The sequence below is a fragment of the Pseudomonas sp. NPDC088885 genome, assembly GCF_044750025.1.
Taxonomy (GTDB): Bacteria; Pseudomonadota; Gammaproteobacteria; order Pseudomonadales; family Pseudomonadaceae; genus Aquipseudomonas; species Aquipseudomonas rustica.
The window spans coordinates 1-41,884 of sequence record NZ_JBIVJB010000038.1 but is presented as its reverse complement, the minus strand read 5'-3'; the positions used below and the strand labels follow the sequence as shown (position 1 = coordinate 41,884).

Annotated in this window: 33 protein-coding genes, 1 tRNA gene and 2 pseudogenes; 17 read left to right on the top strand and 19 right to left on the bottom strand. The window is 58.1% G+C overall.

Annotation, left to right across the window (positions count from 1 at the left end):
- The 3 genes and pseudogenes from ACIP1X_RS16590 to ACIP1X_RS16580 form a co-directional block, all read left to right on the top strand.
- Positions 1-97 (top strand): annotated as a pseudogene (locus tag ACIP1X_RS16590) (dipeptide ABC transporter permease DppC); the annotation flags it as partial.
- A 10-nt stretch (positions 98-107) separates the two neighbouring features.
- The gene (locus ACIP1X_RS16585) at positions 108-1,076 is read left to right on the top strand and encodes an ABC transporter ATP-binding protein (protein ID WP_129389065.1); all 969 of its coding nucleotides are present in this window, start codon (positions 108-110) and stop codon (positions 1,074-1,076) included.
- Positions 1,076-2,056 carry a peptide ABC transporter ATP-binding protein gene (locus ACIP1X_RS16580; RefSeq protein WP_053117064.1) on the top strand — a complete coding sequence of 327 codons (981 nt, stop codon included), beginning with the start codon at positions 1,076-1,078 and terminating at the stop codon, positions 2,054-2,056. Before ACIP1X_RS16585 ends, ACIP1X_RS16580 begins: the two co-directional genes overlap by 1 nt.
- Positions 2,057-2,317: 261 nt before the next feature.
- Here ACIP1X_RS16580 and ACIP1X_RS16575 read toward each other — a convergent pair whose 3' ends face one another.
- A complete protein-coding gene (locus tag ACIP1X_RS16575) occupies positions 2,318-2,716 on the bottom strand; it encodes a hypothetical protein (protein WP_400753626.1) in 399 nt (132 codons plus the stop codon).
- Positions 2,717-2,897: 181 nt separating this feature from the next.
- Between ACIP1X_RS16575 and ACIP1X_RS16570 the strand changes: the two are divergent.
- Positions 2,898-2,999, top strand: a pseudogene (locus ACIP1X_RS16570) (dipeptide ABC transporter ATP-binding protein); the annotation flags it as partial.
- A gap of 234 nt (positions 3,000-3,233) precedes the next feature.
- On the opposite strand, the gene ACIP1X_RS16565 reads toward ACIP1X_RS16570, so the two are convergent.
- The 4 genes from ACIP1X_RS16565 to ACIP1X_RS16550 form a co-directional block, all read right to left on the bottom strand.
- Entirely contained in the window at positions 3,234-3,653 is a 420-nt protein-coding gene (locus ACIP1X_RS16565; protein WP_400753623.1) for a hypothetical protein, read from the bottom strand.
- A gap of 424 nt (positions 3,654-4,077) precedes the next feature.
- On the bottom strand, positions 4,078-4,494 hold the full coding sequence (locus ACIP1X_RS16560) for a hypothetical protein (RefSeq protein ID WP_400753620.1): 417 nt from the start codon (positions 4,492-4,494) through the stop codon (positions 4,078-4,080).
- Positions 4,495-4,801: 307 nt separating this feature from the next.
- A complete protein-coding gene (locus ACIP1X_RS16555; protein WP_159815350.1) occupies positions 4,802-5,062 on the bottom strand; it encodes a hypothetical protein in 261 nt (86 codons plus the stop codon).
- Positions 5,063-5,965: 903 nt separating this feature from the next.
- The gene (locus ACIP1X_RS16550; RefSeq protein ID WP_159815349.1) at positions 5,966-7,549 is read right to left on the bottom strand and encodes a peptide chain release factor 3; all 1,584 of its coding nucleotides are present in this window, start codon (positions 7,547-7,549) and stop codon (positions 5,966-5,968) included.
- A 447-nt stretch (positions 7,550-7,996) separates the two neighbouring features.
- On the opposite strand from ACIP1X_RS16550, the gene ACIP1X_RS16545 reads away from it, so the two are divergent.
- The 4 genes from ACIP1X_RS16545 to ACIP1X_RS16530 are packed head-to-tail and all read left to right on the top strand — an operon-like array spanning position 7,997 to position 11,434.
- Complete coding sequence (locus tag ACIP1X_RS16545) at positions 7,997-8,686, top strand: ABC transporter permease (protein WP_400753637.1); 690 nt, start codon at positions 7,997-7,999, stop codon at positions 8,684-8,686.
- A 21-nt stretch (positions 8,687-8,707) separates the two neighbouring features.
- Entirely contained in the window at positions 8,708-9,613 is a 906-nt protein-coding gene (locus ACIP1X_RS16540; protein ID WP_053117059.1) for a glycine betaine ABC transporter substrate-binding protein, read from the top strand.
- 13 nt (positions 9,614-9,626) lie between these two features.
- Positions 9,627-10,280, top strand: a complete 654-nt coding sequence (locus tag ACIP1X_RS16535; RefSeq protein WP_053117058.1) for an ABC transporter permease — start codon at positions 9,627-9,629, stop codon at positions 10,278-10,280.
- Complete coding sequence (locus ACIP1X_RS16530) at positions 10,277-11,434, top strand: betaine/proline/choline family ABC transporter ATP-binding protein (RefSeq protein WP_400753617.1); 1,158 nt, start codon at positions 10,277-10,279, stop codon at positions 11,432-11,434. The genes ACIP1X_RS16535 and ACIP1X_RS16530 overlap by 4 nt, the downstream gene beginning before the upstream one ends.
- 46 nt (positions 11,435-11,480) lie before the next feature.
- Here ACIP1X_RS16530 and ACIP1X_RS16525 read toward each other — a convergent pair whose 3' ends face one another.
- Positions 11,481-12,365: a hypothetical protein gene (locus ACIP1X_RS16525; protein WP_400753616.1), complete on the bottom strand. Its 885-nt coding sequence runs from the start codon at positions 12,363-12,365 to the stop codon at positions 11,481-11,483.
- Positions 12,366-12,629: 264 nt separating this feature from the next.
- On the opposite strand from ACIP1X_RS16525, the gene ACIP1X_RS16520 reads away from it, so the two are divergent.
- The 4 genes from ACIP1X_RS16520 (at position 12,630) to ACIP1X_RS16505 (ending at position 16,574) form a co-directional block, all read left to right on the top strand.
- Positions 12,630-12,881, top strand: coding sequence for a hypothetical protein (locus ACIP1X_RS16520; RefSeq protein WP_400753613.1), 252 nt, complete (start codon positions 12,630-12,632; stop codon positions 12,879-12,881).
- A gap of 274 nt (positions 12,882-13,155) precedes the next feature.
- Positions 13,156-14,319 carry a type III PLP-dependent enzyme gene (locus ACIP1X_RS16515; protein WP_053117055.1) on the top strand — a complete coding sequence of 388 codons (1,164 nt, stop codon included), beginning with the start codon at positions 13,156-13,158 and terminating at the stop codon, positions 14,317-14,319.
- A 168-nt stretch (positions 14,320-14,487) separates the two neighbouring features.
- Complete coding sequence (locus ACIP1X_RS16510; protein WP_400753610.1) at positions 14,488-15,543, top strand: alpha-xenorhabdolysin family binary toxin subunit A; 1,056 nt, start codon at positions 14,488-14,490, stop codon at positions 15,541-15,543.
- A 32-nt stretch (positions 15,544-15,575) separates the two neighbouring features.
- Positions 15,576-16,574, top strand: coding sequence for an alpha-xenorhabdolysin family binary toxin subunit B (locus tag ACIP1X_RS16505; protein WP_400753607.1), 999 nt, complete (start codon positions 15,576-15,578; stop codon positions 16,572-16,574).
- A gap of 9 nt (positions 16,575-16,583) precedes the next feature.
- Here the strand turns inward: ACIP1X_RS16505 and ACIP1X_RS16500 are convergent, their stop codons facing one another.
- Positions 16,584-17,354 carry a tetratricopeptide repeat protein gene (locus ACIP1X_RS16500; RefSeq protein WP_400753604.1) on the bottom strand — a complete coding sequence of 257 codons (771 nt, stop codon included), beginning with the start codon at positions 17,352-17,354 and terminating at the stop codon, positions 16,584-16,586.
- A complete protein-coding gene (locus ACIP1X_RS16495) occupies positions 17,351-18,031 on the bottom strand; it encodes a Fe2+-dependent dioxygenase (RefSeq protein WP_400753602.1) in 681 nt (226 codons plus the stop codon). Before ACIP1X_RS16495 ends, ACIP1X_RS16500 begins: the two co-directional genes overlap by 4 nt.
- Before the next feature lie 207 nt (positions 18,032-18,238).
- On the opposite strand from ACIP1X_RS16495, the gene ACIP1X_RS16490 reads away from it, so the two are divergent.
- Positions 18,239-20,554 carry a TonB-dependent receptor gene (locus tag ACIP1X_RS16490; protein ID WP_400753599.1) on the top strand — a complete coding sequence of 772 codons (2,316 nt, stop codon included), beginning with the start codon at positions 18,239-18,241 and terminating at the stop codon, positions 20,552-20,554.
- A gap of 234 nt (positions 20,555-20,788) precedes the next feature.
- On the top strand, positions 20,789-23,317 hold the full coding sequence (locus ACIP1X_RS16485; protein WP_400753635.1) for a PepSY domain-containing protein: 2,529 nt from the start codon (positions 20,789-20,791) through the stop codon (positions 23,315-23,317).
- A 225-nt stretch (positions 23,318-23,542) separates the two neighbouring features.
- Here the strand turns inward: ACIP1X_RS16485 and ACIP1X_RS16480 are convergent, their stop codons facing one another.
- The 4 genes from ACIP1X_RS16480 to ptsP all read right to left on the bottom strand — a co-directional run bounded on the left by ACIP1X_RS16480 (position 23,543) and on the right by ptsP (position 31,009).
- Positions 23,543-25,084 (bottom strand): alkaline phosphatase D family protein, encoded by a 1,542-nt coding sequence (locus tag ACIP1X_RS16480; RefSeq protein WP_400753598.1) that lies wholly within the window; start codon positions 25,082-25,084, stop codon positions 23,543-23,545.
- A 377-nt stretch (positions 25,085-25,461) separates the two neighbouring features.
- Positions 25,462-27,195, bottom strand: coding sequence for a PTS fructose-like transporter subunit IIB (locus ACIP1X_RS16475; RefSeq protein ID WP_400753596.1), 1,734 nt, complete (start codon positions 27,193-27,195; stop codon positions 25,462-25,464).
- Positions 27,196-27,206: 11 nt separating this feature from the next.
- A complete protein-coding gene (gene pfkB / locus ACIP1X_RS16470) occupies positions 27,207-28,148 on the bottom strand; it encodes a 1-phosphofructokinase (RefSeq protein WP_400753594.1) in 942 nt (313 codons plus the stop codon).
- Positions 28,148-31,009 (bottom strand): phosphoenolpyruvate--protein phosphotransferase, encoded by a 2,862-nt coding sequence (gene ptsP / locus ACIP1X_RS16465; RefSeq protein ID WP_400753592.1) that lies wholly within the window; start codon positions 31,007-31,009, stop codon positions 28,148-28,150. Before ptsP ends, pfkB begins: the two co-directional genes overlap by 1 nt.
- A gap of 305 nt (positions 31,010-31,314) precedes the next feature.
- On the opposite strand from ptsP, the gene cra reads away from it, so the two are divergent.
- Both cra and ACIP1X_RS16455 read left to right on the top strand, forming a co-directional pair.
- Entirely contained in the window at positions 31,315-32,310 is a 996-nt protein-coding gene (cra, locus tag ACIP1X_RS16460; RefSeq protein WP_400753591.1) for a catabolite repressor/activator, read from the top strand.
- Positions 32,311-32,313: 3 nt separating this feature from the next.
- Complete coding sequence (locus tag ACIP1X_RS16455) at positions 32,314-33,090, top strand: TatD family hydrolase (protein WP_400753588.1); 777 nt, start codon at positions 32,314-32,316, stop codon at positions 33,088-33,090.
- A 188-nt stretch (positions 33,091-33,278) separates the two neighbouring features.
- On the opposite strand, the gene ACIP1X_RS16450 is transcribed toward ACIP1X_RS16455, so the two are convergent.
- The 4 genes from ACIP1X_RS16450 to ACIP1X_RS16435 all read right to left on the bottom strand — a co-directional run bounded on the left by ACIP1X_RS16450 (position 33,279) and on the right by ACIP1X_RS16435 (position 39,241).
- A complete protein-coding gene (locus ACIP1X_RS16450; protein WP_400753632.1) occupies positions 33,279-33,983 on the bottom strand; it encodes a methyl-accepting chemotaxis protein in 705 nt (234 codons plus the stop codon).
- Positions 33,984-35,608: 1,625 nt separating this feature from the next.
- Positions 35,609-36,448 carry a regulatory signaling modulator protein AmpE gene (gene ampE / locus ACIP1X_RS16445; RefSeq protein WP_212549741.1) on the bottom strand — a complete coding sequence of 280 codons (840 nt, stop codon included), beginning with the start codon at positions 36,446-36,448 and terminating at the stop codon, positions 35,609-35,611.
- Positions 36,445-37,005, bottom strand: coding sequence for a 1,6-anhydro-N-acetylmuramyl-L-alanine amidase AmpD (gene ampD / locus ACIP1X_RS16440; RefSeq protein WP_053117041.1), 561 nt, complete (start codon positions 37,003-37,005; stop codon positions 36,445-36,447). Before ampD ends, ampE begins: the two co-directional genes overlap by 4 nt.
- Before the next feature lie 64 nt (positions 37,006-37,069).
- Positions 37,070-39,241 carry a DUF1631 domain-containing protein gene (locus ACIP1X_RS16435; protein WP_400753587.1) on the bottom strand — a complete coding sequence of 724 codons (2,172 nt, stop codon included), beginning with the start codon at positions 39,239-39,241 and terminating at the stop codon, positions 37,070-37,072.
- Positions 39,242-39,628: 387 nt separating this feature from the next.
- Between ACIP1X_RS16435 and nadC the strand changes: the two genes are divergently transcribed.
- Positions 39,629-40,477, top strand: coding sequence for a carboxylating nicotinate-nucleotide diphosphorylase (gene nadC, locus ACIP1X_RS16430; protein WP_400753585.1), 849 nt, complete (start codon positions 39,629-39,631; stop codon positions 40,475-40,477).
- Between the two features lie 95 nt (positions 40,478-40,572).
- Here nadC and ACIP1X_RS16425 read toward each other — a convergent pair whose 3' ends face one another.
- The 3 genes from ACIP1X_RS16425 to ACIP1X_RS16415 all read right to left on the bottom strand — a co-directional run.
- Positions 40,573-40,872: a DUF6388 family protein gene (locus ACIP1X_RS16425; protein ID WP_400753629.1), complete on the bottom strand. Its 300-nt coding sequence runs from the start codon at positions 40,870-40,872 to the stop codon at positions 40,573-40,575.
- Between the two features lie 229 nt (positions 40,873-41,101).
- Positions 41,102-41,177: transfer RNA gene (locus tag ACIP1X_RS16420), tRNA-Thr, on the bottom strand.
- 289 nt (positions 41,178-41,466) lie between these two features.
- Positions 41,467-41,884, bottom strand: a 418-nt coding sequence (locus tag ACIP1X_RS16415; RefSeq protein WP_400753582.1) for a S1 RNA-binding domain-containing protein, incomplete at its 5' end; no start/stop codon positions are given.

Below are 41,884 nucleotides of genomic sequence, written 5' to 3'. Positions count from 1 at the left end.
GCCTGGGTTGACCATTGTGCTCAGCGTGCTGGCAATCAACTTGATGGGCGACGGTCTGCGCGATGCGCTCGACCCGAAACTCAAGAACGCCGCCTGAGGAGATTCCCATGTCACTGCTAGAAATCAAGAATCTCAACGTTCGCTTCGGCGACAAGACCGCGACCCCGGTGGTCGACGGCCTCGACCTGAAAGTCGACAAAGGCGAAGTACTGGCCATCGTCGGCGAATCGGGTTCGGGTAAATCCGTGACCATGATGGCGCTGATGGGCCTGATCGAGCATCCCGGCATCGTCACCGCTGACTCGCTCAACTTCGACGGCAAAGACATGCTCAAGCTGAGCAATCGTCAGCGTCGGCAAATCGTCGGCAAAGACCTGTCGATGGTCTTCCAGGATCCGATGACCGCGCTGAACCCGAGCTACACCGTCGGTTTCCAGATCGAAGAAGTGCTGCGTCTGCACCTGAAAATGTCCGGCAAGCAAGCGCGCAAACGTGCGATCGAACTGCTGGAAAAAGTCGAAATCCCGGGCGCCGCCAGCCGTATGGACGCCTACCCGCATCAACTGTCCGGCGGTATGAGCCAGCGCGTCGCGATCGCCATGGCGATTGCCGGCGAGCCGAAACTGCTGATCGCCGACGAACCGACCACTGCGCTGGACGTGACGATTCAGGCACAGATCATGGATCTGCTGCTGGCGTTGCAGAAAGAACAGAACATGGGCTTGGTGCTGATCACCCACGACCTCGCGGTCGTGGCTGAAACCGCCCAGCGCGTCTGCGTGATGTACGCCGGCCAAGCCGTTGAAGTCGGTCAGGTGCCGCAACTGTTCGACATCCCGGCGCACCCGTACAGCGAAGCGCTGCTCAAGGCGATTCCCGAGCACAGCCTCGGCGCCTCACGTCTGTCGACCCTGCCGGGCATCGTCCCGGGCCGTTACGACCGTCCGCAGGGTTGCCTGCTGTCGCCGCGTTGCCCGTACGTGCAGGACAGCTGCCGCGCGCAGCGTCCAGGCCTTGATCCGAAAGCCCACAGCCTCGCCCGCTGCTTCTACCCGCTGAACCAGGAGGTGGCGTAATGGCCGTCGTACTTACCGCCCGCGACCTCACCCGTCACTACGAAGTCTCCCGTGGCCTGTTCAAGGGCCACGCGACCGTGCGCGCCCTCAACGGCGTGTCGTTCGAACTGGAAGCCGGCAAGACCCTCGCTGTTGTAGGCGAGTCGGGTTGCGGCAAATCCACCCTCGCCCGTGCGTTGACGCTGATTGAAGAGCCTTCGTCCGGCTCGTTGAAAATCGCCGGGCAGGAAGTCGCCGGCGCCGACAAGGCTCAGCGCAAGCAACTGCGCAAAGACGTGCAGATGGTGTTCCAGAGCCCGTACGCCTCGTTGAATCCACGGCAGAAAGTCGGTGACCAGCTCGGCGAACCGCTGCTGATCAACACCAACCTCTCCGCCGCTGAACGTCGCGAGAAAGTTCAGGCAATGATGAAGCAGGTCGGCTTGCGTCCTGAGCACTATCAGCGTTATCCGCACATGTTCTCCGGCGGCCAGCGTCAGCGTATCGCCCTGGCGCGCGCGATGATGCTGCAACCGAAAGTGCTGGTGGCGGACGAACCGACTTCGGCACTCGACGTATCGATTCAGGCACAGGTGCTCAACCTGTTCATGGATCTGCAGCAGGAGTTCAACACCGCGTATGTGTTCATCTCGCACAACCTGGCGGTGGTGCAACACGTCGCCGATGACGTGATGGTGATGTACCTCGGCCGCCCGGTGGAAATGGGCCCGAAGAACGACATCTACGAACGCCCGCTGCACCCGTACACCCAGGCGCTGCTGTCGGCGACCCCGACCATTCACCCGGATCCGAACAAGCCGAAAATCAAAATCGTCGGCGAACTGCCTAACCCGCTGAACCCGCCACCGGGCTGCGCTTTCCACAAGCGCTGCCCGTACGCGACCGAGCGTTGCAGCACCGAAGAACCGGCACTGCGTCCGCTGGATAACCGGCAGGTGGCTTGCCACTACGCCGAGCAATTCCTCGACGGCGCGGCGTAAGCAAAACCTGCGAGGAGACACAAAACCTGTAGGAGCTGCGGCACGCTGCGATCCTTTGATCTGGATGTTAAAGATCAAAAGATCGCAGCGTGCCGCAGCTCCTACACGAGTATCGCGAGCTAATATTGATTCTCTTCGACTTCAACGGGGTACAGATCACCCTCATCTGATTCAGCAACAGTGCGAAAGTGATTTTCTACATATCAAAAAAAAAATACGAAGAGGACATCAAGACAACGCTTTCAGTATTTTTACTTTCAATCAACTAAAGCTAAAATCACTTTCGGCTTTGACCGTTTTTTTGCCCTCTGAACCCGCCATCTCCATCATCACAACAATAGTGCCTCGCCGGGAATTTTCATCATACTTAGAAAATACAATTTTTCCTGAAATACCTTTAAGGGTCTCAGTCGGACTTTTATAAACTGCGTAGGCGGAATTCGGGATGCTTGTACTTTCAGTAATAGGGAACTCCGCGCCCTCGCGAATAGCAGAACTTTCCGCTATAACAGTGAATTTCAGAGATTCTGTCGCCTTAAAACCTCCGATCTCGAATTCAAATGTCGATCGAACCACTCGAACATCAGTGGTCGAAAACTCCGAGCCAGAAATACCCACTGCCACCATTTTATTAACACCAAGCTCTGCTTTATCATTCATCATCTGATTCCTTTCGCTATTGAAAAACATTTGGCTTGCAACTGGACTTTTAACCGTCGCGTAACAAGCTGTCTACTGTCATTCCTGACAGGTTTTCATGCCTAATTCGCAGATTCCGACAAACGGTGCATGCTAAAAGATGTAATTTCGTTGCTTTTAGCAAATCCCACTTCCTCCGTAAGCGACCGAGCGTTGCAGCACCGAAGAACCGGCACTGCGTCCGCTGGATAACCGGCAGGTGGGTTGCCACTACGCCGAGCAATTCCTCGACGGCGCTGCGTAAGCACATCTGAAGGATGATGCAAAAACTGTGGGAGTGGGCTTGCTCACGAAAGCGTCGTATCAGTCACTTTATTCGTTGACTGATACGCCGCCTTCGCGAGCAAGCCCGCTCCCACAGGGATTGAATTTCAAACAGAGTTAATTATTGATAAACCCCTTCTGTCTCGACTGTGCAAAAGTCGAGACAGCAGGAGGCTTATTCAGTGATGTTTCAGAGCTGATAATTTAGCCACTGTCAGTTACTGCCCTCAAAACCAGAAAACTCCCCCTTAACCACGATCTCCTTCAGATCGCTATTTACTCTGGCGATCGTTGCTTCAACTTCGATGACCGCTTCTTGGGTCAATTTATCGAACTTTACAAACTTGATGAAGCCGGAAATACCGTCATATTTAACGTCGGCAGAAGCCTGATAATGCGCTGTCGCCGTTCCAGTGGAACCAGACTGCTCAATCCTGTAACTTTCACCGGCTCTGATATCCAGCGTATGTACAAAGAAAATTAGCCACTCGTTTTTGTAATTACGCCCCTCAAAACTAAAACCCTTGTGGGACACATTTTGATATATCAGAACATCCTTGGTCGAGAAACCCTCCTGGGACGTACCCTTAGCCAGTAACTGCCCAGTCGTTTTTTTACTTTCGTCAGCGCTCATCATGCAATTCCTTTTAGTCATTTAGAAAAAAACCCGTTTGCGAATGTATTTGTAATGACTGCATGACAAGCCGTCTACTGTCATATCTGACAGGTGTTTCTACATAATCCTGATAATCTGACAAACGGCTCCATACGAAAAGTCGATCTTGCTCGATCCGGACAACACGTTGTTAAAACTGTAGGAGCTGCGGCACGCTGCGATCTTTAGATCCTGATTGATAAAATCCAGATCAAAAGATCGCAGCGTGCCGCAGCTCCACAGGAGTATCGCGAGGCAGTATTGATCCTCTTCGACTTCAACGGTGTACAGATCACCCTCATCTGATTCAGCAACTGTGCGAAAGTGATTCTCTACCTATCAAAAAAATACGAAGCGGACATCAATACAACGCTTTTCTCGCCAATAATCTCCTCATACCAAACTATAAAAATCCTTTAAAATCAGCTTCAACCAAGACCTCGACTTCCTCCACTTGATCATGACTGTGCTGTAACGCCTTAACTTTGATAACAGCCTTCTGAAGTTCATTATCGAATATTTCAATCTTTACCGTCCCGGAGTCAGCTCTGAATAAAACTCCGTCATCAGTTGAGAAAAACACATTCGCTTTACCCGACATCCCCCCAGCTGTTATTTCATAAGTAGTCCCCGCCACAACATCTTCCGCATCCACGTAAATATTAAGAGTATGAAGAACTCCTGATAAATTTTCAGCCCCAGCGAATCCGGTTATAGAACCACGCTGATATGCTTGAACATTAGTGGTTACAAAGCCTTCAACATTAAGGCCCGACGCTACCATTTGCCCTGTCGTTTGAGTACTCGTACTGTTTATCATAATGAGATTCCTTCCATTGGGGGTTTGATATTTAAACCTTCAAATTACGAATGTATTTGTAATTACCCAATAAAGATTCGTCTACTGTCATATCTGACAGGTATCTCTACATAATCCTGATAATCTGATAAACGGCTCCAAACGATAAGTCGATCTTGCTCGATCCCGGCAACACGTTGTTAAAACTGTAGGAGCTGCGGCACGCTGCGATCTTTAGATACTGATTGATAAAATTCAGATCAAAAGATCGCAGCGTGCCGCAGCTCCTACAGGGATATCGCAACCAGGGGTTTATTTGATCTTAGATCTACGTCTGGCTATCGCCCTCATCTGGATCATCGGTGTCCGGCTCGTCGGTGGTCGAGTCGTCATCGTCGGCGGCACCGCCCTGCCCCTGATCGCCCGGCTCGGATTCGGATTTGGCGAGCATCAAGCCGCTGTGCCCCACCTGCCCGTTGAACGCTTGAGAATCATGATCCTCGCACTCGGCCCAAGCCGTCGCGGTGCCGAGGGACAGCATCACCATCACTTTCAATAGCAATAAAACGCGTAGCAATCTGCTCTTCATAGCCGACTCCATCCTTATCCAGGTGAGACATACGTGCCTGACTGGCGCTGTGTGAAATCTAGTTCCGATCAGCCGTGTTCACCAGATAGGACGCTAAAGGCCGAGTGGAAATGCCCTCGCTGCACAGATTGCTTTTGAATAACACTGATAGCGGAATCACCTAAGTGACGGGTTGTGCGGGGTGGACGAACGAGTGGCTTGGCGGGTCAACGGATTTTAAAACAGCACAAGCACCGTACTGGCCAGCCAAACGTTGTGGCCAAGTACATCGAGAGATTACAAAAAACCGACTTGAGATCAAAAGCCCCTCACCCTAACCCTCTCCCGGAGGGAGAGGGGACTGATCTGAGGTGATTGGGAGAGGTAGGCCGACGTGGGATACCGAGTCGGGCCCAGATTCTGAAAGGCTCACAAATCGGCCCCCTCTTCCTCGGGAGAGGGCTGGGCGGGCGGCGTTCCGATGAGGGGCAAAAACACCACAAATCCAAAGCGAAACCCGTGCTCCTCACCACTCAATAGGCCGAGTGTCAGCTCGCCTGCTCTTGATCTTGATCCACAGGCGACATCGGAAGGCTGAGTGGAGGGATTGATCCGGGCGTGGGAGCGCAGCGACCGTTTGGCGAAGCCAAACACAGCGAGAGGAGGTGCAGCGCAGCAAACCGTAGGCGCTGCGCCCGGATTGATCCCGGAGCGAAGGAACCCCGAGCTCCAGCGAGCGGGCCGTACGTAGGAGCAAGCGTTTTTTTGCTTACTTTTTTTAGGCGTTTGTAAAAAAAGTGAGTCGCCGTAAGGGCGAAACCGTAATCAGAAACTCCCGCAGAAACGGATATACCCCCAAACCCAAGGCAATAAAAAACCCCCAAGGCATACACCTTGGGGGCTTCGGACAAAACAGTTCAGAACTTAGTGATGCTCACGCGTCGCCCGGAATTTCACGTCCGGCCAGCGCTCTTCCATCAACGCCAGGTTAACCCGTGTCGGCGCGAGGTAGGTCAAATGACCGCCTCCATCAACCGCCAGGTTCTCCACAGCCTTGTTGGAAAACTCCTCAAGCTTCTTCTTGTCGCTGCACTCAATCCAGCGCGCGGAATACACAGTGATCGGCTCATACGAGCACTCAACCTTGTATTCCTCTTTCAAACGGCTCGCGACCACGTCGAACTGCAGCACACCGACGGCGCCGAGGATGATGTCGTTGCTGCGCTCCGGGAAGAACACTTGCGTTGCGCCTTCTTCGGCCAGCTGTTGCAGACCCTGACGCAGCTGCTTGGATTTCAGCGGATCGCGCAGACGAACGCGACGGAACAGTTCCGGGGCGAAGTGCGGGATGCCGGTGAAACCGAGGGTTTCGCCTTCGCTGAAGGTGTCGCCGATCTGGATGGTGCCGTGGTTGTGCAGACCAATGATGTCGCCGGCGAACGCTTCTTCCAGCTGCTCACGCTCGGAGGAGAAGAACGTCAGGGCGTCGCCGATGCGCACGTCCTTGCCGGTGCGCACGTGGCGCATCTTCATGCCTTTTTCGTACTTGCCGGAGCAAATGCGCATGAAGGCGATGCGGTCGCGGTGCTTGGGATCCATGTTTGCCTGGATCTTGAAGATGAAGCCCGAGAACTTCTCTTCAACCGGCTCGACGGTACGTTCGTTGGCGACACGGGCTAATGGACGCGGGGCCCAATCGACAACGGCGTCGAGTACGTGGTCAACACCGAAGTTGCCCAAAGCCGTACCGAAGAACACCGGGGTCAGTTGACCGTCGAGGAATTCCTGCTGGTTGAATTCGTGGCAGGCGCCCTGAACCAGCTCCAGTTGATCGATGAAACGGTCGTACTCGTCACCCAGGTGTGCGCGGGCTTCGTCGGAGTCGAGTTTCTCGATGATCTTGGTTTCGGTGCGCTCGTGACCGTGGCCGGCGGTGTAAACAATGATGTAGTCATCGGCCAGGTGGTACACGCCTTTGAAGTCGCGGTAGCAACCGATCGGCCAGGTGATCGGCGCGGCTTTGATCTTCAGAACGGCTTCGATTTCGTCGAGCAGTTCAATCGGGTCGCGGATGTCACGGTCGAGTTTGTTGATGAAGCTGACGATCGGCGTGTCACGCAGACGGCAGACGTCCATCAGCGCGATGGTACGCGGCTCAACACCTTTACCGCCGTCGAGCACCATCAGCGCCGAGTCGACCGCCGTCAGGGTGCGATAAGTATCTTCAGAGAAGTCTTCGTGGCCCGGGGTGTCGAGCAGGTTGATCATGTGTTCGCGATACGGGAACTGCATGACCGACGTGGTAATGGAAATACCCCGCTGCTTTTCCATCTCCATCCAGTCGGATGTCGCATGGCGATCGGATTTACGGGATTTCACCGTACCGGCCACTGCAATCGCCTTGCCCATCAACAGGAGCTTTTCGGTGATCGTGGTTTTACCGGCATCGGGGTGGGAAATAATGGCGAAAGTGCGGCGTTTCGCGACTTCGGCGGCCTGGTTGGTCATGGGAAATCGCCTGGCGGTGATTCAAAAAAGGGCGGCGAGTATAGCTTAAAAAGTAACCGCCGAACCACCGTCCCTCGGGCCCGCAAAACCCTGTAGGAGCTGCCGCAGGCTGCGATCTTTTGCTCTGTTGCCTTGGAACAAAGTCAAAAGATCGCAGCCTTCGGCAGCTCCTACAGGTGGCCAGATGGCATCTTATGTGGGAACCTTTCAGCGCTCGGAGACGTCCATCCCCTGTTACGAATTTTCGTCAGGGGCTGAAAAATCAGCAAGTTAGCCTGACGAGGCTGCGCTCATGGCTCGCTTTCAGACCGCTTTTCCGGTGCTGAAGGAGCTGCTTCTCGCGAACGTTTATTCCCGGCAGCCATGTATGGCATGCCACACGGGAGAGCGTTTGCCGACTACAAAAAAAGGAGTCCGCCTGTGGCTATCCGCTATGGCAAAGGGCTGATGGGAGGTGCGGTGGTGATCGCGCTCCTGGCCCTGCTGGTCCACTGGATCGGCATCAACACGATCGAACACTACCGCGACGATTTGTTGTTTTACCTGCAAGCTCATCTGATTCTCGTCCTCGCTTCAATGCTGGCCGCCCTTGTCGTGGGCATCCCCGCCGGCATCTTCCTCAGTCGCCCGACCATGGTCGGGCGCGCCGAACGCTTCATGCAAATCTTCAATATCGGTAACACCGTGCCTCCGCTGGCCGTGCTCGCGATTGCCTTGGGCGTCCTCGGCATTGGCAGTGGCCCGGCGATCTTCGCTTTATTCCTCGCCTCCTTGTTGCCGATTGTGCGCAACACCTACGAAGGCCTTAAAAACGTTCAGGGATCACTTAAAGAAGCGGCCGTCGGCATCGGCATGACGCCGCGCCAAGTGCTGTGGAAAGTCGAATTGCCCAACGCCGTGCCGATCATTGTCGGCGGTGTGCGTGTGGCCCTGGCGATCAACGTCGGCACCGCGCCGCTGGCATTCCTGATCGGCGCCAACAGCCTCGGCAGTCTGATTTTCCCCGGCATCGCCCTGAACAATCAGCCGCAACTGGTACTCGGCGCTGCGTGCACCGCACTGCTCGCGTTGCTGCTCGATGGCGTCGTCACCCTCGCCAGCCGCCTCTGGCTGGAACGCGGTTTGCGCACGTCTTAAGGCTTTTGCGAAGGAATACCTATGAAACGATTTAGCTTGATTCTAAGCCTGATGCTGAGCAGCGCCCTGCTGTTCGCCGGCATCGCGCAAGCCGCTGACAAACCGGTGATTCGCCTCGGCGCCCGGGTCTTCACCGAGCAGACCCTGCTCGCGGAAATCACCGCGCAATACCTGCGCAGCAAAGGCTACGACGCGCAGATCACTGGCGGTCTGGGCAGCAACCTCGCCCGCAGCGCTCACGAAAGCGGGCAACTGGACTTGCTCTGGGAGTACACCGGCGTGTCGCTGGTGGCTTACAACCATGTCACCGAGAAACTCGACAGCGCTCAGTCCTACGCCCGGGTGAAAGAACTCGACGCCAAAAAAGGCCTGATCTGGCTGACGCCGTCGAAATTCAGCAACACCTACGCCCTCGCGCTGCCGAAAAAAGTCGCTGAGGAATATCCGCAGATCACCAACATCAGCCAGTTGAACGAGGTGCTGCGCGCTGAAGCCAAGACCAATCATCTGGTGGCGCTGGACACCGAGTTTGCCAACCGCTCCGACGGTCTGATCGGCATGGTCGACCTCTACGGCATGAACCTGACCCGCAAGAACATCCGCCAGATGGATGCCGGGCTGGTTTACACGGCGTTGCGCAACGGTCAGGTGTTTGCCGGTCTGGTCTACACCACTGACGGTCGCTTGAGCGCCTTCGGCCTGAAACTGCTGGAAGACGACAAACATTACTTCCCCGACTACACCGCCGCACCGGTAGTGCGTCAGGCAACGCTGGACGCCAACCCGAAACTGGCCGAGCAACTCAAGCCGCTGGCCGAACTGTTCGACGACGAAACCATGCGCCAGCTTAACGCGCGGGTCGATGTCGATCATGAAAGCCCATCGTCCGTTGCCGCCGATTTCCTGCGCCAACATCCGCTGAATTAAAGGAGGAAAAGTCATGGAATTCTTCAACGCCTTTTCCCATCTCGACTGGCAACAGGTGATGCACCTGACCTGGCAGCACATCACCCTGGTCGGCATCGCTGTAACGTTGGCGATTGTCGTCGGCGTGCCGCTGGGCATTTTGATGACGCGCTTCCCGAGCCTCGCCGGCCCGCTACAGGCCAGCGCCACCGTGCTGCTGACCGTGCCGTCGATTGCGCTGTTCGGTTTGCTGCTGCCGTTCTACTCGAAGTTCGGTCAGGGCCTCGGCCCGATGCCGGCGATCACCGCCGTGTTCCTCTATTCACTGCTGCCGATCATGCGCAACACCTACCTCGCCCTCACCGGCGTCGAACCCGGCATTCGTGAAGCCGCACGCGGCATCGGCATGACCTTCGGCCAGCGCCTGCGCATGGTCGAACTGCCAATCGCCGTACCGGTCATCCTCGCCGGCGTGCGCACCGCCGTGGTGATGAACATCGGCGTGATGACCATTGCCGCGACCATCGGCGCCGGCGGCCTCGGTGTGTTGATCCTCGCTTCCATCAGCCGCAGTGACATGTCGATGCTGATCGTCGGCGCGCTGCTGGTCAGTCTTCTGGCCATTTTCGCTGACCTGTTTCTCCAATGGCTGCAACGCTCGTTGACTCCAAAAGGACTCCTCAAATGATCGAACTTCAAAACCTCAGCAAAACTTTCCAAAGCAACGGCAAAGACGTCAAAGCCGTGGATTCGGTGAGCCTGACCGTCAATGAAGGCGAAATCTGTGTGTTCCTCGGGCCATCGGGTTGCGGCAAAAGCACCACGCTGAAAATGATCAACCGCCTGATCAAACCGACCTCGGGCAAGATCCTCATTAATGGTGAAGACACCACCGATCTCGACGAAGTGACCCTGCGTCGCAACATCGGTTACGTGATCCAGCAGATCGGTCTGTTCCCGAACATGACCATCGAAGAGAACATCGTCGTCGTGCCGAAACTGCTCGGCTGGGACAAACAGAAATGCCACGACCGCGCCCGCGAGTTGATGAGCATGATCAAGCTTGAGCCCAAGCAGTATCTGCATCGTTATCCGCGTGAATTGTCCGGTGGTCAGCAACAGCGCATCGGCGTAATCCGTGCACTGGCGGCGGATGCGCCGCTGCTGCTGATGGATGAGCCGTTCGGTGCGGTCGACCCGATCAACCGCGAGATGATCCAGAACGAATTCTTCGAGATGCAGCGCGCGCTGAACAAGACCGTGATCATGGTCAGCCACGACATCGACGAAGCCATCAAACTCGGCGACAAGATCGCGATTTTCCGCGCCGGCAAACTGCTGCAGATCGATCACCCGGACACGCTGCTCGCGCACCCGGCGGACGACTTTGTCAGCAACTTCGTTGGCCAGGACAGCACGCTCAAGCGTCTGCTGTTGGTCAAAGCGGAAGATGCGGCGGACAACGCGCCATCGGTAAGCCCGGAAACGCCCGTGGCCGATGCGCTGGAATTGATGGACGAACATGACCGTCGCTACGTCGTCGTCACTTGTGCCGACAACAAGGCACTGGGCTATGTGCGTCGTCGTGATCTGCACCGTCAGACCGGCACTTGCGCGCAGTTCCTGCGTGAATTCAACGCCACCGCCGCGTACGACGAGCATCTGCGCATTCTGTTGTCGCGCATGTACGAGTTCAACCGTTCGTGGCTGCCGGTGATGGACGCCGAGCGAGTGTTCCTCGGTGAGGTGACGCAGGAGTCGATTGCGGCTTACTTGAGTTCCGGTCGCTCGCGCGGGATGAGGACCAGTATCGTCTCGCCGGCTGAGGCAGTGGTCGCCTGATGGAAATGCGCGGGCAGCTCTTCAGCTGTCCGCGCATCGGTTGCCACTACGACGGGTCGAGGGGAATCGCCTGGTCTTCGGCAATGAATCGAAACGTTGCTGGCTCCTGCGGCGTCGGCGATAACCGAATGAAAATAATCGGCAGCGATATACCCGTTTGAGTCAAAAAGTTTTTTTGATCATATTGCGCGGCAGCCTTGCCTCTATCAACCAGATAAAAGAACGCCTGGATCGGCAGGACGTGACCAATGTCCTGTTCCCACTTCGCCATTCTGAGTTCGTTGTAGTTATCAAGTGCAGCATCGAACACAAGCCGCTGAGCTTTCAGGCCCTCATTGAAAGCAATCACCGCGTTCTCGCCTAAACCATCCCGCACATTCAAACCGCACATCTGCGTGTAGCTGCCGTACTTCTTATAGTGCTCGACCCATTGCTCCGCAGAATTGATCCCTTGGGACTGGCACTCACGACTGGTAGGGCCGGCAGGACTTTGTCCGCACCCCTGATCTTCCCTGACGTTAGAGGCACCATCCCGAGGAAAGAAGCAAAGCATGGCAATCTTCCTTTTGCCCGCAGGAGCTGCCTGCGCCGGATAAAAGATGAAACCGTTTGTATAGATATAAAAATTGGTGAAATTCGCGTCGCTTCGTAAAAACGAGGCCGATACTCCATTGGCACTGGGATTGGGGTTCCAAGAATGATACTGCGTCGAGTGCGCCGTTCCTCTGATGAGCACGCCAGAACACTCGAACGCAGTAGCCGGATTGAACGGGCGACAGGCACTGGCTTGATCGTTGTACCGACGCGTCAGGTCTACAGCAGTCTGCTCGCCCGATACTCGTAAACTCTTCACCTGAGCGAGATCACCTCCCCCGCTACCCGCGCACGCTGAGAGCAACGTAAACAGCAATAACCCTAATAGCCTTGTCATTCCTTGGCACCTCCAATGGAAGGAATGACTGTATTGATATGCGACGCAGCCGACACCTGTCACAACTGACAGGTTATGAGAACTAATCAGAATTAAAAACGAAGTGGACTACTGACACGCGAATCCAGCGCGGAAAACATCAATCACCCCGACAAAAATACAAAACCTGTAGGAGCGAGCCTGCTCGCGATAGCGCAACTCCAGTCAATGAAAATGTTAGCTGTAAAAAAGTGATCGCGAGCAGGCTCACTCCTACAGGATCGCGTGATTTTTTCTTCATCCGCGAGGCGGAAAAGAATCTCAACACACACCGATCAAACAGCAGGTGAAAAACACTTTTCAAAACAGCCAAAACCCCCTTCAAGCCCACCTCTCGCCGCCAACGTCGCCGATGTTGCCGCCATCACACTTACCCACGACTGCGCCGACATAATCCGCGAACGTGCAGGTATTTTTAACACTTCAAAATTCTCGGGGGAACATCTGTCCGTCATCTCGGTCGGCTACAAAGAGTGATCAAAGCGACGCACGTCAGAAGCGTGCAAAAACGCGACATTTTTAGTTGATCTCAGGCCCCTCACGCCCTAAAGTTCGCGCCGAACGTCCATGCTGGAAACGATCCATCCGGCTCAAGTACTGACGACGAGACAGCAAGGCCAAGGGTAAAACCACCCGTGGCCTTTTTGCTTTCGGCGACATGCCTTGGGAAGTAGGCGAACCAAAGTGGGGATACGGAGGGCGTTCATTTGCACCCATTGTTTTTACGAGTTTGCCCATAGGAGCTCCCAGCATGTCGATCAATGTCGAAGACTATTTCGCGCGCGCCACTTTTGACAAAATGAAGGCGTTTGCCGACAAACAGGAAACCCCGTTCGTGGTGATCGACACCGCGATGATCAGCCAGGCCTACGATGACCTGCGCGCCGGTTTCGAATTCGCCAAGGTCTACTACGCGGTCAAGGCCAACCCGGCCGTCGAGATCATCGACCTGCTCAAAGAGAAAGGCTCGAGCTTCGACATCGCCTCCATCTATGAGCTGGACAAAGTGATGGATCGCGGCGTCAGCGCCGACCGTATCAGCTACGGCAACACCATCAAGAAATCCAAGGACATCCGCTACTTCTACGAGAAGGGTGTGCGTCTGTTCTCCACCGACTCCGAAGCCGACCTGCGCAACATCGCCAAGGCTGCACCGGGCTCGAAAGTCTACGTCCGCATCCTCACCGAAGGCTCGACCACGGCTGACTGGCCACTGTCGCGCAAATTCGGCTGCCAGACCGACATGGCCATGGATCTACTGATCCTCGCTCGCGACCTCGGCCTGGTGCCTTACGGCATCTCCTTCCACGTTGGTTCGCAGCAGCGCGACATCAGCGTCTGGGACGCAGCGATCGCCAAGGTCAAAGTGATCTTCGAGCGTCTGAAAGAAGAAGACGGCATCCATCTCAAGCTGATCAACATGGGCGGTGGCTTCCCGGCCAACTACATCACCCGCACCAACAGCCTGGAAACCTACGCCGAAGAAATCATCCGCTTCCTCAAAGAAGATTTTGGTGATGACCTGCCGGAAATCATTCTGGAGCCAGGCCGTTCGTTGATCGCCAACGCCGGTATTCTGGTCAGCGAAGTGGTACTGGTCGCACGCAAGTCGCGCACGGCTGTTGAACGCTGGGTGTACACCGATGTGGGCAAGTTCTCCGGCCTGATCGAAACCATGGACGAAGCGATCAAGTTCCCGATCTGGACCGAGAAGAAAGGCGAAATGGAAGAAGTGGTCATCGCCGGCCCGACCTGCGACAGCGCCGACATCATGTATGAAAACTACAAGTACGGTTTGCCGCTGAACCTGGCGATTGGTGACCGGTTGTACTGGTTGTCGACCGGTGCTTACACCACCAGTTACAGCGCGGTTGAGTTCAATGGCTTTCCACCGTTGAAGTCGTATTACGTGTAAAGCCAAACGCAGCATTAAAAACCCGTGCTCAGGCACGGGTTTTTTTATTCAAAAAAAACCAAAACATCACAAATCATAAACAACAACGGGACACACACAAGTTATATACCAATCTGCAAAACCGGACTTAAGCTAGCGACTCAAATACGCCCCAAAGGGAACTGATAAATGCAGCCAAGTCCAGTCAAGCTAATTACCAAAAACGATATCAAAAAAATCAACAACTACATTTCAACAGCCAAACTTCTGCCGCGCACCCTCGAAGCGGTAGAGCATCTGCTGCAAACAAAACACACCGGAATTGTTGGCCTCGAACCGTTTGACATTGTTGAGTTGAATCACACGATCATCAACAATGCCAACTCGTGGAACGACATTGAGTCTTCGATGAAAAGAGTCGGCGGCAGTCTGGCGACTTTTTCCGAAGACCTCGAAAGTTTCGGCGAAGAAATCATTGATGCGATTGTATCAATGCCCGGCTATATCGATTATATCGGCACCCTTGAAACCCTCACCGAGGAGGAGATAAACAGCCTGCCACCTCTGGAAATCGGCACAAAAGAAAAAAACCGCTTTGGCTCGATCCAAGAATCGCTGGTGTTTATTGCCAGCTCCATTGATGAGAAAAAAATCAATAGCGATGAGCTGATCCTGCGTTTGAGAAACTTCAAATCCGAGCTCAACAATGACGTAGCGATTGGCCTCGGCAGCAAACTGAAGCTGGCTAACAACAGTGAAATCAACCGCCAGATCACTGAATTGAACGCAGCCATCGACGAAGCCCAAGCGAGGCTGGATGAGAAAATCCGAGAATCGGAGCCAGGTTTTTTCACACACTTATTTGCATTCATCAGCCCCTTGCCCACGGCTGTTTTGTTCCTCGCGGAGCAATACCAGGCGATCAATATTGCACCATTGCAAAAGCAAAAAAACCTGCTGATAGAACAGACCAAACAGAAAGACATTCTCGCCGGCACTCTTCTACAACTTCACACGGATCTGGAAAGCCTTTTGATCTACGTCGATGGAGCGATTCAAGGTACTTCGCAGATTGAAACGTTGTGGGTATCCATCTCTGAATACATCAGCGCCTCCAAAAACAAAGTGATGGGCATGCACGAATACCTGACCCTCAGGAGTTTCGTTTCGAGTTTGCGGGTAGTTTTAAAGAACTGGAAAACCATTCAGACAAATGCCAACGCACTGATTTCGGCGTTCGACTGAAGTCTCACAAACTTTAAAAAAAGGATTTTTTCATGACACTCCCTGTTTACCTGTCTCCTGATTTGGCCAATATCCGGGAAAGCCGCGAGGCCATCCGCTATCAAGCCATTGTCGGCTCCGCCGATTTGTATATAAAAGCTTTAAGCGATGAACTGATCGACCTCAACAGTGCCATCGGGCGCACAGACCAACAGATTGCCAACAGCATTACTGGAGCAATCACGGCCCTTCAAACGGACGAGTTGCGTGAGAACCTGCAAGCGCTCAAAGCATTGAAGGAACGTGAAACGAATCCTCAAATCGAGCAGGCAATCAAGTCGTACTCGAAAATCGGCGAACAACTGATAGAACTGTGCATCGGGCGCATTGCCCAGTTGTACTCAGAGGTTGACGCCAGCGTATTCGAAGTACAAAGCGTGACGATCAGCAACAATCGTTTCAGGCTCGCCGAACTGGAAACTTCTACGGTCAATCTGCAAGAGCAATTGAGCGCCGAACAAATCCCCCTCGACGCGCTGAATACTGATCTCGCCAAGTTGAATGAGGCGATCAGCGAATTTGAGAAACTGACCGTCATCGATCGCCTCAAGCCTTTGCTCGAGCAACTGACATCGATGGTCGGTACCAAGCCAACACCGACGCAAATCGCTGCCATGGAAGCCGGAATCCTGATTGCTACCAAGCTTTTGGACGAGGCTAACGAGCTGATCAAATATGAGAGCCTGACCAAGGCCCGGGATGCGATCCATGCCCGCAAGAGCCAGCGCGAGGAAAGGGTGTCGTCCCTCGTCAAGCAGCTGCGCGACAACGCTGACAAAACCCGTCAGTTGAATGACACACAAAAAGTGCTGCCCCACCGGCAGACGTATGTCAGTGAAATCATCAAGCTGACCGATTCGTTGAATGCCTTCCTTGATGCCGTCCCTGCACCCGAAGCGGATCTTCAAATCCGCGGCGAATTCGTTGTGCTGAACAGTCAGGCATTGCGCAGCTACTTGGGCAAACTCCAGGAAGGCTGGCTGCGCGGCTGACCTGCGGATTCAGATGCCAGGCGAATTCTGGGCGTCGAGCTGACTGACGCGGCGGCAATAGGCTTGCGCCATGCTGCGGATGTCCGGATGTCGGGAAACCAGCAGCGACTGACTGCTGACACGAAGAAATGCCAGGTTTCCGTTGGCTAACGCTTCAGCCAGCCATTTGAGCGCCTCATCAATGCGGCCCTCATCCGCCAGGACGGCGGCATAACTGAATTGCCCACGAAAATCGCCACCCTCAGCGGCGCGTCGATACCAGTCACGCGCCGCTACCGGATCCGCCGCACACAGCTGCCCTTCCTCCAGATAGCGTCCGAGCAAATTCATCGACTTCGCATGGCCGACTTCCGCAGCACGCCGATACAACGCCAACGCCTGCAGATGATCCACCGCGACACCGCGCCCGGTCGCCAGCAGATTGGCGAGGTTGTACATCGCCCAATCTAGGCCTGCCTGCGCCGCGACTCGATAATGCTGCGCGGCAACCCCGGCATCGGCGACACAACCCCAGCCATGCTCATGACAACGCCCGAGCATGTTGCGCGCCATCAGATGCCCGCGTCCGGCAGCGATGCCGAACCAACGCAGCGCCAGCGCTTGATCCTTGGCGATGCCCTGGCCGTCCAGAAGAATCTGCCCGAGCAACGCCTGCGCCTCCACTTCGCCCTCTCCCGCCGCCAGCAGAATCGCCTGCGCGGCACGGGCCGGGCTTTCTTCGAGCATGGCGCTGAGTTGTTCGCCGCTGAGGATTTCCTCGCGGCGCAGTTGGAAACTCATACCTCGACCCAGCGACGCAGCAGGTTGTGATACGTGCCGGTAAGGCGGATCAGCGAAGGATGGTCAGGCATGTCCTGCGTCAGTTGCTGGATCGCGCCGTCCATCTCGAACAGCAGCGCGCGCTGGCTGTCTTCGCGCACCAAGCTCTGCGTCCAGAAGAACGACGCATAACGCGCGCCGCGAGTGACTGCGTTGACCTTGTGCAGGCTGGTGCCGGGGTACAACACCATGTCGCCGGCGGGCAGTTTCACTTGTTGCGTGCCGTAGGTGTCCTGGATTTCCAGTTCGCCGCCGTCGTAATCCCCAGGCTCGCTGAAGAACAGCGTTGCCGACAAATCGGTGCGCACGCGCTCGATGCTGCCCTTGGGTTGGCGCACGGCGTTGTCGATGTGGAAATCGAAGCTGCCACCGGCCGTGTAACAGTTCACCAACGGTGGGAAGACTTTATGCGGCAATGCGGCCGACATGAACAGCGGATTTTTCCACAGCCGCTCGAGCATCGCCGCGCCGATTTCCTTGGCCAGCGGATGACCTTCGGGCAGTTGCAGATTGTGCTTGGCCTTGGCCGACTGGAAGCCGGCGGTGATCTTGCCATCGGCCCAGTCAGCCTGCTGCAAAGCCTCGCGAATGCGCTGCACCTCGTCTTTCGCGAACAGTGCGGGGATGTGCAGCAGCATGGCGATGTCACCTGATGGCAAAGAGGCGGCAATGGTATTGATTCTTATTGTCCGTGTAAAACCCGGGAGACGAATGAACTGGCAGAAACCGTAAGGTTAAATTGTAAAGAATGTAAATTCAGTGCGAATAACAATGTTTCGCAATTGATACGAATACCTGTTTACCCTATATTCCGCCGCCTCAAATCCTTGGGGAGGGGAATAAAAATGGCACGTCAACACGCACAATTACCGGTCAGTTCACCACGTCTGCTCGCCTCTGCTATCGGCGTCGCAATTACCGCCGGCTCCGCTGGCCAGATGGTGTTCGCTGCCGAGAAAACCGACAGCAAAGCGTCCGGCAATGCCATCGCTCTGGACGCCACCGCCATCACCGGCGAAGCGCAGGACTCGACGTCCTACCAGGTCGAAAAAGCCTCCTCGCCCAAGTACACCGCGCCGCTGGTCGACACGCCGCGCTCGGTCACCGTGATCCCGCAACAAGTACTCAAAGACACCGGCGCCCTGAACATGCAGGACGCGCTGCGCACCGTGCCGGGCATCACTTTCGGCGCCGGTGAAGGCGGCAACCCGCAGGGCGACCGTCCGTTCATTCGTGGTTTCGACGCCCAGGGCGACACCTATCTCGACGGCGTGCGCGACACCGGTTCGCAGAGCCGCGAAATTTTCGCCGTGGAAAATATTGAAGTCAGCAAGGGCCCGAACTCCGCCATCGGCGGTCGTGGCGCAGCGGGCGGCAGCATCAACCTGGTGAGCAAGAAAGCCCACCTCGGCAACTCGTTCGACGGTGGTTTCACCTGGGGTTCCGACCAGACCCAGCGTTACACCCTCGACGGCAACTACCAGTTCAGCGACACCGCCGCTGGCCGTCTGAATCTGATGAGCCACGAGAGCAACGTCGCCGGCCGTGACAAGGTCGATTACGACCGTTGGGGTATCGCCCCGTCCCTGGCGTTTGGTCTGGGCACCGACACCCGCGTCAACCTCGATTACTACCATCTGGAAAGCAACGACACTCCGGACTCCGGCGTGCCGTACACCATTCCGCTCGGCGGCTCGGCGGCACGCACCAAATCCAATCCGGACAAGCCGTACTCGGGTGGCGACCACAGCAACTTCTACGGTCTGGATCGCGATTTCCGCAAGGGCCGCACCGACACCGCGACCTTCGCCATCGAACACGATTTGAGCGACTCGCTGACGATCAAGAACACCCTGCGTCATGGCACCAGCATGCAGGATTACATCCTGACCCAACCGGACGACAGCAAGGGCAACGTCAACAACGGTACGGTCTGGCGTCGTGCGAACACTCGGGTGAGCAACACCGAGACCACCACCAACCAGACTGACCTGTTCGGTAACTTCTACGTTGCTGGCTTCAAGAACAGCTTCTCCACCGGTGTGGAATACACCCGTGAGGAAAGCCAGAAGTCCTCGTACAACGTCAACACTGACACCACGCCGCGCACCACCGCCGCGACCACTAACTGCAACCCGGGGCTGATCGGCGCAGCCAGTGGCTACAACTGCACCTCGCTGTCAAACCCGAACCCGAACGATCCGTGGAACGGCGCGATCTCGCGCAACTACGCCGGCACTGATACCCAGTCCGATACGTACGCGCTGTATGCGTTCGACACGCTGGAGTTGTCCGAGCAGTGGCTGGTGAACATGGGCCTGCGTTACGACCACTTCGAAACCGGCTACAAGACTTACACCAACGCCGGCACCACCACTTCGAAGGGTGCTGACACCAGCGAGTTCGTCACCGGTCAGTTCGGCGTGGTTTATAAGCCGGCAGAAAACGGCAGCATTTACGCTTCCTACGCGACCTCGGCCACGCCGCCGGGCAACACCTTGGGCGAAGGTCAGGAAGGCAACCCGTTGGGCGGCAGCACTGACCGTGCCGGCAACCTGCTGAGCAGCGACATGGAGCCGGAAACCACCAAGAACTACGAAATCGGTACCAAATGGGATCTGCTCAACGATCGTCTGTCGCTGACCGCTGACATCTTCCGCACCGAGAAAGAAAACGCTCGGGTACAAGTCGACACCACTTCGTACGAAAACGCCGGCAAGACCCGCGTGCAAGGTTTCGAGCTGTCGGCCAGCGGCAAGATCACCGAGAAATGGCAAGTGTTCGCCGGTTACGCGTTCATGGACAGCGAGCAAGTTGACGGCGGTCCACTGGGCCGTGCCAACGACGGCAACGAACTGCCTAACACGCCGAAAAACAGCGCCAGCCTGTGGACTACTTATCAGGTCACTCCGAAGCTGACCCTCGGTGGTGGCGCGTTCTATGTCGACGACGTTTACGGCAGCGTGGCCAACACCACCATGGTCGATTCGTATGTGCGTTACGACGCGATGGCGGCGTACAAGCTGACCAAGAACGTCGACCTGCAACTCAACGTGCAGAACCTGACCAACGAAACCTACTACGACAAAGCCTTCTCGACCCACTTCGCCAACCAGGCGGCGGGCCGTACGGCATTGTTGAGCACCAATTTCCACTTCTGATTGATGCTGTAAATGTGGGAGCGGGCTTGCTCGCGAAAGCGGTGTGTCAGAGAAATGGATATCGACTGACACGATGCATTCGGGAGCAAGCCCCCTCCCACAAGGAATGCGCCGCAAGGCTTGGCCCCGTTCATTCAATTGAACGGGGCTTTTCTGCGTAATAAAGAACGCTTCTCGATAACCCACGGCATAATGCGCGCCGTGATGACAATTTCCGAACGGACGGCGAGTGACGTGTTGAAGAAAACCCTGTTCCAGTTGCACTGGTTTTTTGGCATCACCGCAGGCCTGGTGCTGGCGTTGATGGGCATCACCGGCGCGACTTATTCGTTTCAGGACGAAATCCTGCGGGCGCTGAATCCCTCCGTCCTGCAAGTGGAAAAACAAGTCGCCGGCGTCTTGCCACCGGTCGAACTGGTCGAGCGCATCGAAGCCGCGTCCGGCAAAAAAGTCTCGATGCTCTCGGTCGAGACCGACAGCGGCAGCGCAGCGAAAGTGTTTTTCACACCGCCCAAGGGCGAACGTCGCGGCGAGATGCGCTACTTCGATCCGTACACCGGCGAGTTCATGGGTGATGCCGTCGGCCAGGACTTCTTCGGCCTGATGCTGCAACTGCACCGCTTCCTCGCCATCGGCGATACCGGCCGCAACATCACTGGCGCCTGCACGCTGATCCTGCTGTTTTTCTGCCTCTCCGGTCTGTACCTGCGTTGGCCGCGTCAGTGGAACAGCTGGCGTGTGTGGCTGACCCTCGACTGGAAGAAAAAGGGCCGCGCCTTCAATTGGGATCTGCACTCGGTGGCGGGCACATGGTGCCTGTTGGTCTATCTGCTGCTGGCGCTGACCGGGCTGTCGTGGTCGTACGAGTGGTACAACAAAGGCCTGACCAAACTGCTTTCCGATGCGCCGCAAAACGAACGCGTGCGCGGTGGTCGTGGCCCGGCACCGCAAGGCCCGGCGCCGACTGCCGATTACGCGGCGATGTGGAGCAGCATCTACAGCGCCGCCGGCCCAGGCCTGTCTGCCTACAACATTCGTATGCCGCCCGTGGCCGGCCAACCGGCGACCGTGTTCTATCTGCTGGAAAACTCGCCGCATGAGCGCGCGCTCAACCAGATCACTCTCGACCCGGCCACCGGCATCGTCAAACGCGTCGACCGCTACGCTGACAAGAGCTTCAAGGCGCAACTGCTGACCAGCATTTATGCACTGCACGTCGGCAGCTATTTCGGCCTGATCGGACGGATCATCATCACCCTCGCGGCGGTGTGCATGCCGCTGTTTTTCATCACTGGATGGCTGCTGTACCTCGATCGTCGGCGCAAGAAAAAGCAGATCAAGGACGCACGTAAAGGCCTCGAACAACCGGCGGGCGATGCACCGGCGTGGCTGATCGGTTTCGCCAGCCAGAGCGGTTTCGCCGAGCAACTGGCGTGGCAAACCGCCGGGCAATTGCAGGCCGCCGGATTGCCGGTGAAGGTGCAGCCGCTGGCAAATGTCAGCGAGCAGGATCTGCGTGAATCGAACAACGCGCTGTTCGTGGTCAGCACCTTCGGCGACGGCGAAGCACCGGACAGTGCCCGTGGTTTCGAGCGCAAAGTGCTGGGCAAAGCTTCGACACTGGACAGCTTGAACTACGCGGTGCTTGGGCTCGGCGATCGTCAGTACCAACACTTCTGCGGCTTTGCCAAACGTCTGCATCAGTGGTTGGGCGAACATGGTGGCAAGACACTGTTTGCGCCAGTGGAAGTCGACAGCGGCGATCCCTATGCGCTGCGTCACTGGCAGACGCAACTTGGTCTGCTCACCGGACAAGCGCCGGTCGATACCTGGCAAGCACCGAGCTACGACAACTGGACGCTGACCCGCCGCGAATTGATGAACCCGGACAGCAGCGGTTCGCCGGTTTATCTGTTGGGCCTGAGCGCACCGAACACCAGCAGTTGGCTGGCTGGTGATCTGGTCGAAGTGCTGCCGCGCAACTGCCCGTGGATCATCGAACATTTTCTCGACGGCCTCGGCATTCGTGGCGAGACCATGGTGAAAATCAATGGCCTCGACGAGCCGCTGGAAGTCGCACTGGCTTCGCGTCAATTGCCGGAGCATCGCGCGCATCTGGTCGGTTTGCATGCGCAGTCGCTGGTCGATGCGATGGTGCCGCTGGCCATGCGCGAATACTCGATCGCCTCGATTGCCGCCGACGGTGTGCTGGAGCTGATCGTGCGTCAGGAACAACACGCCGATGGCACGCTGGGCATTGGTTCTGGCTGGTTGACCGAGCATGCGCCGGTCGGTGGCAGCATCAGCCTGCGCGTGCGTCGCAACAGCGGGTTCCACCTGCCGAACGAGCCGGTGCCGATGATTCTACTGGGCAACGGCACCGGTCTGGCCGGGCTGCGCAGCTTGCTCAAGGCGCGGATTGCCGATGGTCAGCAGCGTCAATGGTTGCTGTTTGGCGAGCGTAACCGTGAACATGATTTCCTCTGTCGTGCGGAGCTGGAAGAGTGGTTGATCAATGGCGATCTGGAACGGCTGGATCTGGCGTTTTCGCGGGATCAGGCGGAGAAGGTTTATGTGCAGGATCGCTTGCGTGAATCGGCGGGTGAGTTGAAGAAGTGGCTGGCGGAGGGTGCCGTCATCTACATCTGCGGCAGCCTTCAGGGCATGGCCACAGGCGTTGATCAGGTGCTCAAGGACATTCTCGGCAGCGCTGAAGTCGAGCGCCTGATCGAACAGGGCCGCTACCGGCGCGACGTTTATTAAGAGCCCCTCACCCTAACCCTCTCCCAGAGGGAGAGGGGACTGATTGGGGGATGCTCAAGTCTTACGCCGACCTGAACGTCCTCTGCCGAATCCATAATCTAGAGGAAGGCTTTGTGCTGATCTCATAATCGACTCGATCTTTCAGGTCGATGTGTGACGCAAGACAACTCGGTCGGCCCCCTCTCCCTCTGGGAGAGGGCTGGGGTGAGGGTAAGCGCTTGATCTTCAAACCGGCTGCAACTTTTGCTCGAAAACCGCCACCCCATCCAGATCCCGCAACACCACACTCATCTCCCCGCTCTGCCCTTCAATATTCACCTCACCAAAAAACTGAAACCCGGCAAACGGCGAGGTGTTCTGCACCGCCGGTGCCTTCTCGAACACCACCTGCGGCCCAAAGGTTTTATCCAGCGGATTCGGCCCAAAACTCCCGGCATTCAGCGGCCCCGCAACAAACTCCCAGAACGGCTCAAAATCCTGAAACGCCGCCCGATCCGGGTGATAGTGATGCGCCGCGCAGTAATGCACGTCCGCCGTCAGGAAGACGAAGTTGCGCACCTGCTGCGCGCGCAAAAAGCCGAGCAATTCGGCGATCTCTAACTCACGTCCCTGCGCCGGTCCCGGGTCGCCATTGGCCACCGCTTCCCATCGCACCACACCCGGACTGACTTCACCGTCCGGCACGCCAAGGCCGATCGGCATGTCCGCAGCAATGACTTTCCACTGTGCCTTCGACGCCTTCAATTCACGCTTGAGCCAGTCCAGTTGCTCACGCCCGAGAAACGGTTTTTCCGCGCCCAGATTGTCGTCATTCGCCTCGCGATAACTGCGCATATCCAGCACAAACACATCAAGCATCGGCCCGTAACTGAGCTTGCGATAGATCCGCCCGCCACCGTCGGCGGTCTGCAAACGCATCGGCGAATATTCCAGCCACGCCTGCCGCGCGCGCCCCACCAAGGTGTGGATATCTTTTTCCTGATAACGCTCATCCAGTTGCTTGCCCGGCGACCAGTTGTTGACCACTTCATGGTCGTCCCACTGCCAGATTTGCGGCACTTCGGCGTTGAAGCGGCGGATGTTTTCGTCCATCAGGTTGTAGCGATAGTTGCCGCGATAATCGTCGAGGGTTTGCGCGACTTTGCTCTTGGCTTCGGTGGTGAGATTGCGCCAGATGCGCCCGCCTTCGGTGGTGAGCTGCGCGGGCACCGGGCCGTCGGCGTAGATGGTGTCGCCGCTGTGGATAAAGAAGTCCGGCAGGCGCAGGCGCATGGCTTCGTAGATGCGCATGCCGCCGATGTCCGGGTTGATGCCGAAGCCTTGGCCGACAGTGTCGCCGCTCCAGACAAAACGGATATCGCGTCTGGCCGTCGGCACACTGCGCAAATGGCCGAACCACGGCTCGCTGGCGACGCCGGTCTGGGCGTCTTCGAAATACACGCGATAGAAAATCGCCTGATTGGCAGGCAGCCCGGTGAGCTCGACGCGAGCGGTGAAATCAGTGCGCGCGTCGGCCAGTGCCGAGATGAATTTACGCGGATTGCCGAACAGGCTGCGGGTGTCCCACTCGACCACCATGCGAGCGGGGCGATCGCTGCGACTCCAGATCATCGCGCGATCGCCGAGCAGGTCACCGGACTGCACGCCATCGGTCAACTGCGGACGATCCTTGACCGAAGCAATCACCGCCGGCGCCAGCCCCGGCAGCAACAGCCCGGCGCCGATCCCCTGCATGACACGCCGGCGACCGAGATTGAAATCGCTCATGGGGTTCTCCCTGGAAAAAGGGAAACTTAAGCACGCCCACATGAAACAGACATGACACCCGCCCTTGTAGGAGCCGAGCTTGCTCGCGAAGAGGCCATGTCAGTCGACATCTTCGGTGAATGCCAGACCGCTTTCGCGAGCAAGCTCAGCTCCTACGAAGGTTTTGTGGTGTCAGTCAGGCCTTGGCGTTGAACTCGCTCATGCCATTCTCCCTGAGAAAAGGAAAACTTGAGCACGCCCACATGACCCGAAAATGACACCTGCTTTTGTAGGAGCCGAGCTTGCTCGCGAAGAGGCCATGTCAGTCGACATCTTCGGTGAATGCCAGACCGCTTTCGCGAGCAAGCTCAGCTCCTACAAAGGATTTGTGGTGTCAGTCAGGCCTTGGCGGGTTCGAGGGCCAGTTCGACGGCTTCGGGGCGTTTGACTGTGGCATAGACCACGGCGGTCAAGAGGCTCCCCGCGACAATCGCCAGCAGATACAACAGCGCATGATTGATCGCATTCGGGATCGCCAACACAAACAAGCCACCGTGCGGCGCCATCAACTTGCAGCCGAAATACATCGACAACGCACCGGTCAACGCACCACCGGCAATGCTCGCCGGGATCACCCGCAACGGGTCTTTCGCGGCAAACGGAATCGCCCCTTCAGAGATAAAGCACAGCCCCAATACCAGCGCCGCTTTACCCGCCTCGCGTTCGGTCTGGGCGAACTTTCGCCGCGCAATAAACGTGGCAATGCCCAGACCAATCGGTGGCACCATCCCCGCTGCCATCGTTGCCGCCATCGGTGCATAACTCTGCGACGCCAGCAGCCCCACCGAAAACGCATACGCGGCTTTGTTGATCGGCCCGCCGAGGTCGACGCACATCATGCCGCCAAGCACCACGCCGAGCAGGATCGCGTTGGTGGTGCCCATGCTGTCGAGAAAACTCGTCAGCGCCAACAGCATCCCGGCGACCGGTTTGCCGACCACGTAAATCATCACCAGCCCGGTAAACAAACTAGCGAACAACGGGATGATCAGAATCGGTTTCAGCGCTTCAAGACTCTGCGGCAACGCGACATAACGGCTGATCGCCTTCGCCGCATAACCGGCGATAAAACCGGCGACGATGCCACCGATAAACCCGGCGCCCAACGTACTCGCGAGCAAGCCGCCAATCATCCCCGGCGCCAGGCCCGGACGGTCAGCAATCGAATAAGCGATGTAACCCGCCAGCAGCGGCACCATCAGTTTGAACGCGGTCTCGCCACCGATCTGCATCAGCGCTGCCGCCAACGTGCCTTCCTCTTTGAACGCGGTGATGCCGAACACAAATGACAGCGCGATCATCAAACCGCCGGCCACGACCATCGGCAGCATGAACGACACGCCGGTCAGCAGGTGTTTGTAGACGCCGGTTTTTTCTTGCCTGGCCGGTGCTTTGCCGTCACTCGCCGCGCTTTCCACAGTACCTTCGGCCAAGGCTTTTTTCAGCGTGGCTTCGGACTGCTTCAATGCGATGCCAGTGCCGCAACGATAGATTTTCTTACCAGCGAAACGCTCGGTGGCGACTTCGATATCCGCAGCCAGCAACACCACATCCGCTTCAGCAATCGCCGCCGCGCTCAACGGGGTTTTCGCGCCCACTGAGCCTTGGGTTTCGACCTGCAGTTCATAGCCCAGACGCTTGGCGGTTTGCTGCAAGGCCTCGGCCGCCATGAAGGTGTGGGCGACACCGGTCGGGCACGCGGTGATGGCGACGATGCGTGGCGCACGCGGCGCATCAGCGACCGGTTCAGCCGCGCTGGCAACGTAGACTGATGCCTCTTCAGCACCACGACGCAGCACCGCTTCGACATCCTGTAGCGCCTGTGCCGGAGCAATCTGGAAAACCCGCTTGCCGACAAAACGCGTCATGTCGACCGCACCCGTGGCGACCAACAAAACCCACTCCGCCGCAGCAATCGTCGCCGCCGACAATTCGCGTTCCGGGTGCGCCGCATCGACCACTTCAACGCTGGTGCTCCAGCCCTGACGCTGCGCCGCCGCATCAAGCAAACGCGCACACAGCACACTGGTGACCATGCCGTTCGGGCAAGCCGTAACAATGGCTAATTTCATGACAAACCCTCTTATTGTTCTGTCAGGGGGCGCACGCGCACGCCCTGTTCGAGCTGCGCCAGTTGCGCACGGTCGTTGATGCCGAAACCGATCTGGGTCACCGCCATCGCCGCAATCGCAGTGGCCGTGCGCAGGGTTTGTTCAGGCGTGTCGGCGCTGAGCAAACCGTGGAGCATGCCGGCCAGCAAGGAATCGCCGGCACCGACCGTGCTGGCGACGCTGACCTTCGGTGGCGTGGCGTGTAGCGCCGAGCCGACGCTGAACCAGTTCACGCCATCAGCACCGTGAGAAATCACCACGTGCTCGATGCCTTGGGCATGCAAACGCGCCGCTGCTTGCGCTTCCGCCGCGTGAGAAACCACTTCGCAACCGAGCGCGTCGGCGAGTTCTTCAGTGTTCGGTTTGATCAGCCATGGACTGGCCTGCAACGCCGCGCGCAAGGCTTCGCCGCTGGAGTCGAGGGCGACTTTCAGGCCGAGCTGATTGAGCCGTTCGATCAGCTCACGCAACCACTGCGCCGTGACGCCACGCGGCAAACTGCCGGCGACCACCACCGCGTCATGACCCGGTGCGATCTGCACCAAACGATCGAGCAAAGATTGCTGCGCGACGGCATCGACCACCGGCCCCGGGCCGTTGATGTCGGTGATCCGTCCATCCTGTTCAGCCACTTTGATGTTGCTGCGCGTCTCGCCCGGCACGCGGATAAACGCGTCGACAAAACCGCGCTTGGCGAACAGGGTTTCGAACGCTTGCAGATTGTCTTCGCCGAGAAAGCCACTGACCGTCAGTTGATGACCGAGGTCGGCGAGCACCTGCGCGACGTTCACGCCTTTGCCGGCGGCATGGGTGTGCATCTCGTCGCTGCGGTTGACCTGACCGGCGTCCAGCCGTGGCAGTTCGACGGTAAGGTCGAGCGCCGGGTTGAGGGTCAGGGTAAGAATCTTGGCCATTACAGGGCCTCCACTAATGCGCGCACTTCGTTGGCGCTGCCCACGGCCAGGGCGTGTTGAGCAAGGGTTTGCGCCTGCGTCAGGCTGAGTTCGCGGATGCGCGCCTTCACTTCGGCAATGCTGCGCCCGGACACGCTGAGTTCATCGACACCGAGGCCAACCAGCACCGGCACCGCTAGCGGATCCGCCGCCAGTTCGCCGCAGACACCGACCCATTTGCCATGGGCATGGGCGGCGCGCACGGTAATGTCGATCAGTTGCAGCACTGCCGGGTGCAAGCCGTCGGCCTGCGCCGACAAGGTCGGGTGACCACGGTCGATGGCCAGGGTGTATTGCGTGAGGTCGTTGGTGCCGACGCTGAAAAAGTCGACTTCCTTGGCCAGCACCGGCGCGAGCAACGCGGCGGACGGCACTTCGATCATGATCCCCAGTTGCAGATCGGCGACCGGGATTTCCAGACGCAGACGCTCGGTCATGTCGCGGGCCTGACGCCACTCTTCAACGCTGCCGACCATCGGGAACATGATGCGCAACGGACGGTTGTCCGCCGAACGCAGCAAGGCGCGCAATTGCGCTTCCATGATCTGCGGACGTTGCAAGGTCAAGCGAATGCCGCGCACGCCGAGGAACGGATTTTCTTCTTTGGCGATCGGCCAATACGGCAGCGGTTTGTCGCCGCCGACGTCCAGCGTGCGCACCACCAGCGGACGCCCGGCTAGACCGTCGAGAACGCGGCGGTATTCAGCTTCTTGCGTGGCCTCGTCCGGCGCTTGCGGATGGGCCATGAAAATCAGTTCGGTGCGCAGCAGACCGATGCCTTCGGCGCCCTGCTCCACCGCGCTGATCACTCCAGCGCTTTCGCCGATGTTGGCGAAGACTTCGACGGCGTGACCGTCAGTGGTGTGCGCCGGTTGATGGCGCTGTTCGGCGGCAATCTTCAAGCGTTGTTCGCGGGTGTCGCGTTCTTCAGTGGCGCGTTGCAGTGTCGCGGCATCGGCGTCGACGTGCAGGCGACCGCGTTGGCCGTCGAGCAGCAACGGCGTGCCCGGCGCCAGCAACAACACCGCTGCGCCAGCGCCGACCAGCGCCGGAATCCCGAGCGCTCGCGCTACGATGGCACTGTGCGCGGTGGCGCCGCCGCGTGCGGTGAGAATCCCCGCCACGCGCGCCGGATCCAGCCGTGCGACGTCGGACGGGCCGACCTCGTCCATCACCAGAATGTACGGTTGCTCAGGCTCGCTCGGGGTTTGCACGCCACACAGTTGCGCCAGCACGCGGCGACCGATGTCACGCAGATCCGCCGCACGTTCGGCGAGCAACGCGTCCTGCAGCGATTCCTGTTGTTTCGCCGCTGCTTCGATCACCGCCATCCACGCCGCTTCGGCGCTTTCGCCTTGCTTGAGGCGGGTGTCGACTTCGTCGGTGAGTTCCGGGTCGTCGAGCATCTCCTGATGGGTGATGAAGATCTCGCGGATGGCTTTGGCTTTGCTGCGTTCGATCAGGCCTTGAATGTCGTTGCGCACGTCGCTGAGCGCTTGTTTGAGGCGCTCGCGTTCGATGGCGGCGGACTCGCCACGCATGGGGTAATCGATGGTTTGCTGCACTTGAATGTGCGCCGGGCCGATGGCGATGCCGGGCGCGGCGGGGATGGCTTGCAACTGAGTACCGGACGCCGGGGCAATCACCACTTCGGCGATGTCGGCAAAGACTTCGCGGTGCTCACTGATGGCGGGCAGCGGCTCGACTTCTTCACCGAGACCTTCCTCGATAGCCGCAAGCAAGGCCGGCAAGGCGTCGCCAGCGATGCTCGGCTCGGCGATCAGCTCCAGCACCTGACCACGTCGCGCGCCGAGGCTGAGCAGTTTGCTCAAACTCTTCACCGACACGGCACTGTCCTGACCGTCGACGATACGCACACGAATCTCGCCATCAAAACTTTTCGCCAGTTGCGCGAGGATCTTCGCCGGACGCGCGTGCAAGCCGTGGGCGTTGGCCAGCGCAATGCGCGCGCTCGGCCAGTCGGCGGGCAATTCACCACCGAGCACTTCGAGGACTTTGCGGCTGCTGGTGGCGCGGCCCAATTCATGGCCGCGACCTTCGATCAGCAACGCACACAGACGTTCGAGCAGCGCCTGGTGCGCTTCGCCAAGGCTGGCCAGACAGAACAGACCGCTGAGCGGCTGGCCGAGGTAGCGCATCGGTTTGTCCGGGGTGACGAACGCCAGGCCCGGGCGTTTCACCGTTTGCTCGCTGTGCAACCACCACAGACCGTCGCCCAGCGGCAGCGCTTCGACTTGTTGCAGCACCGCAGAGAAACCGTTGCTCACACAATCGGCCTGACGCAGCAGACGCGCGCCGCGCCAGACCAGTTCTTCGAAATCGTCAGCCGACACGCCGAGGCCGATCATCTGTGCATCCAGCGCCAGTTCCTGCGGCGCGCCTTGCAGCAGTTTCAGCAGCGCTTCCGGCGAACTGGCGCGACGCAGGGCCTGACCCAGATCGGTCTCGCCGAGGGCGCGGGTCAGCAGTTGCAGCAGACGCAAATGTTCGTCGGATTTGGCCGCGATGCCGATCGCCAGATAAACGATCTGGCCATCGCCCCAATCCACGCCCTCAGGGAATTGCATCAGGCGCACGCCAGTGGCGAACACCTGATCGCGGGTTTCCGGGGTGCCATGGGGGATGGCAATACCTTGACCGAGAAAGGTCGAGCCCTGCGCTTCCCGGGCCTGCAAACCGGCGAGGTAACCGTCGGCGACCAGACCATCCGCCACCAGATGATCGGCCAGCAGTTGCAAGGCAGCGGGTTTATCCACAGCCGATTGGCCCATGGATATCTGCTCTATAGTGAGCTCGAGCATGCAATCTCCTTTTTGACGCTGGATGCGCCAGGTATTGTTTTGAATGGTCACAGCTTAGGCGCTGGATTGCTTCGCTTTTCAGCGGCAGTTTTGGCGGTTTCACGGCAGAACCGGCCAAAGGCGTCTAAAACGTAGAAAATACGCTTGCTGAAACGTTTAATCTAGATTGATCGGCACGTTACTCGATAATGTCCCATCCTTGAAGTCCAACTTGTCGGATGCGTTGCGACAATAGTCGTCTGCCCTAATCGGGTAGGATTGGCGAAAATGTTGCGGCAAGCTCGAAAAAACAAGGAAATCCCGGGTTGAAACTCAGTGATATCGCGCGGTTGGCCGGAGTGTCCGTGACCACCGCCAGCTACGTCATCAACGGCAAGGCCGAACAGCAACGCATCAGTACCGCCACCGTCGAACGTGTGCGGGCGGTGGTCGATCTGCATGGCTTTACGCCGAATCCTCAAGCGGCCGGGCTGCGCAGTCGGCATACGCGCACGTTGGGTTTTATCCTGCCGGATCTGGAAAACCCCAGTTACGCGCGGATCGCCAAGCTGCTGGAGCAAGGTGCGCGGGCGCGCGGCTATCAGTTGCTGATCGCCAGCTCGGACGATGCGCCGGACAGCGAGCGCCAGTTGCTGCAACTGTTCCGCGCGCGTCGTTGCGATGCGCTGATCGTCGCCAGTTGCCTGCCGGCCGGTGATGACAGTTATCGGCAGTTGCAGGCCAAGGGCACGCCGATCATCGCCATCGACCGGGTCATGGAGCCGGAGCATTTCTGCTCGGTGATCAGTGACGACCGCGAGGCCAGTCATCACCTGACGCAAAGCCTGCTCGAACCGCAGCTCAAGCAAATCGTGCTGCTCGGCGCGCGGCCGGAGCTGAGCATCAGCCAGGAGCGTGCCGCCGGTTTCAAACAAGCCTTGGCCGATTTCAAAGGCGAAGTGCTCGTGGAGCACGCCGAAGCCTTCAGCCGTGAGTGCGGCAAGCAATTGATGGAAGAACTCCTGCAACGTCTGGGGCATTTGCCCGACGCGTTGGTGACAACTTCCTACGTGCTGTTGCAGGGCGTGTTCGATGCGCTGCATGACTTCCCGTTGAAATCGCGGCCGCTGCGCCTCGGCACATTCGGTGATACGCAGTTGCTCGATTTCCTGCCGTTGCCGGTCAACGCCATGGCCCAGCAGCACCAGTTGATCGCCGACAAGGCGCTGGAACTGGCGCTCGCTGCCGTCGAGCAGTCGGAATACAAGCCTGGCGTGCAGGCCATTGCGCGTACCTTCAAGCAGCGTATTCACCGGGACTGAGCCGTGGAGCTGATCGACAGCCATACCCACCTCGACTTCCCCGACTTCGACGCCGATCGCCCGGCGTTGCTCGCCGAAAGCCGCGCCCTCGGGGTGCGGCGGATGGTGGTGTTGGGCGTGTACGAGGGCAACTGGCAACGGGTGTGGGATCTGGTGCAGAACGATGTTGATTTGCACGCGGCGTTCGGCTTGCACCCGGTGTATCTCGATCAACATCGTCCTGAAGATTTGACGGCACTCGGTGATTGGCTGACCCGATTAAAGGGTCATCGACAGTTGTGCGCGGTCGGCGAGATCGGTCTGGATTACTTCATCGAAACGCTGGATCGCGAGCGCCAACAGTCGCTGTTCGAAGCACAGTTGCAACTGGCGGCGGATTTTCAATTGCCGGCGTTGATCCATGTGCGCCGCAGCCATGCAGCGGTGATTGCTACGCTCAAGCGCTTCAAGCTTAAACGCGCGGGGATCATCCACGCCTTTGCCGGCAGCCGGGAAGAGGCGCGGGAATACATCAAACTCGGTTTCAAACTGGGTCTGGGCGGCGCGCCGACGTGGCCGCAGGCGTTGCGTATGCATCGGGTATTGGCGGACTTGCCGCTGGACTCGATCGTGCTGGAAACCGATTCACCGGACATGGCGCCGGCAATGTTTCCCGGTGTCCGCAATACACCGGCGCACTTGCCGGCGATTTGCGCAGCGTTGGCTGAATTGATGAAGATCACCCCACAACAACTCGCCGCCGCCAGCACCGCCAACAGCTGCGAATTGTTCGGCTGGTAACACACCTCCCTGTTGAAACAAAACCTTGTGGCGAGGGGATTTATCCCCGTTCGGCTGCGCAGCAGTCGCAAATCCTTTCACCCGGTGTATCAGATAGATACTCGATCACAGGTTTTGGGGCTGCTTCGCAGCCCAGCGGGGATAAATCCCCTCGCCACAAAGGTTCGCACAAGGTTTTAAGAAACGGCTCAGACGCGGAAGGCGCTGATCAGTTGTTTTAGCTCGACGACCTGGGCAGACAACGCGCGACTGGCGTCTTCGGTCTGGTGCGCGCCTTGCGCCGTGCGTTCGCCGGCACGATTGATCTCGACGATGTTCTGGTCAATGTCATGGGCCACCGCCGTTTGCTGCTCCACCGCCGCCGCAATCTGCTGGTTCTGATCGACGATCATGCCCACAGCGCCGAGGATGTTTTCCAAGGCCTGCTGTACTTTTTCCGACTGCCCGACCGTGCCATTGGCCATCTGATGGCTGACGCCCATGGCCTTCACCGCCGCGCCGACACCGCCATGCAACTTGGTGATCATCTGCTCGATTTCTTCGGTCGATTGCTGTGTGCGTTTAGCCAAGGTGCGTACTTCGTCCGCCACTACCGCAAAACCGCGGCCCTGCTCGCCAGCCCGTGCGGCTTCGATTGCGGCGTTGAGCGCCAGCAAATTGGTCTGCTCGGCGATGCTTTTGATCACTTCCAATACGCGGCTGATCGACTGGCTGTCGCTCGCCAACTGATTGATCACCAACACCGACTGATCAATCTCGCTTGCCAGCGCAGCAATGCTGCCCTGTTGCGACTCGACCAGACCGCGACCACTGAGAGTCTCGTTGTTGACGCTGTGGGCGCTGTTCACGGCCGCTGCGGCACTGCGCGCGACTTCCAGCGAGGTAGCCGACATCTGATTCATCGCCGTCGCCACTTGCTCGATCTGCGTGCGTTGCCCCGCCACTGCCTGATTGCTCTGCGCGGAAACGTTCTCAACCTGCCCGGCTTGGCGCTCGACCTCACCGACGGTCTGGCCGACTCGTTCGATCAAGTCGTGAATCTTCTTCACCGTGCCGTTAAACACTTCGCCCAACTCACCCAACTCATCGCGGCTATTGGCTTTGAAGTTGACCGTCATGTCTCCCGCCGCGACTTTGTCCATCATCGCGCCGAGGCGTTTGAGCGTGGTGCGGGTCGAAGCGTAGAAACCGCCATAGAGATAGAAAATCAGTACAAACACCACCGACAGCGCCACCGCCTGCAAGATCATGTGCGTGCGGTTATGCGCCAGACGTTGCTGCAATTGGCTGTCGAGAAATTTCAGCGAAGCTTCGTTGAGCGCGTAGGTTTTATCCATCAACGCGGTGACCTGGTCGTAAAACGCCTGCCACGGCGCATCGAGGGTGTCGGCCATCACCACCTGTTCTTCGAACAATTCGCTGGCTTGCTTCAGCGATGCCTTGCTGTTGTCGGCCTCGACGCTGAGGTCGTCCCGCGCGGCTTTGCTGGAAGCGAGGGCGTCCTGCAGTTTCAAGCCGTACTCGGCCTGGAGTTTTTCGATCTTCACCAACAGTTCGTCGAAACGCGTGCTGGAGGCACTGTTGAGAAAGCCCTGCGCCAGTGAGTACGAGCCAATTGCCCGGCCTTCGCCGAGGGTCTGGGTGACGCCGGGGGTGATCAGGGTGACCAGTTCGCTGAGCTGACGAATATCGCCCTGATTGTCGCGGCTCAAACCAGCCTGACTGGTGATGATCTGACTGAAAATCTGTGCACTGGCGAGTAATTTGCCGATCAGCGCACTTTTGCTTTGCAGGGAGCTTTCCACTTGCTGGGCTTTGAACGCGGCAATCATTTCATCGCGTTTGCCATCGAAAGCCTTGATCTGCTCGGGATCGTCGGTCATCGCCGTCAGCCCTTGCAGGCGCGTCAGCACGGCTTGTTCGAGGCTGGTGATTTTCGATTCGAGGTTGCCCGCCTTGCCAGACTGGCCAAGGGTGACGTTGATCTGCACCAGATTGTTGAGGGTTTCCAGATCCCGGCGCAGGGTCAGGCTGCTGCCCAGCAGATCGAGGCTTTGCAACTCGACGCGGGTGCCTTGGAATTCGCGATAGGAATCGCGCACCAGATAGAAATTGGTCACCAGCATCGGCACCAGGAACAGCACGCTGATCAAGCTGAACTTCATGCCGAAGCTCAGACGGTTCATCAGCGAGACGGCGGGATAGAGCAAGCTCTTCACTGGAAGTCTCCCTTGGTTTTTCTTGTTTTTATTGGCAGGCGCGGGACGACAGCAGATAGCCACTATCGGGCGCCATCACTGTATAGCTCAAATCGGCGGGAGGTTTTGTAACTTAAGGTTAACGAAGCAAGGACAACACAAAGCCATTGTGGTGAGGGGATTTATCCCGATGGGGCGCGAAGCGGCCCCAATAGCTGAATAGGCGTTGTATCTGAAAAATCGTGGTGGATGGTTTTGGGGCTGCTGCGCAGCCCATCGGGGATAAATCCCCTCGCCACAATGAATTTCACTTTGATTTTTTAGTGGATCAGAACAGTCCACAGCGCAAACCCGGCATACCACAACACCGCCGCGCGCAGCAGCAGTTCCCACAGGCTGTCGAGGGTAGTAATGCCATCCGGCCCGACCGCAGCAGGCGGGATCTCCCCCGCTGCCAAGCCAACCTTGTTGATCAGTTGCGCAGCGCTGATGTTCCAGTTCAGCAACTCATGCAACATCACCCGGCCAACTGCAACGAAATTGCCGACCAAGGCAAAACTCGCCGCCAGCAGTCGCACCGGTACCCAATCAAAAGCATGGCGCAATTGCGCGGCGCGTTCGACCAGCGCCGGGTTCGTGCCGTGTTCTTCAGCCAGCGCCAACAAGCGATACGCCAACGCCGCCACCGGGCCGAGCACGAAGTACCAGAAGATCACCGCGAAGAAGCTCTGATAGGCCTCCCACAGCAAGTGCCCCTGCACCCGATCGAGCAGCTCTTCGCCACTGTCGGCGCAGATATTCAGATCGCGTTTGGCGACATGCGCCGCCGCTTGTAGATCTTCACGGCGCCAGGCATCGCGGAACGGCCCGAGACCGCCGAGCAAATCGCCGCGCCCGAGGCTGTAAATCACCACCAGCAGATGCACCGGCAACGCCAGCAGACCGTAAGCCACCGGTTCCAGCACCACCAGCAACAGCGCCAGCAGCGCCACCGGAAACAGCACCAGAATGGTCAGCACCAGCCACGGTTTACCCGCCAGTCGCTCGCTGCTTTCGAGTTTGTTCAGTTCGCGGATCCATCCGCCATCGCGTTGAACCCGATGGCGCAGGGCCGAGAACTTCTCGATCCAGACGGCCAGCAGTAACACCAGAAAACTCATTGTCCTTCCTCTTGTGCCAGGGCTGCGCGGTAACGCGCCCAGTCGAATGCCGGGCCAGGATCGGTCTTACGCCCGGGTGCGATGTCGCTGTGCCCGCAAATGCGGGCGCCGGTGATGGCCGGAAATGCTCTTTGCAACTGACGGGTCAGCACGGTCAGCGCTTGATATTGCGCATCGGTAAACGGCAGATCATCGGTGCCTTCGAGCTCGATGCCCACGGAAAAATCGTTACAGGTTTCGCGACCGTCAAAAATCGACACGCCCGCATGCCACGCCCGTTCAAGACAGGAGACAAACTGGGTGACCTTGCCGTCACGTTCAATCAGAAAATGCGCCGAGACGCGTAGGTCGGCGATCCCTGCAAAGTAGGGATGTTCGGTGACATCCAGACGGTTCTGGAAAAATTCCTGCACCTTGCCGGTGGCGAATTGCGCCGGTGGCAGGCTGATGTTGTGGATGACCAACAGGGAAACTTCGCCCGCCGGGCGTTCATTGAAATTGGGCGATGGGCACACCTGCACCCCGTGACACCACCCGCTAGCGGGATCCAGCTGCATAACGATTCCTTCAGCGCCGACTGTGTTGGCGCCCAGTATGCCGTGATCGGCACCCGGCGCGCGATCACTTGGAACGATTGAGTCGCCGCAGGTTGCCCAGCACCGATTCCAGTGCCCGGTCGAACAGCAAGGTGTCGTCCAGTGTTCGCGCGGCGCCACGCTGGAATTCCACCGCCAGTGCGGCACGACTGCGCTCGAGGACTTTCATGCCGGTGCGGTCGACAAAGACGTATTTGTCGGTGGCGTCGATGATCGCCGCGAGTTTGCAGCGCAAGCTGTGTTCTTCGTCTTCCTGAAACGCTACCCAACTGCCCAGACGCAATTGATCGACCTGACGCAAACCAGCGGCATCGTCAGGCAGATGCGTAGAGTTTTTCGCCATTGCGCCCTCATCGGCGGAAGGCAAAACAATCTGCTGCGAAACTTCGATCATCGGATCGGCCTCGCTGGCAGGTTCGAGCACCCTCACGTGCAGGGTTTCGAGCTCGCTGAAAAATTCGCTGGTGGCAAATGGATCGAATGCCGCACGAGTCAGGCCATCTCGCAGAGATTTGAGCAGGCCGGGCACCAAAGCCAACAGGCGCAAACCGGATTCCGCGTCGTTGTGACGCTGCACGCTCCAGACCAGTTGCTCCATGGTCTGCACGTCGTCACGCCACTGGGCGGAAGCCTCGCCATGCTTGAGACAGGTCAGCAGCAGCACTTTGCTCCAGGCATCCTCAACAAACGTCACCACTGCCGGCGGCAACACCTTGCCCAACAGCGCTTGATTCAACGCCCGTTCGACCCGGCGCCTAGCCAGCTCGGTTTTCGCCCGGCCCTCTTCGGCATCGCGCAAACGTTGTTCAAGCAGTTCGCTGCGGCGGCGTTCGTCACTGGTGAACGCGAGGAAGTCGGCCAACAGCTCGGAAAAAATTGCCGGATCATCGACGAAATCCGAAAGCAGGCGCTGCACCACTTGTTCGATACGCAGATACAGGTTGTCGCGCGCTTCGTTGTCACTATCGCCCCAACCCATTGCGGCAGCGGCGATTTCATTGAGCAGGCGCCGTGCCGGGTGGCTGCTGCGGCTGAAGAAACTCTTGTCGAGCACCGCCACTTTGAGCATCGGAATCTGCAAACGCGCGATCAGCGCTTTGAGCGAATCCGGCACATTACGGTCATCCAGAATGCACTCGAAGACCATGGCGATCAGGTTGATCACGTCTTCGTCCGCGCCCTCGACAATCCGCGATTTGCCACTTCTGAGGCTGACCCGCGTCAACAACTGTTCAAGCTGATTGCGCAGATCGAAATCGTCCTGCGCCGCGAGTGCCGGCACGTATTGTTGCAAGTGCGAGAGCAGACGCAGCAGGTCGCGGGTGCTGATCGGCTGCGTAGCGGCGCTGGGCTCGAGTGTCGGCGCGACGCTGCCGCGCACTTGCAGTAACAGTTCCTGCAACGCGGCGAAGACTTCTTGCACACCCTCGTCGGCCGGCAGCGGTTCGTCACTGTCTTCGCTGTGCACGTTGGCCATCGCGCGATCAAGCGCACGTCGCGCTGGTGCCGGTTTCAGCTCGGGCAGTACGCCGGTGACGCTGAGCAGTTGGTTGGCTTCGGCATACAACTGCTCGGTGTCGGCGAGGACATAGCGCTCGAACAGTTTGAGCAGGATCAGCTTGACCTTGATCTCCACGCCGAGGTTGCGCCCGGCCTGCAAGAAGTACTCACAGAGCATCGCCGGGGCGAGCGGGTTGTGCTGCGCGTCGAGAGGTTTGCCGAGCAAAACGCTGAGCCGTGCACTGAGTTGATCCAGCGCAAAGCCATCGCGCTTGAGCACCCGTCCAACCATGGTCTCAATCGCCACGCTGCGCTCCATGTCGTCGGTGCGTGGCGCCGACTCGTCGAACATCAGTGCGGGCGGCAAGGCATTGGGTGAGGCGTCGTATTGAGTGAGGCCGACGAAAGCCTCGAAAAACAGTTCGAGGAAACCACGCTCGATGTTTTTGCGCTTCAGGCGCAGGTCGCGCATGGCTTCGAAAAAGATGTTCTGTTCGACGTCATTGCGTGCGCGATCCGCCATTTCGAACAGCGTGTCGTCGGCGTTATCGAACAACTCCTGCAAGCCGTGGCGCAGTTGCTGCGCAGCCTTGTCGCGAACCTGAAGCAGAATCACAGGCAGGCGGGCGAGCGGCGAATGGTTCGCCTGATCCGTAGTGGCCTTGTGCAAAGGCACTACTTTCCCGTCGTTGTGCATCCAAGCCTCCTGAAACGGTGATTCAATCGGTCACTTTCTGCGCAAGCCCTTTGTGGGAGCGAGCCTGCTCGCGAAAGCGGTAGGTCAGAAAAAGAAATGTCGCTGACACGCCCTCTTCGCGAGCAAGCCCGCTCCCACAGTTTTGAAGCGGCGCCTTCGAAATCGTCAAAGCCATGACGTCAAATGCAAGGCGGATTATCTTGCAAAAGGTGTCACCGCCGCTATAGCCGTCAGGGTTTCCCCTATACCTCGCCCCTTGCATTGACCACGTCGGCCGGCCTTTGCTCAAAGAAATTCGACCGGATGCAGTCAACCACGCACGTTCACGCCTTGGGTTGGCTCGCGCCATGCCCCTATAATCGAATCACTTTGTTTGTGGAGCCCGTTATGCCGAATCTACGTCTCGCCGATTTGACCGCCGAAATCGAAGCCAACGTGCGCCGTGCGTTGCTCGAAGACGTCGGCAGCGGCGACATCACCGCGCAACTGATCCCGGCCGAACGTCTGGCCAAAGCCACCATCATCACCCGTGACGAAGCGGTCATCTGCGGCACAGCGTGGGTTGATACCGTGTTTCGCCAGCTCGATCCGCGCGTCGCGGTGCATTGGCAAGTGGTCGATGGCCAGCGGGTAAAGCCCAACCAGCCCCTGTTTCACCTGGAAGGCCCGGCCCGTTCGCTGCTGACCGGCGAGCGCAGTGCGCTGAACTTCCTGCAACTGCTGTCCGGCGTGGCGACGCGGGCGCAGTACCTGGCGGATTTTGTCGGCGAGACTCAGGTCAAGCTGCTCGACACCCGCAAGACCCTGCCGGGCCTGCGTCTGGCGCAGAAATACGCAGTCACCTGCGGCGGCTGCCACAACCATCGCATCGGCCTCTACGACGCGTTCCTGATCAAGGAAAACCACATCGTTGCCAGCGGCGGCATTGCGCAGGCCATCGCGGCCGCGCACAAGATCGCGCCGGGCAAACCGGTGGAAATCGAAGTGGAGAGTCTGCAAGAACTGAAAGAAGCGCTGGAAGCCGGCGCCGACATCATCATGCTCGATGAGCTGAGCCTGGACGACATGCGCGAAGCCGTGCGCCTGAACGGCGGCAAGGCGAAACTGGAGGCCAGCGGTGGCATCAACGAAAGCACGCTGCTGCCAATCGCCGAAACCGGGGTGGATTACATCTCGATCGGCGCGATGACCAAGGATGTCAAAGCGGTCGACCTGTCGATGCGCTTGAGTCTTTGACAGCAGCGGCAAGCTGCGAGCTACAAGCTACAAGCTACAAGCCAAAGCGCTTTTGCTCTGACTTGTAGCTTGCCGCTTGAAACTCGCAGCAGCTCTTATACGACGAGATTATTCATCTCGCAGTACTCTTCCCAATCGACACCCAGCACTTCAGCCGCCTCTTTGTGCAGCATGAGGCGCTGCGCCTCGAACTCCTCCGGCGTGCTCGTGTACTTGAGCGTCAGCTCCCACGGCTGCAGGCCCTGGGCCTCGGCTTCGTCTTCGAATGCCCACTGAATCTGGTCTTTCTGATCATCAGGACTCAAGTCCTTGATCTCTTCCAACAGCTGGGGCGCGTCGAGTTTGTATATCTCCAGCGCTTGTTCGTGACGTTGCTCTTGAGTTAATTCGGTCATGGCGTTCTCGCTGATCGTAAGAATGGAGGATGGATCTGGATCATCAAGGATCTCTCTGACGCGGTTTTTTCCGGCCTTCGGAACCATTCGGGATCATCTGAAAACTGCTAAGCGATGCTCATGCAGGCACCGAATATAGGACGTTTGCATGACGAATTACACGGGTCTTTACATCTCTCTCACAAAAACTTTGACCTGAGGGACATAAATCGAGGGGGCATGAGGAAAATGGTGCCCGAGACAGGAATCGAACCTGCGACCTTCGCGTTACGAGTGCGCTGCTCTACCGGCTGAGCTACACGGGCGGTGGGCTAAACCTAGCACCGGTCGTGTGCTGCGGCAAATTTGTGGGTTGCCTGATGGTTATCTCTTGAAACTCCCATTTGTGGCGAGGGGATTTATCCCCGTTCGGCTGCGCAGCGGCCGTGAATCCAGCACCGCGGTGTTTCAGGCAGTCCGCAGTGTCTGGTTTTACGACTGCTGCGCAGCCGAACGGGGATAAATCCCCTCGCCACAATTGCTTTATGCCAGACAAAAAAATGCCCCGCCGTTTTCACGGCGGGGCATTTTTATTGCGCTAAAGCCTGGGGGTGATTAAACGCCCGAAGCCTTGGCTGCTGCCACGTCTTTGATGGACAGCTTGATACGGCCGCGGTTGTCTACGTCCAGTACCAGCACTTCCACTTCCTGGCCTTCTTTCAGGATGTCGGTCACTTTCTCTACGCGAGCGTCGCTCAGCATCGAGATGTGCACCAGACCGTCCTTGCCTGGCAGGATGTTGACGAATGCGCCGAAGTCGACGATGCGCTCAACTTTACCCACGTAGATCTTGCCGATCTCGGCTTCAGCGGTGATGCCCAGAACGCGCTGACGTGCAGCTTCAGCAGCTTCCTTGGTTTCGCCGAAGATCTTGATCGAACCGTCGTCTTCGATGTCGATCGAAGCCTTGGTTTCTTCGCAGATCGCACGGATGGTCGCGCCACCTTTACCGATAACGTCACGGATTTTGTCG

Bases quoted from the DNA above. Each gene is read 5' to 3' on its own strand.
- ACIP1X_RS16585 (WP_129389065.1), top strand. From the start codon at position 108: ATGTCACTGCTAGAAATCAAGAATCTCAACGTTCGCTTCGGCGACAAG.
- ACIP1X_RS16580 (WP_053117064.1), top strand. From the start codon at position 1,076: ATGGCCGTCGTACTTACCGCCCGCGACCTCACCCGTCACTACGAAGTC.
- ACIP1X_RS16575 (WP_400753626.1), bottom strand. From the start codon at position 2,716: ATGAATGATAAAGCAGAGCTTGGTGTTAATAAAATGGTGGCAGTGGGT.
- ACIP1X_RS16565 (WP_400753623.1), bottom strand. From the start codon at position 3,653: ATGAGCGCTGACGAAAGTAAAAAAACGACTGGGCAGTTACTGGCTAAG.
- ACIP1X_RS16560 (WP_400753620.1), bottom strand. From the start codon at position 4,494: ATGATAAACAGTACGAGTACTCAAACGACAGGGCAAATGGTAGCGTCG.
- ACIP1X_RS16555 (WP_159815350.1), bottom strand. From the start codon at position 5,062: ATGAAGAGCAGATTGCTACGCGTTTTATTGCTATTGAAAGTGATGGTG.
- ACIP1X_RS16550 (WP_159815349.1), bottom strand. From the start codon at position 7,549: ATGACCAACCAGGCCGCCGAAGTCGCGAAACGCCGCACTTTCGCCATT.
- ACIP1X_RS16545 (WP_400753637.1), top strand. From the start codon at position 7,997: ATGGGAGGTGCGGTGGTGATCGCGCTCCTGGCCCTGCTGGTCCACTGG.
- ACIP1X_RS16540 (WP_053117059.1), top strand. From the start codon at position 8,708: ATGAAACGATTTAGCTTGATTCTAAGCCTGATGCTGAGCAGCGCCCTG.
- ACIP1X_RS16535 (WP_053117058.1), top strand. From the start codon at position 9,627: ATGGAATTCTTCAACGCCTTTTCCCATCTCGACTGGCAACAGGTGATG.
- ACIP1X_RS16530 (WP_400753617.1), top strand. From the start codon at position 10,277: ATGATCGAACTTCAAAACCTCAGCAAAACTTTCCAAAGCAACGGCAAA.
- ACIP1X_RS16525 (WP_400753616.1), bottom strand. From the start codon at position 12,365: ATGACAAGGCTATTAGGGTTATTGCTGTTTACGTTGCTCTCAGCGTGC.
- ACIP1X_RS16515 (WP_053117055.1), top strand. From the start codon at position 13,156: ATGTCGATCAATGTCGAAGACTATTTCGCGCGCGCCACTTTTGACAAA.
- ACIP1X_RS16510 (WP_400753610.1), top strand. From the start codon at position 14,488: ATGCAGCCAAGTCCAGTCAAGCTAATTACCAAAAACGATATCAAAAAA.
- ACIP1X_RS16505 (WP_400753607.1), top strand. From the start codon at position 15,576: ATGACACTCCCTGTTTACCTGTCTCCTGATTTGGCCAATATCCGGGAA.
- ACIP1X_RS16500 (WP_400753604.1), bottom strand. From the start codon at position 17,354: ATGAGTTTCCAACTGCGCCGCGAGGAAATCCTCAGCGGCGAACAACTC.
- ACIP1X_RS16495 (WP_400753602.1), bottom strand. From the start codon at position 18,031: ATGCTGCTGCACATCCCCGCACTGTTCGCGAAAGACGAGGTGCAGCGC.
- ACIP1X_RS16490 (WP_400753599.1), top strand. From the start codon at position 18,239: ATGGCACGTCAACACGCACAATTACCGGTCAGTTCACCACGTCTGCTC.
- ACIP1X_RS16480 (WP_400753598.1), bottom strand. From the start codon at position 25,084: ATGAGCGATTTCAATCTCGGTCGCCGGCGTGTCATGCAGGGGATCGGC.
- ACIP1X_RS16475 (WP_400753596.1), bottom strand. From the start codon at position 27,195: ATGAAATTAGCCATTGTTACGGCTTGCCCGAACGGCATGGTCACCAGT.
- pfkB (WP_400753594.1), bottom strand. From the start codon at position 28,148: ATGGCCAAGATTCTTACCCTGACCCTCAACCCGGCGCTCGACCTTACC.
- ptsP (WP_400753592.1), bottom strand. From the start codon at position 31,009: ATGCTCGAGCTCACTATAGAGCAGATATCCATGGGCCAATCGGCTGTG.
- ACIP1X_RS16450 (WP_400753632.1), bottom strand. From the start codon at position 33,983: ATGTCGGCTACCTCGCTGGAAGTCGCGCGCAGTGCCGCAGCGGCCGTG.
- ampE (WP_212549741.1), bottom strand. From the start codon at position 36,448: ATGAGTTTTCTGGTGTTACTGCTGGCCGTCTGGATCGAGAAGTTCTCG.
- ampD (WP_053117041.1), bottom strand. From the start codon at position 37,005: ATGCAGCTGGATCCCGCTAGCGGGTGGTGTCACGGGGTGCAGGTGTGC.
- ACIP1X_RS16435 (WP_400753587.1), bottom strand. From the start codon at position 39,241: ATGCACAACGACGGGAAAGTAGTGCCTTTGCACAAGGCCACTACGGAT.
- nadC (WP_400753585.1), top strand. From the start codon at position 39,629: ATGCCGAATCTACGTCTCGCCGATTTGACCGCCGAAATCGAAGCCAAC.
- ACIP1X_RS16425 (WP_400753629.1), bottom strand. From the start codon at position 40,872: ATGACCGAATTAACTCAAGAGCAACGTCACGAACAAGCGCTGGAGATA.